This window comes from Polymorphobacter sp., from assembly GCF_051860865.1.
In the GTDB taxonomy this organism is placed as follows: Bacteria; Pseudomonadota; Alphaproteobacteria; order Sphingomonadales; family Sphingomonadaceae; genus Sandarakinorhabdus.
This window is the reverse complement of record NZ_JBIMKZ010000001.1, coordinates 51,310-98,910: the sequence shown is the minus strand read 5'-3', so window position 1 is coordinate 98,910 and position 47,601 is coordinate 51,310. Positions and strand designations below refer to the sequence as shown.

At 68.3% G+C, this 47,601-nt stretch carries 54 protein-coding genes (1 of these 54 only partly in view); 13 read left to right on the top strand and 41 right to left on the bottom strand.

The genetic code is table 11. The features are described from left to right. Positions 1–87: 87 nt before the first annotated feature. From ACTIFJ_RS00615 to petA, 4 genes are all read right to left on the bottom strand, one after another. Complete coding sequence (locus ACTIFJ_RS00615; RefSeq protein WP_439532133.1) at positions 88–621, bottom strand: adenine phosphoribosyltransferase; 534 nt, start codon at positions 619–621, stop codon at positions 88–90. Positions 622–709: 88 nt separating this feature from the next. After that, positions 710–1,552, bottom strand: a complete 843-nt coding sequence (locus ACTIFJ_RS00610; protein ID WP_439532132.1) for a cytochrome c1 — start codon at positions 1,550–1,552, stop codon at positions 710–712. Between the two features lie 11 nt (positions 1,553–1,563). Continuing rightward, positions 1,564–2,880: a cytochrome b gene (locus ACTIFJ_RS00605; protein WP_439532131.1), complete on the bottom strand. Its 1,317-nt coding sequence runs from the start codon at positions 2,878–2,880 to the stop codon at positions 1,564–1,566. Positions 2,881–2,890: 10 nt separating this feature from the next. Continuing rightward, positions 2,891–3,433: a ubiquinol-cytochrome c reductase iron-sulfur subunit gene (gene petA, locus ACTIFJ_RS00600; protein ID WP_439532130.1), complete on the bottom strand. Its 543-nt coding sequence runs from the start codon at positions 3,431–3,433 to the stop codon at positions 2,891–2,893. A 256-nt stretch (positions 3,434–3,689) separates the two neighbouring features. Between petA and hemF the strand changes: the two genes are divergently transcribed. Next, positions 3,690–4,559, top strand: a complete 870-nt coding sequence (gene hemF / locus ACTIFJ_RS00595; RefSeq protein ID WP_439532129.1) for an oxygen-dependent coproporphyrinogen oxidase — start codon at positions 3,690–3,692, stop codon at positions 4,557–4,559. A gap of 12 nt (positions 4,560–4,571) precedes the next feature. On the opposite strand, the gene ACTIFJ_RS00590 is transcribed toward hemF, so the two are convergent. From ACTIFJ_RS00590 to ACTIFJ_RS00575, 4 genes are read right to left on the bottom strand one after another with little or no spacing between them, the layout of a single operon-like run. Continuing rightward, complete coding sequence (locus tag ACTIFJ_RS00590; protein WP_439532128.1) at positions 4,572–5,276, bottom strand: hypothetical protein; 705 nt, start codon at positions 5,274–5,276, stop codon at positions 4,572–4,574. 10 nt (positions 5,277–5,286) lie between these two features. Then, a complete protein-coding gene (gene grxD / locus ACTIFJ_RS00585) occupies positions 5,287–5,622 on the bottom strand; it encodes a Grx4 family monothiol glutaredoxin (protein WP_439532127.1) in 336 nt (111 codons plus the stop codon). A gap of 10 nt (positions 5,623–5,632) precedes the next feature. After that, a complete protein-coding gene (locus ACTIFJ_RS00580; protein WP_439532126.1) occupies positions 5,633–5,863 on the bottom strand; it encodes a BolA/IbaG family iron-sulfur metabolism protein in 231 nt (76 codons plus the stop codon). Positions 5,864–5,866: 3 nt separating this feature from the next. Beyond that, the gene (locus ACTIFJ_RS00575; protein WP_439532125.1) at positions 5,867–6,181 is read right to left on the bottom strand and encodes a DUF1476 domain-containing protein; all 315 of its coding nucleotides are present in this window, start codon (positions 6,179–6,181) and stop codon (positions 5,867–5,869) included. Positions 6,182–6,388: 207 nt separating this feature from the next. On the opposite strand from ACTIFJ_RS00575, the gene purC reads away from it, so the two are divergent. Genes purC through purQ form a run of 3 tightly spaced genes read left to right on the top strand, consistent with a single transcriptional unit; the run spans position 6,389 to position 8,101 of the window. Next, complete coding sequence (gene purC, locus ACTIFJ_RS00570) at positions 6,389–7,165, top strand: phosphoribosylaminoimidazolesuccinocarboxamide synthase (protein WP_439532124.1); 777 nt, start codon at positions 6,389–6,391, stop codon at positions 7,163–7,165. 37 nt (positions 7,166–7,202) lie between these two features. Continuing rightward, positions 7,203–7,433, top strand: coding sequence for a phosphoribosylformylglycinamidine synthase subunit PurS (gene purS / locus ACTIFJ_RS00565; RefSeq protein ID WP_439532123.1), 231 nt, complete (start codon positions 7,203–7,205; stop codon positions 7,431–7,433). Further along, entirely contained in the window at positions 7,430–8,101 is a 672-nt protein-coding gene (purQ, locus tag ACTIFJ_RS00560) for a phosphoribosylformylglycinamidine synthase subunit PurQ (protein WP_439532122.1), read from the top strand. The genes purS and purQ overlap by 4 nt, the downstream gene beginning before the upstream one ends. On the opposite strand, the gene ACTIFJ_RS00555 is transcribed toward purQ, so the two are convergent. Continuing rightward, a complete protein-coding gene (locus tag ACTIFJ_RS00555; RefSeq protein WP_439532121.1) occupies positions 8,098–8,853 on the bottom strand; it encodes a queuosine precursor transporter in 756 nt (251 codons plus the stop codon). The two genes, purQ and ACTIFJ_RS00555, sit on opposite strands and share 4 nt — an antisense overlap. A gap of 75 nt (positions 8,854–8,928) precedes the next feature. Beyond that, on the bottom strand, positions 8,929–9,954 hold the full coding sequence (locus ACTIFJ_RS00550) for a DNA topoisomerase IB (protein ID WP_439532120.1): 1,026 nt from the start codon (positions 9,952–9,954) through the stop codon (positions 8,929–8,931). A 73-nt stretch (positions 9,955–10,027) separates the two neighbouring features. Here ACTIFJ_RS00550 and ACTIFJ_RS00545 point away from each other — a divergent pair, with 73 nt between their 5' ends. Then, the gene (locus ACTIFJ_RS00545) at positions 10,028–11,299 is read left to right on the top strand and encodes a Y-family DNA polymerase (protein ID WP_439532119.1); all 1,272 of its coding nucleotides are present in this window, start codon (positions 10,028–10,030) and stop codon (positions 11,297–11,299) included. Here the strand turns inward: ACTIFJ_RS00545 and ACTIFJ_RS00540 are convergent, their stop codons facing one another. Then, the gene (locus ACTIFJ_RS00540; protein ID WP_439532118.1) at positions 11,300–12,631 is read right to left on the bottom strand and encodes an NAD(P)/FAD-dependent oxidoreductase; all 1,332 of its coding nucleotides are present in this window, start codon (positions 12,629–12,631) and stop codon (positions 11,300–11,302) included. 110 nt (positions 12,632–12,741) lie between these two features. On the opposite strand from ACTIFJ_RS00540, the gene purL reads away from it, so the two are divergent. Continuing rightward, positions 12,742–14,898 carry a phosphoribosylformylglycinamidine synthase subunit PurL gene (purL, locus tag ACTIFJ_RS00535; RefSeq protein ID WP_439532117.1) on the top strand — a complete coding sequence of 719 codons (2,157 nt, stop codon included), beginning with the start codon at positions 12,742–12,744 and terminating at the stop codon, positions 14,896–14,898. 1 nt (position 14,899) lies between these two features. Here the strand turns inward: purL and arsB are convergent, their stop codons facing one another. The 5 genes from arsB to ACTIFJ_RS00510 are packed head-to-tail and all read right to left on the bottom strand — an operon-like array spanning position 14,900 to position 19,345. Next, positions 14,900–15,937: an ACR3 family arsenite efflux transporter gene (gene arsB / locus ACTIFJ_RS00530; protein WP_439532116.1), complete on the bottom strand. Its 1,038-nt coding sequence runs from the start codon at positions 15,935–15,937 to the stop codon at positions 14,900–14,902. A 39-nt stretch (positions 15,938–15,976) separates the two neighbouring features. Continuing rightward, entirely contained in the window at positions 15,977–16,819 is an 843-nt protein-coding gene (gene nadC, locus ACTIFJ_RS00525) for a carboxylating nicotinate-nucleotide diphosphorylase (protein ID WP_439532115.1), read from the bottom strand. Then, positions 16,812–17,810: a quinolinate synthase NadA gene (gene nadA / locus ACTIFJ_RS00520; protein WP_439532114.1), complete on the bottom strand. Its 999-nt coding sequence runs from the start codon at positions 17,808–17,810 to the stop codon at positions 16,812–16,814. The genes nadC and nadA overlap by 8 nt, the downstream gene beginning before the upstream one ends. A gap of 9 nt (positions 17,811–17,819) precedes the next feature. Then, the gene (locus ACTIFJ_RS00515; protein WP_439532113.1) at positions 17,820–18,476 is read right to left on the bottom strand and encodes a DUF4230 domain-containing protein; all 657 of its coding nucleotides are present in this window, start codon (positions 18,474–18,476) and stop codon (positions 17,820–17,822) included. Further along, positions 18,473–19,345: an MBL fold metallo-hydrolase gene (locus ACTIFJ_RS00510; RefSeq protein ID WP_439532112.1), complete on the bottom strand. Its 873-nt coding sequence runs from the start codon at positions 19,343–19,345 to the stop codon at positions 18,473–18,475. The genes ACTIFJ_RS00515 and ACTIFJ_RS00510 overlap by 4 nt, the downstream gene beginning before the upstream one ends. A gap of 94 nt (positions 19,346–19,439) precedes the next feature. On the opposite strand from ACTIFJ_RS00510, the gene ACTIFJ_RS00505 reads away from it, so the two are divergent. The 6 genes from ACTIFJ_RS00505 to ACTIFJ_RS00480 all read left to right on the top strand — a co-directional run bounded on the left by ACTIFJ_RS00505 (position 19,440) and on the right by ACTIFJ_RS00480 (position 24,611). Continuing rightward, positions 19,440–20,672, top strand: a complete 1,233-nt coding sequence (locus ACTIFJ_RS00505; RefSeq protein WP_439532111.1) for an NAD(P)/FAD-dependent oxidoreductase — start codon at positions 19,440–19,442, stop codon at positions 20,670–20,672. 62 nt (positions 20,673–20,734) lie between these two features. Further along, a complete protein-coding gene (locus tag ACTIFJ_RS00500; RefSeq protein WP_439532110.1) occupies positions 20,735–22,381 on the top strand; it encodes a GMC family oxidoreductase in 1,647 nt (548 codons plus the stop codon). Further along, positions 22,378–23,037, top strand: a complete 660-nt coding sequence (gene lipB / locus ACTIFJ_RS00495) for a lipoyl(octanoyl) transferase LipB (RefSeq protein WP_439532109.1) — start codon at positions 22,378–22,380, stop codon at positions 23,035–23,037. The genes ACTIFJ_RS00500 and lipB overlap by 4 nt, the downstream gene beginning before the upstream one ends. Before the next feature lie 194 nt (positions 23,038–23,231). Then, a complete protein-coding gene (locus ACTIFJ_RS00490; RefSeq protein WP_439532108.1) occupies positions 23,232–23,525 on the top strand; it encodes a hypothetical protein in 294 nt (97 codons plus the stop codon). 84 nt (positions 23,526–23,609) lie between these two features. Next, the gene (locus ACTIFJ_RS00485) at positions 23,610–23,909 is read left to right on the top strand and encodes an SCP2 sterol-binding domain-containing protein (protein ID WP_439532107.1); all 300 of its coding nucleotides are present in this window, start codon (positions 23,610–23,612) and stop codon (positions 23,907–23,909) included. A gap of 45 nt (positions 23,910–23,954) precedes the next feature. After that, on the top strand, positions 23,955–24,611 hold the full coding sequence (locus ACTIFJ_RS00480) for a hypothetical protein (RefSeq protein ID WP_439532106.1): 657 nt from the start codon (positions 23,955–23,957) through the stop codon (positions 24,609–24,611). A gap of 164 nt (positions 24,612–24,775) precedes the next feature. On the opposite strand, the gene ACTIFJ_RS00475 is transcribed toward ACTIFJ_RS00480, so the two are convergent. From ACTIFJ_RS00475 to ACTIFJ_RS00365, 23 genes are all read right to left on the bottom strand, one after another. Further along, complete coding sequence (locus tag ACTIFJ_RS00475) at positions 24,776–25,954, bottom strand: OmpA family protein (RefSeq protein WP_439532136.1); 1,179 nt, start codon at positions 25,952–25,954, stop codon at positions 24,776–24,778. Between the two features lie 150 nt (positions 25,955–26,104). After that, positions 26,105–26,590 (bottom strand): DUF2793 domain-containing protein, encoded by a 486-nt coding sequence (locus ACTIFJ_RS00470; RefSeq protein WP_439532105.1) that lies wholly within the window; start codon positions 26,588–26,590, stop codon positions 26,105–26,107. 17 nt (positions 26,591–26,607) lie between these two features. After that, a complete protein-coding gene (locus tag ACTIFJ_RS00465) occupies positions 26,608–28,836 on the bottom strand; it encodes a GTA baseplate fiber-binding domain-containing protein (protein ID WP_439532104.1) in 2,229 nt (742 codons plus the stop codon). Between the two features lie 3 nt (positions 28,837–28,839). Continuing rightward, positions 28,840–29,268: a peptidoglycan endopeptidase gene (locus ACTIFJ_RS00460; RefSeq protein ID WP_439532103.1), complete on the bottom strand. Its 429-nt coding sequence runs from the start codon at positions 29,266–29,268 to the stop codon at positions 28,840–28,842. Continuing rightward, entirely contained in the window at positions 29,265–30,092 is an 828-nt protein-coding gene (locus ACTIFJ_RS00455) for a DUF2163 domain-containing protein (RefSeq protein ID WP_439532102.1), read from the bottom strand. The genes ACTIFJ_RS00460 and ACTIFJ_RS00455 overlap by 4 nt, the downstream gene beginning before the upstream one ends. A gap of 3 nt (positions 30,093–30,095) precedes the next feature. After that, the gene (locus ACTIFJ_RS00450; RefSeq protein WP_439532135.1) at positions 30,096–32,432 is read right to left on the bottom strand and encodes a phage distal tail protein, Rcc01695 family; all 2,337 of its coding nucleotides are present in this window, start codon (positions 32,430–32,432) and stop codon (positions 30,096–30,098) included. Then, positions 32,432–33,013: a tail tape measure protein gene (locus ACTIFJ_RS00445; RefSeq protein ID WP_439532101.1), complete on the bottom strand. Its 582-nt coding sequence runs from the start codon at positions 33,011–33,013 to the stop codon at positions 32,432–32,434. Before ACTIFJ_RS00445 ends, ACTIFJ_RS00450 begins: the two co-directional genes overlap by 1 nt. Further along, positions 33,003–33,200 carry a phage tail assembly chaperone gene (locus ACTIFJ_RS00440; RefSeq protein WP_439532100.1) on the bottom strand — a complete coding sequence of 66 codons (198 nt, stop codon included), beginning with the start codon at positions 33,198–33,200 and terminating at the stop codon, positions 33,003–33,005. The genes ACTIFJ_RS00445 and ACTIFJ_RS00440 overlap by 11 nt, the downstream gene beginning before the upstream one ends. Beyond that, entirely contained in the window at positions 33,197–33,505 is a 309-nt protein-coding gene (locus ACTIFJ_RS00435) for a gene transfer agent family protein (protein WP_439532099.1), read from the bottom strand. Before ACTIFJ_RS00435 ends, ACTIFJ_RS00440 begins: the two co-directional genes overlap by 4 nt. Then, positions 33,502–33,909, bottom strand: a complete 408-nt coding sequence (locus ACTIFJ_RS00430; protein WP_439532098.1) for a phage major tail protein, TP901-1 family — start codon at positions 33,907–33,909, stop codon at positions 33,502–33,504. The genes ACTIFJ_RS00435 and ACTIFJ_RS00430 overlap by 4 nt, the downstream gene beginning before the upstream one ends. A gap of 23 nt (positions 33,910–33,932) precedes the next feature. Continuing rightward, a complete protein-coding gene (locus tag ACTIFJ_RS00425; RefSeq protein ID WP_439532097.1) occupies positions 33,933–34,334 on the bottom strand; it encodes a DUF3168 domain-containing protein in 402 nt (133 codons plus the stop codon). A 1-nt stretch (position 34,335) separates the two neighbouring features. Further along, on the bottom strand, positions 34,336–34,581 hold the full coding sequence (locus ACTIFJ_RS00420; protein WP_439532096.1) for a hypothetical protein: 246 nt from the start codon (positions 34,579–34,581) through the stop codon (positions 34,336–34,338). Then, the gene (locus tag ACTIFJ_RS00415) at positions 34,578–34,931 is read right to left on the bottom strand and encodes a phage head completion protein (RefSeq protein WP_439532095.1); all 354 of its coding nucleotides are present in this window, start codon (positions 34,929–34,931) and stop codon (positions 34,578–34,580) included. The genes ACTIFJ_RS00420 and ACTIFJ_RS00415 overlap by 4 nt, the downstream gene beginning before the upstream one ends. A gap of 11 nt (positions 34,932–34,942) precedes the next feature. Continuing rightward, the gene (locus ACTIFJ_RS00410; protein WP_439532094.1) at positions 34,943–35,458 is read right to left on the bottom strand and encodes a head-tail connector protein; all 516 of its coding nucleotides are present in this window, start codon (positions 35,456–35,458) and stop codon (positions 34,943–34,945) included. Further along, on the bottom strand, positions 35,458–35,754 hold the full coding sequence (locus ACTIFJ_RS00405; RefSeq protein ID WP_439532093.1) for a phage fiber-tail adaptor protein: 297 nt from the start codon (positions 35,752–35,754) through the stop codon (positions 35,458–35,460). Before ACTIFJ_RS00405 ends, ACTIFJ_RS00410 begins: the two co-directional genes overlap by 1 nt. 65 nt (positions 35,755–35,819) lie before the next feature. Then, entirely contained in the window at positions 35,820–36,188 is a 369-nt protein-coding gene (locus ACTIFJ_RS00400; protein ID WP_439532092.1) for a hypothetical protein, read from the bottom strand. A gap of 67 nt (positions 36,189–36,255) precedes the next feature. Beyond that, the gene (locus tag ACTIFJ_RS00395) at positions 36,256–38,970 is read right to left on the bottom strand and encodes a hypothetical protein (RefSeq protein WP_439532091.1); all 2,715 of its coding nucleotides are present in this window, start codon (positions 38,968–38,970) and stop codon (positions 36,256–36,258) included. Positions 38,971–39,053: 83 nt separating this feature from the next. Further along, complete coding sequence (locus tag ACTIFJ_RS00390) at positions 39,054–40,169, bottom strand: phage major capsid protein (RefSeq protein WP_439532090.1); 1,116 nt, start codon at positions 40,167–40,169, stop codon at positions 39,054–39,056. After that, entirely contained in the window at positions 40,169–40,588 is a 420-nt protein-coding gene (locus ACTIFJ_RS00385; RefSeq protein WP_439532089.1) for an HK97 family phage prohead protease, read from the bottom strand. The genes ACTIFJ_RS00390 and ACTIFJ_RS00385 overlap by 1 nt, the downstream gene beginning before the upstream one ends. Continuing rightward, positions 40,588–40,908 carry a DUF6127 family protein gene (locus ACTIFJ_RS00380; RefSeq protein WP_439532088.1) on the bottom strand — a complete coding sequence of 107 codons (321 nt, stop codon included), beginning with the start codon at positions 40,906–40,908 and terminating at the stop codon, positions 40,588–40,590. The genes ACTIFJ_RS00385 and ACTIFJ_RS00380 overlap by 1 nt, the downstream gene beginning before the upstream one ends. Then, positions 40,905–42,044, bottom strand: a complete 1,140-nt coding sequence (locus ACTIFJ_RS00375; RefSeq protein ID WP_439532087.1) for a phage portal protein — start codon at positions 42,042–42,044, stop codon at positions 40,905–40,907. Before ACTIFJ_RS00375 ends, ACTIFJ_RS00380 begins: the two co-directional genes overlap by 4 nt. A 391-nt stretch (positions 42,045–42,435) precedes the next feature. Continuing rightward, positions 42,436–43,746 carry a terminase large subunit domain-containing protein gene (locus ACTIFJ_RS00370; protein WP_439532086.1) on the bottom strand — a complete coding sequence of 437 codons (1,311 nt, stop codon included), beginning with the start codon at positions 43,744–43,746 and terminating at the stop codon, positions 42,436–42,438. Between the two features lie 34 nt (positions 43,747–43,780). Next, positions 43,781–44,167, bottom strand: a complete 387-nt coding sequence (locus ACTIFJ_RS00365; protein WP_439532085.1) for a hypothetical protein — start codon at positions 44,165–44,167, stop codon at positions 43,781–43,783. 218 nt (positions 44,168–44,385) lie between these two features. Between ACTIFJ_RS00365 and ACTIFJ_RS00360 the strand changes: the two genes are divergently transcribed. After that, positions 44,386–45,666 carry a DUF1214 domain-containing protein gene (locus tag ACTIFJ_RS00360; RefSeq protein ID WP_439532084.1) on the top strand — a complete coding sequence of 427 codons (1,281 nt, stop codon included), beginning with the start codon at positions 44,386–44,388 and terminating at the stop codon, positions 45,664–45,666. Here ACTIFJ_RS00360 and fghA read toward each other — a convergent pair. Both fghA and ACTIFJ_RS00350 read right to left on the bottom strand, forming a co-directional pair. Beyond that, positions 45,663–46,499, bottom strand: coding sequence for an S-formylglutathione hydrolase (gene fghA, locus ACTIFJ_RS00355; protein WP_439532083.1), 837 nt, complete (start codon positions 46,497–46,499; stop codon positions 45,663–45,665). The two genes, ACTIFJ_RS00360 and fghA, sit on opposite strands and share 4 nt — an antisense overlap. After that, positions 46,499–47,601, bottom strand: the 3' portion of a protein-coding gene (locus tag ACTIFJ_RS00350; protein ID WP_439532082.1) for an S-(hydroxymethyl)glutathione dehydrogenase/class III alcohol dehydrogenase. It continues 10 nt past the right edge of the window; only the last 1,103 of its 1,113 coding nucleotides appear in the window; its start codon lies off the right edge, out of view; the stop codon is at positions 46,499–46,501. Before ACTIFJ_RS00350 ends, fghA begins: the two co-directional genes overlap by 1 nt.

Sequence of the window (47,601 nt, the reverse complement as noted above, 5' to 3'; positions counted from 1 at the left end):
AATTATCGGGGTCTGGGGCCTGCGGCCCCAGCCGCCGGAGGCATCTTGTTCCCGCCGGAGGCCACTTCCGCTGCGTTTCGATATCAATTAATCCCCTTCGAATTCGACAAGCGTGGTGACGTCGATGCCAACGTCGCGCAGCCGTGCCGCGCCGCCGAGATCCGGCAGGTCGATGATGAAGCTGGCCGCCGTGACATCGGCGCCGATGCTGCGCAGCAGCGCGGTGGCGGCAAGTGCCGTGCCGCCGGTGGCGATCAGGTCATCGATCAGCATCACGCGCTGGCCGGGAGGGACGGCATCGACGTGCATCTCGATCCGGTCCTGCCCATATTCGAGCGCATAATCGATGCCGGTGACGGTGCCGGGCAGTTTGCGTTGCTTGCGGAGCAGGACGAGGCCGCAGCCGAGCCGGACCGCCAGCGCGGCGCCGAAGACGAAGCCGCGCGCCTCGATTGCGGCGATCGCCTGCGGCGGGGTGGCGATGCCGGCGGCCATCCGTTCGATGCTCAGCGCGAAGCCGGGGCCATCGAGCAGCAGGGTGGTGATGTCGCGGAACTGGATGCCGGGGCTGGGGAAGTCCGGAATGGTGCGGATGAGGGCGGCGAGATCGGCGTTTTTCATGGCCTGAGGCTAGGCGAGGTCAACGCCAGAAAAAAGAGGCGGCGGCATCGCTGCCACCGCCTCTCTTTCAGAAATCGCCGTTTGGCGCTCAGGCCTTGGGCTTCTTGATGTCGCGCCAGACCTTCTTGTAGCTGAGATAGCCGAGCGTGGTGAGGATCAGCAGGAAGGCGATTGCCGCGACGCCGGTCTCCTTGCGGTTCTCGAGCTTGGGCTCGGCCGTCCAGGTCAGGAAGGCGGCGACGTCGGTGGCGTAGTTCTTGACCGTGCCCGGGGTGCCATCGGCATATTCGACCTGCCCTTCGGCGGCGAGCGGCGGCGGCATGGCGATGTTGAGCGAATGGAACCACGGGTTGTAATAGAGCGTGTCCGGCTTCGTGACCTCCGCCGGCACCTCGTCGCGGTAGCCGAGCAGCAGCGAGCGCAGATAGTTGGTGCCGTCCGGGCGGGCCTTGGTGATCAGCGACAGGTCGGGCGGATAGGCACCGCCCTGGGCGGCGCGGGCAGCCGCCTCGTTCGCGTAGACCAGCGGGAACTTGTCCGCCGCCGTCGCCGGGCGGGTCGTCGGCTCGCCGCTGTCGTCGATGGCGGCGACTTCGTAGCTGGCGGCGATGGCCTTTACCTCGGCATCCGAGAAGCCCAGCGCGAGAAGATCGCGGAAGGCGACGCGGTTGATCGAGTGGCAGGCGGCACAAACTTCCCGATAGACCTGAAGGCCTCGCTGCAGCTGCGCCCGGTCGAAGGTGCCGAAGACGCCGAGGTTGCCGGGGCCATTATGGGTCCAGGCGACCTGCTCGGGGTGTTCGTGATACTTCTTGACGGGATCGAAGGGCACGTCCTCGCGCGGCTGGACGGCACCCCAGAGCACCGTGATGCAGAAGACCGCGCCGACCAGCATCGCGCCGGTCTGAACGAGGGAACCAGAACGGGGCATCGACATGTTCCTTATTCAGCCGGCTGGGCGGCAGCGCCACCGAGGGTGGTGCCCGACGACGGCGGGGTGCCGCCCTTGAACTTGTCGAGCACGGCTTCCGAGATGGAGTTGGGCAGCGGCAGCGTCTTCTCGAAGCGGCTGACCAGCGGCGTGATGATGAGGAAATGGGCGAAATAATAGGCCGTCAGCACCTGGCTGAGCCGCACCCAGGGTTCCTCCGCCGGCTTGCCGCCGGCGATGCCGAGGCCGAAGCAGACCGCCACGAACACCCAGAACAGGATGCGGTTGAGCGGCCGATACTTGTTCGAGCGCACCGGCGAGGTGTCCAGCCAAGGCAGGAAGAACAGCAGCAGGATCGACGCGAACATCGCGATCACGCCCCAGAGCTTGGCGGGGATGAACAGGAAGTCGGTCGTGAAGGCGCGCAGGATGGCGTAGAATGGCCAGAAATACCATTCGGGCACGATGTGCGCCGGCGTGCTGAGCGGGTTGGCCGGGATGTAATTGTCCGGTTCGCCGAGCGAGTTGGGCATGAAGAACACGAAGGCCGAGAAGACGATCAGGTAGACGCCGAGGCCGAAGAAGTCCTTCGAGGTGTAATAGGGGTGGAAGGGAATGGTGTCCTGCTCGCTCTTCACATCGAGCCCGGTCGGGTTGTTGGAGCCCGGGATGTGCAGCGACCAGACGTGAAGGATGATCACCCCGAAGATCACGAACGGTAGCAGGTAATGGAGCGAGAAGAAGCGGTTGAGCGTGGCGTTGTCCGGCGAGAAACCGCCGAGCAGCCAGGTCTGGATCGTCTCGCCGACCAACGGCAGCGCCGAGAACAGGCCGGTGATGACGGCCGCACCCCAGAAGCTCATCTGGCCCCAGACCAGCACATAGCCCATGAAGGCGGTGGCCATCATGAGCAGGAAGATGACCAGGCCAAGCATCCACAGCACTTCGCGCGGCGGCTTGTAAGAGCCGTAATAGAGGCCGCGGAAGATATGGACGTAGACGACGGCGAAGAAGAAGCTGGCGCCGACGGCGTGCATGTAGCGGATCATCCAGCCGCCGTTGACGTCGCGCATGATGTGCTCGACCGAATCAAAGGCGACCGTGGTGTCGGCGGCATAATGCATGCCGAGGACGACGCCGGTGATGATCTGGATGACCAGCGCGACGCCGGCGAGGACGCCGAAATTGTAGAAATAGTTCAAGTTCTTCGGCGTCGGATAACCGGCGCCGAGAGAATTGTAGACGAAGCGCGGCAGTGGCAGCCGGCTGTCCATGAACTTGCCGAACTCGGTGGTCGGTCGATACTGATTGGCCCAGGGAAAGCTCATGGGATCCTCCTTAGCCGATGGTGACCGCGGTTGCGGACTTGAAGACATAGGGCGGCACTTCGAGGTTCAGCGGCGCCGGACCCTTGCGGATGCGACCGGCCGTATCATAGTGCGAGCCGTGGCAGGGGCAGAAATAGCCGCCGTAATCGCCGCGCGATTCACCCTGACCGGCGCCCAGCGGCACGCAGCCGAGATGGGTGCAGACGCCGAGCGTGATCAGCCATTTGGCATTGTCCGGCTTGGTGCGGTCGGCCAGCGTCTGCGGATCGCGCAGGCTCGCGGCATCGACCTTGTTGGCGGCGTCGATCTCGGCAGCGGTCAGGTGGCGCGCGAAGATCGGCTTGCCGCGCCAGCTGGTCTTGACCGCCTGGCCTTCCTCGATGGCTGCCAGATCGAGATCGATCGACGCCAGGGCCAGCACATCGGCGGACGGATTCATCTGGTTGACCAGCGGCCAGACCACGGCGCCGACGCCGACGGCGGCAACGGCACTAGTGGCAATGTAGAGAAAGTCCCGACGTTTTTCACCCTGGGGTGGCAGGTGATCGTCCATGGGGAGCTGCGTTCCGCTTGCCATCAAGCCACCTCTGTTCTGCAAAACCGAATATGACGGAAATCATGAGCAGGCCCGGAGCCCACCAACCGTCTGTCCAATAGCGTTGACACAGGCGGAAAGGCAACGGGGATTTTCCGGGGCATTTTGGCGCGGTGGGCGGGGAACGGTTGCTCCCACGCGCGGGAACAGTGTCGCGCACACTGTTGCGAAAATGGGCCTTTCTTCGGGCGCATATCTGCGGCTAGAGAACGCTATGCAGACGCTCGATGATCGCCAGACCGCCGCCCAGACCTGGTTTCGGGAGATCAGGGACCGCATCTGCGCGGCGCTGGAGGCGCTCGAGGACGAGGGTGGCGGCGACGCGCCGGCTGGACGGTTTGTGCGGACGGCCTGGGACCGGGCGCCGGCGACCAACGAGGATCCCGGTGACGGCGAGGGCGGCGGCGGCGTGATGTCGGTGCTGAAGGGCCGGGTGTTCGAGAAGGCCGGCGTCAACATCTCGACCGTGCACGGCGTGTTTGCGCCGGAATTTGCCAAGCAGATCAATGGCGCGTCTGAAGACCCGCGGTTCTTTGCGACAGGCATCAGCCTGGTGCTCCACCCCTGGAACCCGCATGTGCCGGCCGTGCATCTGAACACCCGCTATTTGGTGACGTCCAAGCGCTGGTTCGGCGGCGGCACCGACCTTAACCCGGCGCTGCCCGACGACGGCCAGACCGCCGCCTTCCATGCCGCGCTGAAGACGATGTGTGACCGGCACGATGCGGGCTATTATCCGGCCTATGCGAAATGGGCGGAGGAATATTTCTGGGTGCCGCACCGCAAGGTGCATCGCGGCGTCGGCGGGATTTTTTACGATCATCTCGACAGCGGCGACTGGGACCGGGACTTTGCCTTCACCCAGGATGTCGGCAAAACCTTCGTCGACATCTATCCGGCGCTGGTGCGCGAGAAGATGCACGCGCCGTTCACCCATGAGGAGCGGCTGAAGCAGCTGCGCTACCGCGGGCTCTATGCCGAATTCAACCTGGTGCATGATCGCGGCACGGTGTTCGGACTGAAGACCGGCGGCAATATCGACGCGATCCTGATGAGCCTGCCGCCGGAAGCGCGCTGGGACTGAGCTGCCTCTGCCTCAGGCAAGACGGCTGTAGATAACGCAGGCTGCCGCGGCGGTGGCGATGGCGACGACCGTAGAGGCGAGCGCCGGCACCAGCCCGGCGGCGAACTGCGCGGCGTCGGCCAAGCCGATCAGCGTCAGCACCGAGCCGAGCGCACCGCCGACACCGCCGGCGATCAGGCCGAGCCCGAACAGGCCGACCAGACCGAGTATGAAGAAGCCGAACAGAGGCCAGGCGGCGGGGGCGGTCATCGTCCAGCTGGTGCGAATCAGGCTGAGCGGATCGGTGCGCTCACCGGCCAGCGCCAGCGGCACGATCAGGAACAGTCGGGCGGTGATGTAAAGGCCTGGGAGCAACAGCAGCAGGAAGCCGAGACCGCTAGGCAGCGCCGACAGCATCAGTGCGGCCAGATAGCTGGGCCAGACGGCAAAGGCCGCCGCCAGCGCCATGCGCGGGGTGGCGCCGGGGCGCAGGATCAGGCCGGCGATGGTCAGCTGGGCGAGGCTGCCGATGATGCCGGGCAGCACGATCAGCCAGAACAGGGTGCGCGAGGTGACGTCGGCCATGGTGGCCGGGGGCGCGGGGCCGAAAATGCGCAGCGCCATGTCGACGAGCAGGGTGAACGGGGCGGCGACCGCGAAGAACAATCCCATGCGCTCGCGCAGGAGATCGACGATGCCCTGCCAGATCTCGCCGATCCGCAGCTTCTGCTCCGACAATGTCGCCGCCTCAGGCGGCGGACGGCGCGGCGCCCGCCTTTTCGAGCAGCTCGGCGAGCTCCCCGTCCTGGAACATTTCCATCATGATGTCGGAGCCGCCGACGAACTCGCCGCCGATATAGAGCTGCGGGATGGTCGGCCATTCCGAATAGGCCTTGATGCCCTGTCGGATCTCGGGGTCGGCAAGAACATCGACGGTCTCGAAGTCGACACCCAGCCGCTCGAGGATGGCGATGGCGGTGCTGGAGAAGCCGCACTGCGGGAAGAAGGGCGTGCCCTTCATGAACAGCACGACCTTGTTCTCGCCGACGAGGCTGGCGATCCGGGCGTTCACGGGGTCAGTCATAAGGGGCTCCTCAAGCCGGAATCGTGGTGAGCTTCAGGGCGTGGAGTACACCGCCCATGCGGCCGCCCAGGGCATTATAGACAAGCTGGTGCTGCCGGACACGCGGCAGGCCGGCGAACTGCGGGGCGGTAACGCGCGCCGCATAATGATCGCCGTCCCCGGCCAGATCGGTGATCTCCACCGTGGCACCAGGCAGGGCTGCCAGAATGGCGGTCTCGATCTCGGCGGCGGGCATCGGCATGGATCAGGCCTCTTCGACCTGCTGCTGCGCCACCTTGGTGGCAGCGAGCAACTCGGCGCGGACGGCGGCCTCGTCGGTGCCGGTGGCTGCAAGATCGGCGACCAGCTTGCGGATCACATCCTCGTCCCCGGCTTCCTCAAGATCGGCGACGACGACCGAGCGGGCATAGGCGTCCGCCGCGTCGGCACCGAGGCCGAGGCGGGCCGCGGCCCATTCGCCGATCAGCCGGTTGCGGCGGGCGAGGATACGGAACTGGCGCTCGGCATCATGGGCGAAGCGGTTCTCGAAAGCGGCTTCGCGGTTCTCAAAACTGTTCATGGCCGGCGCTCCTTTTGCTGCCGACAGAGATAGGGCCGGCATTGCAGGGCTGCAAGCGCCGCGCTATGAAGAACTCACTGCCCCGGGGTGCGCCTTACTGGCCATTGCCGGGGTTTCGAGATTCTGGCCCCTTCCAATTTCGGGTTTTCGGAAAGGGTTGTTTGCCAACCAGGTCCGGCCAGCCCAGCCGGCGCAAGGAGAGCTGCCATGACCAGGCGCCGCCAGATTTACGAGGGCAAGGCGAAGATCCTCTACGAAGGGCCGGAGCCGGGCACGATCATCCAGTATTTCAAGGATGATGCCACCGCCTTCAACGCGCAGAAAAAGGGCACGATCAGCGGCAAGGGGGTGCTGAACAACCGCATTTCCGAGCATCTGTTCACCATGCTGGCGACGATCGGCATCCCCACCCATTTCATCCGACGGCTGAACATGCGCGAGCAGCTGGTGCGGCAGGTGGAGATCATCCCGATCGAGGTGGTGGTGCGCAACGTGGCGGCGGGCAGCCTGTCCAAGCGCTTCGGCGTGGAGGAAGGCTCGGTGCTGCCGCGCACGATTCTCGAATATTATTACAAGGACGATGCGCTGGGCGATCCGCTTTGCACCGAAGAGCATATCGCCGCCTTTGGCTGGGCCAGCCAGGAAGAGATGCACGACATCGCCGACATGGCGATCCGCATCAACGACTTCATGGCCGGGCTGTTTGCCGGCGTCGGCATCCGGCTGGTCGACTTCAAGCTGGAGTTCGGGCGGCTGTTCGACGGCGAATTTTCGCGGGTTATCCTGGCGGACGAGATTTCGCCCGATGGCTGCCGGCTGTGGGACATGAAATCGGGCGAGAAGCTCGACAAGGACCGGTTCCGGCGCGATCTCGGCGGCGAGGTCGAGGCCTATCAGGAAGTGGCGCGGCGGCTGGGGCTGCTGCCCGAGGACGATGCCTCGGTGCTCGATCTGGACGAGCACCGGAAATCCCGGGGCAAGTGAGCTTGCGGTCGGCGCGGACGGGGACTAAGCGGCTGGCATGAAAGCACGTGTCACCATCACCCTGAAGAACGGCGTTCTGGACCCGCAGGGCCGCGCCATCCAGTCGGCGCTCGGCGGCCTCGGGTTCGAGGGCGTCGCCGACGTCCGCGCCGGCAAGGTCATCGAGCTGGAGCTGGCCGATGGCACATCGCCCGAGACGATCGACGCGATGTGCCGCAAGCTGCTCGCCAACACGGTGATGGAGAATTACCGGGTGGAGCTGCTGTGAAGACCGCCGTCATCGTTTTTCCGGGATCCAATTGCGACCGGGACCTCGCGGTGGCGCTGGAGATGGTGACAGGCATCAAGCCGGCGATGGTCTGGCATGCCGAGACCGAACTGCCGGCGGGGATCGACCTGATCGGCGTGCCGGGCGGCTTTTCGTTCGGCGACTATCTGCGCTCGGGCGCGATGAGCGCGCGCGCGGCGATCATGCCGGCAGTGGCGGCGGCGGCCGAACAGGGCCGCGCCGTGCTCGGCATCTGCAACGGCTTCCAGATCCTGACCGAGGCCGGGCTGCTGCCGGGCGCGCTGATGCGCAATGCGGGGCTGGACTTCGTCTGCCGCGACGTGGCGCTCAACGTGGTCAACAGCCAGACGATGTTCACCAGCCTCTATGAGGCGGGCGAGCGCATCTCGATTCCGGTGGCGCATCACGACGGCAGTTATTTCGCCGATGGCGCGACGCTCGACCGGCTGGAAGACGAAGGCCGGGTGGTGTTCCGCTACGGTGAAGCCGTCAACGGCTCGGCGCGGGATATCGCCGGAATCGTCAACGCGCGCGGCAATGTGCTTGGAATGATGCCGCATCCGGAACGCGTGGTGGAACCGGCGCATGGCAGCACCGACGGCCGACGGCTGTTCGAGGGGCTGGTCGGCGCACTGGTCGGCGCCTAGATGCTCGTTTTGAACGGCGTGAAGTTGGTGTCGGTATCGTAGACATCCAGGCCTTCCTGGCGCTTGAACCAGGCGACGACCTTGTAGGTGACCGGGGTCAGCGCGGCTTCCCAGAGGACTTTCAGCGCATAATTGGTGAGGAGCACGCTGATCACAAGTGACGGCTCCCACACGCCCCAGAAGGCCAGCGGATAAAAGATCAGGCTGTCGACCCCCTGCCCCACCACGGTGCTGCCGATGGTGCGGGTCCAGAGATAGCGCCCGCCGGTCCACACCTTCATCCGCGCCATGACGAAGGCATTGGCCATCTCGCCGGCCCAGAAGGCGAGGATTGAAGCGAGGAAGATGCGCGGCACCTGACCGAAAACGGCGGCGAGCGCAGCCTGACCTTCGTAACCTTCGGCCGGCGGCAGGGTGACGATGAACCAGCTCATGCCGGCGGCGAACAGCGACGCGGCGAAGCCGACCCAGACGACGCGGCGGGCGCGGGCGAAGCCATAGACCTCGGTCAGCACGTCGCCGAGCACATAGGACAGCGGGAAGAACAGGATGCCGGCGCCGAAAGTGACGGCGCCGATCAGCGGCACCTCGACCTGTGCCGGCTTGGCAGCGCCGATCAGGTTCGAGCAGATCAGGATGACAGCGAAGGCGGCCATGGCGACATCATAATGGCGCAGTGGCCGGCCCTTCAGGGCATCGGCGTCGATCGCCGTAATGGCGGGCGTTTCGGCGGGCACGTCGACAGCGGACATGACCTCTTGTCGCGGCAGTGCGCGCCGGTTGCAAGAGGGGGTGGAAAAGGTCGCAGCCGCCGGTGCGGCCGGGCGTCAGGCCACGCTTTCGAGGAAGCGAATCAGAGCCTTTTCATCGGCTTCCAGCATGCCGCTGAACTGGCCGCCGAGGGCGCCGGCGCGCCAGCCGGGGAAGACATGGGGGTGGATATAGGCGGCGCGGCAGACGGCCGGGGTGTTGCCGAGCTGGGTGGCGGTGGTCTTGACGCAGGCAACGATGGCGCGCTTGGCTTCGGCCTCGGTCAATGGCGGATCGGCGGCGGCGAGCGTGCGGGCGGCGCCGAGCGTTGCGGCCCAGGTGCGGAAGTCCTTGGCGGTGATGTCTTCGCCAGTCAGCGTGCGCAGATAGTCGTTCACGTCGGACGAATCGATGGCATGGGCGGTGCCGTCGGCGTCTTCATATTGGAACAGGCGCTGGCCGGGGAGATCGCGCAGCTTCTTGATGACGGTCTGCGCCTTTCGGTCGGTGATGCGGGTGCGGTGGCGGACGCCGCTTTTGCCGCGGAAATCGAACAGCAGCGCCTTGCCATCGGCCTTGAGGTGGCGGGCGCGCAGCGTGGTGAGGCCGAAGCTCTTGTTGGTGCGGGCATAATCCTCGTTGCCGATGCGGATCAGCGTGGTCTCGAGCAGGCGGACGATGGTGGCGAGGACGCGCTGGCGCGAGAGGTCACGGCGGGCGAGGTCGCGGTCAACGGCGGCGCGCAGGGCCGGGAGAACCCGGCCGAAGGCGGCCATCTGGCCGAACTTGGCGCTGTCGCGATGTTCACGCCACTTGGCATGGTAGCGATATTGCTTGCGGCCGCGCGCATCGCGGCCGGTGGCCTGGACATGGCCGCGGGCGTGCGGGCAGATCCAGACCTGGGTCCAGGCCGGGGGGATGGCGAGGGCGGCGATGCGGGCGAGATCGCCTTTGTCGGTGACGCGGCGGCCCTTGGCATCGGTGTAGCGAAATTTGCCGGGGCTCCCGCTACGGCCGATGCCGGGATCGTCATCGCTGGAATAACGCAGACCGGCCTCGCGGGCGGCGCTGACGGACTCGGGATCGGGAGCAGCGCTGGCCATCGGACGCTCAACCGGGCGGCGACGGCGGAGTTCCAGCGTTCTATTTTTGTTCTATTCGTGATAGTCTTCCCAGATGGACGATTCGCGGCCTTTGCGGTGGTTGTATCTCGACCTCAACAGCTATTTCGCCAGCGTCGAGCAGCAGCTGAACCCGGCATTGCGCGGCCGGCCGGTGGTGGTGGCGCCGGTCGATACCGACAGCACGAGCGCGATCGCCGCCAGCTATGAGGCCAAGGCGTTCGGCATCCGCACCGGCACAAAGATCTGGGAGGCGAAGGCCAAGTGCCGCGACCTGGTGATCGTGCCGGGCCGGCACGAGGACTATGTGCGCTTCCACCACCAGATCATCGAGGAGGTGGGGCGGCATGTGCCAGTCTATGCGGTCTGCTCGATCGACGAGGTGGCCTGCAGGCTGCTCGACAACGAGAATGGCGAAGCGTCGGTGCGGGCGCTGGCGGCGCGGATCAAGGCCGGGATCCGGGGCAATGTTGGCGAATGCCTGACCTCGTCGATCGGCGTGGCGCCGAACCGGCTGCTGGCGAAGATGGCCGCCGACATGATGAAGCCGGACGGGCTGACCATCCTGCCGGCCGAGGCCATTGCCGGTCGGCTCCGGCAGCTGCCGCTGAGCGATATTCCCGGCGTCGGGCGGAACATGGCGGCGCGGCTGGCCGCGGCCGGGGTGGTGACGATGGACCGGCTGCTGGCGCTCGACCAGCGCGAGGCGCGGGCGGCCTGGGGCAGCGTCTGGGGCGAGCGGATGTTCTGGCTGCTGCGCGGCCATGAGTTGCCCGAGGTGGAGACGGTCAGCCGCTCGATCGGCCACAGCCATGTGCTGGGGCCGGAGAAGCGGCCGCTGCCGGCGGCACGACTGGTGACGCGGCGGCTGCTGGCCAAGGCGGCGACGCGGCTGCGGCGGGCCGGCAAGCGTTGCGGCCGGCTGGGGCTGAGCGTCAAGGCCGAGGCGGCGCGGGGCGACAAGCCGGCGAAATGGGGCGGCGAGGTGCGGGTGGCGGCGCTGATGGACACCCCTGCCCTGCTGGCGGCGCTGGAGGGGCTGTGGGCGCGGATGCTGGCGGAGTTCGGCCAGCATCGGCTGCTTCAGGTGGGGGTGACGCTGGCCGATTTTTCCGATGCCGATGCGGTGCAGGGCGGGCTGTTCGATGACGTCTGCGTGGCCGACGAGGCGCGGCGGGTGGCGCTGAGCCGGGCGATGGACAAGGTCAACGCCCGGTTCGGGCGCGATGCGGTGACGCTGGGGCATGACCGGATCGGCGCGGTCAAGTCGGCGGGGCCGCGGATCGCCTTTACCCGGATTCCCGAGCTGGCCGAATTCAGGGAGTGATCAGTGGAGCTTGAGGCGCGGGCGGACGACCTGATTGACATGGCCGATCAGCAATAGGCTCATTCCCTTCAGCCAGCCATGGATGGCGAACAGGTGCATCCGGTACAGGCTGATATAGACGAAACGGGCCAGCCGGCCCTCGATCGCCATGCGGCCGCCGACGAGATTGCCCATCAGGCTGCCGACCGTGGTGTAGCGCGCCAGGCTGACCAGCGAGCCCTTGTCCCGGTAGACGAACGGCTTGAGCTCCTTGCCGTCGATCAGCGCGCGGATGTTGCGATAAGCGGTGTCGGCCATCTGATGGGCGGCCTGGGCGCGCGGCGGAATCGGCTTGGCGCCGTCCGAAGGCACGAAATAGGCGCAGTCGCCGATGGCGAAGATGCGGTCGTCGCGGCTGGTCTGCAGCGTGTCATGGACGACCAGCGTGTTGCCGCGCGTCGTCTCCAGCCCGCCGATATGGGCGAGGAAATCGGCACCCTTGACGCCGGCGGCCCAGACCTTGAGCTCGGCCGGGATGCTCTCACCGTCGGCGGTGTCGATGCTCTCGGCGGTGGCGGCGGTGACCTTGGTATTGGTGAGGACGCGGACGCCGAGCACTTCCAACTCGGCATGGGCGGCCTGGCTGAGCTTTTCCGGCAGCGCCGGCAGGATGCGCGGGCCGGCCTCGATCAGCGTCACCTGCAGGCGCTTCTCGTCGAACACCTCGAGGCCGTAATAGCCGAGCGCGGTAGCGGCGGAGTAAAGCTCGGCAGCGAGCTCGACGCCGGTGGCGCCGCCGCCGACGATGGCAACGCGGGCAAAGGCATCAGCGTTGGGGTCGGCGGTCATCTGGCGGGAGACGCGCAGGCACTGGTTGAGCAGCTTGCGGCGGAAACGGTCGGCGTCCTTGCGGCTGTCCAGGCTCAGGCAATGCTCGCGGACGCCGGGCGTCCCGAAATCATTGGAGACCGAGCCGACCGCCAGCACCAGATAGTCATAGCGGATGCTATGGCGGCCGATGACCTCCGAGCCGTCCTCGTCGATGATCGGGGCGATGATGATCTGCTGGGCCTCACGGTCGATCGATTCGAGGGCACCGTCGAAATAGCGATAGCCCCAGCGGAAGGCGTGGCCGCGATAGCCGACCTCGTCGAGATTGGCATCGAGGCTGCCGGCGGCGACTTCGTGGAGCAGCGGCTTCCAGATATGGCTGGTGTTGCGATCGACGAGGATGAGGTCGAAATCCCGGTTGTCCAGCGCGCTGGCGAGCTTGCGAACAAGCTCCAGCCCGCCGGCGCCGCCGCCGACGATGACAATCTGGGTCTTGCGGCCGTCGGGCCTTGTGCGGGGCATGCTGTCCCTTCGGGGTCTCGTCTGGCCGTTTCCGGCTTTCCTTAACGGGCTTGCGCGACTTTCCCAAGCGGGCAGTTGGACGGGACAGCCAAAACGGCTAGAGCCGCCACATGAGCAGCCCCATCACGCCCCAGATCGTTGCCGACCATGGCTTCACCCCCGAGGAATATCAGCGCGTCCTTGCCTCGATGGGGCGCGAGCCGAACATGCTGGAGCTGGGCATCTTCTCGGTGATGTGGTCCGAGCATTGCTCGTACAAATCATCACGGATGCACCTGGCCAAGCTGCCGACCGAGGCGCCCTGGGTGATCTGCGGGCCGGGCGAGAATGCCGGCGTCATCGACATCGGCGACGGGGATGCGGCGATCTTCAAGATGGAGAGCCACAACCATCCGAGCTTCATCGAGCCCTATCAGGGCGCGGCGACCGGGGTGGGCGGCATCCTCCGCGATGTCTTCACCATGGGGGCGCGGCCGGTGGCCAACATGAACGCGCTGCGCTTCGGCGACATCGAGGCACCGCGGATGCGCCATCTGGTCAAGGGCGTGGTGGCCGGGATCGGTGGCTATGGCAATTGCGTCGGCGTGCCGACGGTGGGCGGCGAGACGATTTTCCACCCGAGTTACAATGGCAACATCATCGTCAACGCGATGACCGTGGGCGTGGCCAAGGCCGACAAGATCTTCTACTCGGCCGCCGCCGGGGTGGGCAATCCGGTGATCTACGTCGGCTCCAAGACCGGGCGCGACGGTATCCATGGCGCGACCATGGCGTCGGCCGAGTTCGACGAGAATTCGGACGAAAAGCGGCCGACCGTGCAGGTCGGCGATCCGTTCACCGAGAAGCTGCTGATCGAGGCCTGCCTCGAGCTGATGGCATCCGATGCCATTGTCGCCATCCAGGACATGGGGGCGGCGGGGCTGACGTCTTCAAGCGTCGAGATGGCGTCCAAGGGCGGGGTGGGGCTGCGGCTCGACCTCGACCGGGTGCCGTGCCGGGAAAGCCGGATGACGCCCTATGAGATGATGCTCTCGGAGAGCCAGGAGCGGATGCTGATGGTTCTGAAGCCTGGGCGCGAGGCTTTTGCCGAAGCCATCTTCCGCAAATGGGGGCTGGATTTCGCGGTGATCGGCGAAGTGGTGGCCGGCGGCAATCTGACAATGACCTTCCACGGCGAAGTGGTCGGCGAGATTCCGCTCGAGCCGCTGGCCGACAGCGCGCCGAAATATGACCGGCCCTGGGTGCCGACGCCCAAGCGCGAGGCACTGGGCGCGGTGCCGGAAAGCGTTGATGTGGGCGCGGACCTGCTCACGCTGATGGGCAGCCCCGACCTCTGCTCGCGCGCCTGGATCTGGCAGCAGTACGACCATATGGTCGGCGCCGACACCGTGCAGCGGCCGGGCGGCGATGCGGCGGTGGTGCGCGTCCATGGCACGGCCAAGGCGCTGGCGATGACCACCGATTGCACGCCGCGTTATTGTTTTGCCGACCCGGTGGAGGGCGGCAAGCAGGCGGTGGCGGAGACCTGGCGGAACCTGATCTGCGTCGGCGCGAAGCCGCTGGCGATCACCAATTGCCTGAACTTCGCCAGCCCGCAGAATCCGGTGGTGATGGGGCAGCTGGTCGGCTGCATCGAGGGGATGGCCGAGGCCTGCCGGGCGCTCGACTATCCGGTCGTGTCCGGCAACGTCAGCCTGTACAACGAGAGCCGGGCGACCGGCGGCGGTCGGGCGATCCTGCCGACGCCGGCGATCGGCGGGGTGGGGCTGCTCGCCGACTGGCAGAAGGTGATGACGCCCGGCTTCAAGGCCGAGGAGGAGACAATCTGGCTGGTCGGCGGCGACGGCGTCGATCATCTCGGCCAGTCGATCTGGCTGCGCGACATCCATGGCCGCGAGGACGGGCCGCCGCCGCCGGTCGATCTCGCGCGGGAGCGGGCAGCGGGCGACTTCGTTGCCGATCTGATTGCCACCGGCAAGGCGTCCGCCGTGCATGACGTGTCCGACGGCGGCGTGCTGGTCGCGCTGGCCGAGATGGCGCTGGCGGGCGGCCTCGGCGCCGAGACGGAGGCGATGACCGCAGCGGCGGCGTTCGGCGAAGGCCAGGGGCGCTATCTGGTGACGATGCCCGAGGACTGGACGTTCTTCGACGCGCCGGTGCCGCTGCGGAAGATCGGCCGGACCGGGGGCGATGCCGTGGCCGGAGTGCCGCTGGCGGCGCTGCGGGCCGCACACACCGGGGCGCTGCCGGCGATGCTGGAGGGATGAGTCAGGCCGGGAAGCGGCGCCGCGTCCCGTTGGCGAGGGCGACGAGAGACAGCATGACCGGGACTTCCACCAGCACGCCGACTACGGTGGCGAGCGCGGCGCCGCTGTTGAGGCCGAACAGGCCGATGGCGACGGCGACGGCCAGCTCGAAGAAGTTGGAAGTGGCGATAAGAGCGCAAGGTGCGGCGATGGGAAACGGGATCTTCCACGCCCAGGCGGCGGCATAGGCCAGCGCGAAGATACCGTAGCTTTGCAGGATGATCGGCGTGGCGATCAGCGCGATGAGGCCGGGCTGGGCAAGGATCAGCGGTCCCTGGAAGCCGAACAGCAGCACGACGGTGAGCAACAGGCCGATCACTGAAAAGGGCTTGGCTGCGGTGATGAAGCGGCTGACGGCGGCCTCGCCGCCCTGCGCGCCGAGGCGTCTGCGGGTGAGCGCGCCGGCGGCCAGCGGCACCACGACATAAAGCGCGACCGACAGCAGCAGGGTCTCCCAGGGCACGTCGATGCTGGTGACGCCGAGCAGCAGCGCGACAATGGGGGCGAAGGCGACCACCATGATCAGGTCGTTCACCGATACCTGCACCAACGTATAGGCAGGGTCCCCGCGGGTCATCTGCGACCAGACGAAGACCATGGCGGTGCATGGCGCGGCGCCGAGCAGGATGAGGCCGGCGATATATTGCTCGGCGTCATCGGGCGCGATGAGGCCGGCGAAGACATGCTCGAAGAACAGCACCGCCAGCGCGGCCATGGTGAACGGCTTGACCAGCCAGTTGACGATGACGGTAAGGATCAGTCCCTTGGGGCGTTTGCCGATCTGGCGGATGCTGGAAAAATCGACTGCCACCATCATCGGAAAGATCATCGCCCAGATGAGAAGGGCGACCGGAAAATTGACCGAGGCATATTCGAGCCCGGCAAGGCTCGTGAAGACCGGGGGAAACAACTGCCCGAGGCCGAGACCGGCGATGATGGCGAGGCCGACCCAGAGCGACAGCCAGCGCTCGAATACGCCGAGAGGAGAGCTTTGTGCCATCAGCCGGCGGCGATAGGCGCGGTTTGTGACAAGCGCGTGTCAGCCAAAATCCAGGCCGATATCGGCGGACGGCGCGCTCTGGGTGATGCGGCCGACGCTGACATAGGTGACGCCGGTTTCGGCGATGGCGCGGATGGTGTCGAGGTTGACGCCGCCCGAGGCTTCGGACGGGACCCGGCCGGCGATGAGCGCCAGCGCCTCGCGCAGCATCGGCGGCGGCATGTTGTCCAGCAGCAGCCGGTCGGCGCCGGCGGCCAGCGCGGGCGCGATCTGGTCCAGCGTGTCGACCTCGACGACGATGCCGTTCAGGCCCGCGGCCTTGGCAGCGGCGACGGCGGCATCGACCGACCCGGCGACGGCGATGTGATTGTCCTTGATCAGCACGCCGTCATCGAGGCGGAGCCGGTGGTTGGTGGCGCCGCCCTGGCGAGTGGCGTATTTTTCCAGCAGGCGGAGGCCCGGCAGCGTCTTGCGCGTGTCGAGCAGCGTCGTTCCGGTGCCCTGGATTGCGTCGACATAGCGGCGGGTCAGCGTGGCAATACCGGTCAGGTGCTGGACGGTGTTGAGAGCGCTGCGCTCGGCCGAGAGCACGGCGCGGGCATTGCCGGAGATCCGCAGCAACGGCGTGCCGGCGGCGACGCGGTCCCCGTCCTGCACCAGCGGCTCGAGCGTACAGCCGGGATCGAGCGCACGGAAGAACATTCCGGCCAGCGGCAGGCCGGCGACGGTGATGTCATCCCGGCTGGCCATCACGGCGGTAAGCCGCGCATCGGCGGGGATCGTCGCGGCGGAGGTGACGTCGCCGCCCTCGCCGAGATCCTCGGCGAGCGTCGCGGCGATGAAGGCCGGCAGGTCGAAGCCGGCAATGGCGAAATCAGTCACCGCGCACCGGCACGTCCGAGACCGCGGCCGACATTTCCAGCATCCGGTCGAGGCTGATCTTGGCGCGCAGCCGGACATCCTCGGGCACGGTGATCTCGGGTTTGAGATCGCGCAGCGCCAGATAGAGCTTCTGCAGCGTGTTCAGCGCCATATAGGGGCACATGTTGCAGCCGCAATTGCCATCCGCACCCGGCGCGCCGATGAAGGTCTTGTGCGGTGCCTTGAGCTGCATCTGGTGGATGATGTTGGGCTCCGTAGCGACGATCACCACCGGCTCGGGGCTGTTCAGCGCATAGTTGAGGATGCCGCTGGTGGCGCCGATATAATGGGCGAGATCGAGGATGGCGGCCGGGCATTCGGGATGCGCCAGCACCGGGGCAGCCGGATGCTCGGCCTTGAGCTTGAGCAGCTCGGTGACCGAGAAGCGCTCATGGACGATACAGCTGCCGTCCCACAGCAGCATGTTACGGCCGGTCTTGCGGTTGAGCCAGGCGCCGAGATGCTTGTCGGGTGCGAACAGAATCTTCTGGTCGGCCGGCAGCTGGTTGATGATCTTTTCGGCCGAGGAGGAGGTGACGATGATGTCGCTCTCGGCCTTCACCGCCGCCGAGCAGTTGATATAGGTCAGGCTCAGATGATCGGGATGGGCGCGGCGGAAGGCGGCGAAGCTCTCCGGCGGGCAGGAATCCTCGAGGCTGCACCCGGCCTTGAGATCGGGCAGCACCACGGTCTTCTGCGGCGACAGGATCTTGGCAACCTCGGCCATGAACTTGACGCCGCAAAAGGCGATGACATCGGCATCGGTGGCGGCGGCCTTGCGGCTGAGATCGAGGCTGTCGCCGACGAAATCGGCAAGATCCTGAATCTCCGGGTCCTGATAATAATGGGCGAGGATGACGGCATTCTTCTCGCGCGCCAGCCGCTTGATCTCGGCCTTGAGGTCGAGTGCGGGGCCGGCAGGCGTGCCGAGCGGATTGAGACGGGCGTCCATGGGCGCGGGCTATTCCTGAGTGGGGGAAGTTGCAGCTGATGTAGGAGCGAAGCCGGCGAATGTCACCTTCACCCGGGCATCGTCATAGCCAGCGGCGACCAGTGGCAGCAGGAACATTCGCTGCACGGCATCGCGCGCCGCCTCGTCGGCCAGCCGGGCGATCGCCGGCGCCTGGGCCTGGGCCCGCATGTCGGCGGCAACCGCCGCGCGGTTGGCGGCATCGAGCCGGGATTCGACATTGGTCAGCGCCATCAGCAGCGCGCCGTTGCTGAACTCGCGGGCGGCGGGGAGATCGACCTCGGGGCCGGCCGGCTGCGGGCGTGGCGCATGGATGGTCAGTGTGCGCGTCGGCACGTCCCAGCGCATGGTCTCGACCTTGAGCGTCGACAGGTCCAGCTCATAGCGGATGGTGCCGGGGATAATCAGCGTCTTGCTGGCCGAGACCAGCCCGCCCAGCCGCTCCGAGCGCGAGGTGATGACCGAATTGAACCGCGCCGTCAGCACGATCAGCCGCGACTGGCGCTGCACCGATTCGAGGCTGGTGGCGGCGATGCTGAGCGGCGCCTCACGGCCGCCGAGCCAGGCCGGCAGCCGGTCCGAAGCGAAATTCAGGCCAGCAATGACAAGCCCGGCGCCGATTGCCAGGCCAAGGAGAACACGAATCATGCAAGAACCCATTCGTCTGAAGCCGGCTGCACGCGGCCACGTGCCTGGAGATCAAGGAGATGCGCCAGCACCGACCGACCAGCGGCGCCGTGCAGCCGCGCATCGATGCCCGCATACATGGTGGCGACCATCGCGGGAATGCTGCGCGGGCCGCTGGCCAGCGCCTTCAGGATCTGGTTCTCGCGCTGCTTGCGATGGGTGATCAGCCCGCGCACGAAGCGCTGCGGATCGGTGACCGGCTCGCCGTGCGTTGGATGATAAATCACCTCGTCACGGTCGAGCAGCTTGCGCAGGCTGGCCATGTAATCGGCCATGTTGCCGTCCGGCGGCGCCACGACGGTGGTCGACCAGCCCATGACATGGTCGCCGGTGAACAGCGCCTTTTCCTGCGGCAGCGCGAAGCACAGGTGATTGGAGGTATGGCCGGGCGTCGCCAGTGCGGTCAGCGTCCAGCCCGGGCCCTCGACGGACTCGCCGTCCACCATCACCCGATCCGGGGCGTAGAGCGGATCGAAGCCGGCATCGGCGCGCGGCCCGTCGTCCGAGAGCACCAGCGGCGCGCAGCCGATGATCGGCGCCCCGGTGGCGGCCTGAAGCGCCGGCGCCGCCGGGCTGTGGTCCATATGGGTATGGGTGACGAGGATATGGCTGACCGTCTCGCCGGCCAGCCCCTCGATCAGCGCCTTGACATGCGGGAAGTCCGCCGGCCCCGGATCGATGACCGCGACCGTGCCGCGACCGACAACGAAGGTGCCGGTGCCGGTATAGGTGAAGGGCGACGGGTTGCGCGCCAGCAGCCGGCGAACCAGCGGGCTGCGCGCCACAAGCTGGCCATAAGCGACGGAATCGGGATGGGCGGCGGGGTCCATGCATGGGCTTTTGGCAGGCGCGGGCTTGAATGGGAAGCTTGCCGGGCGCGGCGTGGCGTCCTAGCACGCTCGCAACCGAGCGGGAGAGACGGACATGCAGCGGTTTGATGTGGTGATTGTCGGATCGGGCCATGCCGGCGCCCAGGCGGCGATCGCACTGCGCCAGCTGGGCTATGCCGGCAGCATCGCGATGGTCGGCGAGGAGCCCGAGCTGCCCTATGAGCGCCCGCCGCTCTCCAAAGACTATCTTGCCGGCGAGAAGAGCTTCGAGCGGATGTTGATCCGCCCGGCCGATTTCTGGGCGGACAAGGCCATCACCATGCTGCCGAACCGGCGGGTCGTGGCGGTGGACAGCGAGGCGCATGAGGTGCTCGATGGCGGCGGCGAGCGCATCGGCTATGGCGCGCTGATCTGGGCCGCTGGCGGCGCGGCGCGCAAGCTCGGCTGCCCGGGCGCCGATCTGGCCGGGCTGCATTCGGTGCGCACCCATGCCAATGTGCTGGCGCTGAAGGCCGAGCTGGAAAGCACGCGCCATGTGGCGATCGTCGGCGGCGGCTATATCGGTCTTGAATCGGCGGCGGTACTCGCCAAGCGCGGGCTGGCGGTGACGGTGCTGGAGGCAATGCCGCGGCTGCTGGCACGAGTCACCGGCGCGGAAATCGGCGATTTCTATGCCATGGTTCACCGAGCCGCCGGCGTCACCATCCGCACCGGCGTCAGTGTCGTCGGGCTGGAAGGGCACAATGGTCGGGTGACCCATGTGCTGCTCGAGGGCGGCGAGGCGGTGCCGGCCGAACTGGTGATCGTCGGCATCGGCATCATTCCCGATGTGGCGCCGCTGCTGGCGGCCGGCGCTGAATCGGCGGCCGGCGGCGTCCGTGTCGATGACTATTGCCGGACCGCGGTCGCGGATGTGTTCGCTATCGGCGACCTCGCCACCCATGCCAACGCCTTTGCCGACGGTGCGGTGATCCGGTTGGAATCGGTGCAGAATGCCAATGACATGGCGACGACGGTGGCCCGGGTGCTGACCGGCAATCCACAGCCCTATCGCGCCGTGCCATGGTTCTGGTCGAACCAATATGATCTGCGGCTGCAAACGGTGGGGCTGAGCATCGGCCATGATTCGACTGTGCTGCGCGGATCGCCCGACAACCGGTCGTTCAGCCTGATCTATCTGAAGCAGGGCCGGGTGGTGGCGCTGGATTGCGTCAACGCGGTCAAGGACTATGTCCAGGGCAAGGCGCTGGTCGAACGCGGGCTGGTGATCGCCCCGGAGCAACTGGCCGACGCAACAGTTCCGCTGAAATTGCTGCTGCCGGCTTGAATTGCCCGATAGGCGCGCCGCTTCTACTCGGCTAGGCTTCCCCGAAAAATGGGGATGGACCAATGGCCCATGCATCGGATGTCTGGGATTTCATCATCGTCGGCGCGGGCTCGGCGGGTTGCGTGCTGGCCAATCGGCTGACCACCGACAAGACCACGCGCGTGCTGCTGCTCGAGGCTGGCGGGCGCGACAATTCGATGATGATCGCCATGCCCGGCGGGCTGGCCCAGATACTGCCGCCGGAACGGCAGAGCGAATATGACTGGGGCTATTGGACCGTGCCGCAGACCGAAATGGGCGGCCGGGCGATGTACTGGCCGCGCGGCCGCGTCCTTGGCGGATCGTCGTCGATCAATGGGATGGTCTATATCCGCGGCCATCCCAGCGACTATGACCGCTGGGCTCAGTTGGGGCTGTCGGGCTGGGGCTGGCCGGACGTGCTGCCCTATTTCCAGCGGGCAGAAGCCAGCGACCGTGGCGCCGATGCCTGGCATGGCGGCACCGGGCCGCTGCGCACGTCAAGGACCGGGGCGCTGCCGCACCCGCTCAACAAGGCCTTTCTCGACGCCTGCGTCGAAGCCGGCCTCAAGCGCACCGATGACTTCAACGGCCAGCAGTTCGAGGGCGCCGGCCTGTATGACGCCACCATCCACAAAGGCGCGCGCTGGTCGACGGCCCGCGCCTATCTCGATGCCGATGTGCAGGCGCGCCCCAATCTGGCGATCATGACCGGGGTTCAGGTCGAGCGGGTGCTGTTCGATGGGCGGCGTGCCCGGGGCGTGAGCTTTCGTCGTGCCGGCCGCTCGGAATCGCTACGCGCGCGCCAGGTCATCCTCTGCGGTGGCACCGTCAACTCGCCCCAGTTGCTGATGTTGTCGGGCATCGGCCCCGCCGCCCATTTGCGCGCCATGGGCATACCGGTCATCCATGACAGCCCGGACGTGGGCGGCAACCTCCAGGATCATCTCGACGTTACCGTCCAGTGGCGCTGCCGCGAGCCAATCACCCTCAATGCCAACGCCAGGCTGGGCAACAAGCTGAAGATGCTTGGCGCCTGGATGCTGGCGCGGCGCGGCAACGCCGCCCATATGCCGACACCGGCCGGTGCTTTCCTCTGCAGCCGGGAAGGACTTGCCGCCCCCGACATTCAGATGCATTTCATGCCGATGATCTGCAATCCGCACGGCCGCGGATCACTGGGCACCGACCATGGCTATCAGATGCATGTCTGCCTGCTGCGACCCCAGAGCCGCGGCGCTGTCCGCCTCGCCGCCCCTGACCCGCTGGTCCTGCCAGCCATCGATCCACGCTATCTTACCGCGCCCCAGGATATCGAGAGCTTGCGGCGAGGCATCGAGATTGCACGCCAGATCGGGCGCCAGCATGCGTTCGATCGTTATCGTGATAGCGAGATATGGCCCGGCCCGACTGTCGATGATCCGGAAGCTCTGGTCTCAGCGATCAGGGCATGGGGGGAGACCATCTACCATCCGGTCGGCACCTGCCGGATGGGCATCGATTCCCAAGCGGTCGTCGACGCCGAGCTGCGCGTCAACGGCGTCGAAGGCCTACGCGTCATCGACGCCTCGATCATGCCCCATATCGTTTCCGGCAACACCAATGCGCCAACGATCATGATTGCCGAAAAGGCCAGCGACCTGCTGATGCAGCAGCGCAAGCTGGCGCGCAAATTGGGTCTCGCCGCATGACCGCGGTCAGCGAGATGACGCTCGAGTTGCCGCAATGGCGGATATCCCCGGGGCTGGCTGACTATGCTGAGACGCTGGCCGCGATGGAGGCGCATGTCCGGGCGATGCAGGCCGGCACCGCCGACGAACTGGTCTGGCTCGTCGAACACCCCCCGCTCTACACGGCGGGCACCAGCGCGCGTATCGAGGAGCTGCTCGATCCCCAGCGCTTTCCGGTCTTCAACACAGGCCGCGGCGGCCGCTACACCTATCACGGGCCGGGGCAACGCGTCGCCTATGTGATGCTGGACCTCAGCAGGCGCGGGCGGGACTTGCGGTGCTTTGTCGCTGCGCTCGAGGCCTGGGTGATCGCGGTCCTTGCAGACGTCGGCGTCGAAGGCTTCCTCGTTCCCGAAAAGGTGGGCGTCTGGGTGGACACCCCCGCCGGCGCGGCCAAGATCGCCGCGCTTGGTGTCCGGGTCAGCCGCTGGATCAGCTATCACGGGATCGCTCTGAACATCGATCCGGATCTCGAAAATTATTCGGGAATTCAACCCTGTGGACTGGCCGAACCGGTCACCAGCCTGCGCGCGCTGGGCGCCCCGGCAGCCATGGCAGCCGTCGATCGCGCCCTGGCGACACGTCTGCCGGCGATGCTCGCACAGCTCGGCCATTGACCGGCCATTCGGCCGGCCGCAACAAAGCGTCCACTGGGCGTTCGGCTGAATAATTATTCATCGAGCCGCTTGAGACCGGCGCCGAATCTGCTAATACCCCAGTCAGGTTGGGGGATTAGGGCGAACCGATCCAACGCCTCCTGCGACCGGCGTGAGGTCACGCTGGCACGGGAATAGTCTCAAGGAGCTATATGATGGCTGATATCGTCTCGAAGCTGAAGACCGCCGCTCTCGTTGCCGGCGCTGCACTGATCGTTGTTGCCTGCGGCGAAAAGCCTGCCGACACCACCGTCGAAGTCACCACCGACGCCGTTCCGGCCGAAGAAGCCGCTCCGGCTGCTGACGCCGCCGCCATGGAAGCCGCTCCGGCTGCTGACGCCGCCGCCGCCTCGGCTGACGCCGCTGCTGCCTCGGCTGACGCCGCTGCCACTTCGGCTGATGCCGCTGCTGCTCCGGCCGCTCCGGTTGAAGCTGCTCCGGCCAACTAATCTCGACAGCGTCTTCATGACGTGTAGAAAGGGCTGCCGAAAGGCAGCCCTTTTTTGTTGTCTCAATCGTTGGAGTAGGCGGACATGAGTCTGGAATCGATCACCGAAGAGATGAAAAGCCGGATTGGCACAGGCGGAAGCATCAAGAAGTCGGTGAAATTCGATTTCGGCGACGATGGCATCGTCCGGATCGATGACACGGTGTCTCCGGCTGTGGTTGACAATGCCAACGCGCCGACGGATTGCACCGTGCGTGTTTCGATCTCCGATTTCGTCGACATTGCCCAAGGCAAGCAGAATCCGCAGATGGCCTTCATGATGGGGAAGCTGAAGGTCGAAGGGGACATGTCAGTTGCCCTGCAATTGGGCAGCATCCTGGGTTAGTCAGACGCTATGCATGCCCTGGCTCGGTTGTTTGGCGCGGACGCAATGTCCGCCAGAAAGTTTCTCTTGCGTACTCATAACCTTTATCGGTCCGGCCTTGTTCTTCAGGCCGTGGTGATCGCACCGCTTCTGCTCCATGCGTCAGCTTACGCTCAGGCTCCTGCACCCAGCCCTCCACCCAAGCCGTCCGGCTTCATGGTCCCCAAAGTTACAGCATTGCGCGCGACGACCGCTGCCGAGGCCGAAGCCAATGCGATCTGGAACCTGAGGGCCGCGCTCAACGTCGCAGCCCTGCAGTGCCAGTTTTCACCCTATTTGATGACGGTGCGAAACTACAACGAAACGCTCCGGCATCATGCCGCCGAACTCAGCCGCGCCCAAAAAGTACTGCAAGGCCATTTCCGCCGTCATGATGGCGCCCGCGGCGCCAACAGCTTCGATCAATATACAACGCGGACCTACAACAGCTATTCGACACTTGATGCCCAATATAGCTTCTGCGGCGCAGCGGGCGAAGCGGGCCGCCAGGTGCTCACCATCAAGCGCGGCCAACTCGGCAAGGAAGCCCCGAAGCTGAACATCGGCCTGCGCGCATCGCTGTCGGAGCAACCCAAATTGACGCTCTACGAGATCCGACCTCTGGCCCCGCTGATATTGGCGCAGATAGAGCCACCGGTCGAAGAGCGCCGACGCCGGCGATAGGCGATTCTCATGATCTAGCGTGAAGGCGCCGCCGGCCCAAAACCGGCGGCACATTTTTTGCCGGTCGCCTGGTCAGTCCCAGCAGCATTTCCGATGCCCGGCACCAGCAATAAAAAGGGCCGCCTCTTGCGAGACGGCCCATCTTTAGTTCGCTTGCGCGAAGATCACATCGGGCGGCAGGGGCCCGTATCAGCCGGCACCGGAGCGCCGCTGAAGGTGATTTCCACACGACGGTTCTGCGGTTCGCGCACACCATCAGCGGTTTCGACCAGCGGCCGGCTCTCACCAAAGGCCTCGGTTGCGATGACCGATTCCGGCACACCCTTGCCGACCATGTACGCCTTGACGGCGTCAGCACGGCGCTGCGACAGGCGAACGTTATAGTCGTCGGCACCCGACTTGTCGGCGTGACCGGCAAGCGCGATGCTGGTCTGGCCAGTCGCGGCATACTGTTCCGCAGCGCGGTCCAGGATGGCAGCGGCTTCAGCCGTCACGAGCGACTTGTCCCAATCGAAGAACACCAGGAACGGTCCAGGCGTCACAGCGGCCGGCGGGCACGGCGGCAGCGGAGCCGGCGGCGGAGCCGGGGGAGCCGGCGGCGGCGGCGGCGGCGGCGGCGCTTCCGCGGTGAAGAAGTTGTAGGCCAGCGTCACCATCAGACTGTGGCTACGATACTTGCTTTCGGTCTCCAGACCATTTGTCGTGAAGGTCTTCACGTCGGGGACGTTGAAGAAGCGATACTTCAGACCGAGGTCGACATGGTCGCTGATCGGCTTGTAGACGCCAGCAAGCACCTGCCAGGCGAACCCGGTGTCGGTGTCGTTGATGAACGCCTGACCGAACTTGGCGGTCTGCAGATCGGAGAGCTGGACGCGGGCGACACCGGCACCACCACCGACATAGGCGCCGAGGTTACGCTCCTGGCCACCGAAATCGAGCAGGCCGTTGGCCATGAACGACAGGACGCGGGCATTGCCGTCGGCACCCGGATAGGCACCCACGCCGGGAACGCGGGGAGAACCGTTGAACATGCGGATGGCCGGGATCACCTTGTCGATGTTCACGACATCGAGGTTGTTGTCCTTGTAGGCCACTTCGAATTCGGCACGGAACGGACCGAAATCATAGCCGATGTTCCCACCGGCATCGAAGCCGATCTCGTACTTGTTACGGATGGCATCGGTCGTCGTGACGGTGCCGGCCGCGTTGCGGATGTCAAAAACCTGATTCTGCATCAGGTTGGCACCGGCGCCGACGCCGACATACCAGGACTTGTCACGGGCCTGGGCGCCACTGGCAAGCATCGTCGTCGCGAGTGCTGCCCCAATCAAAAGTTTACGCATATAGTTCCCCTTATACAGCAGGTGTGCCGCTTTGAACTGACGTGTCATCTAGCCCACGCCTCATCGCCTAAGCAAGCCCTGAATGCAGTCTATTGTTGTATAATGGCAACACCCCCACATCGATCTGAACAGACGCGTCAAGCCCATCCTCTAATCGATAACCCCTTGGCTACGCAGCGCCGAAAGCAACGCCCCAAGGCATGCGCGCGCCTCCACGTCGACGATCGACCCGCCAACAGGCTCGGCAATCTCGGCCGTTGCCACACCGAATAACAGGCGCTCTCCGACCATCAGCGCGGACACCGGCCAGCCCGACGACCAGCCCCCGTTCCAGACAATGCTGCCCTGCTCGTCCGCCACCCAGACCGCCGTGCCGGTCACCGGGTCGGAGAACACCCAGCCCACGCCATCGAACAGGGCGATCCGTCCCTCCTCACCGGCCCAGGCCCCGCTCGCCCCCGCCGGCACAAGATACGAATCACCCGCCACCGCCGCCGGCGGCGCCGTCACCGAACGAGACACCACGGCCAGCTGCAACGCCCGGTCAATGGCGGCCAGCGCCTCATTGTGCGTCACTTCCTTTTGTGCCTGCCCAGCAACCAGCAACGGCAGCTTGTGACGGATGCTCAAGCTCATGCTTCTCTCCTCAATGGCTAGCTGATTGGCAGGCTGGCAACGGCCGGCCGGCCCGGCCCCACCGCAGCGCTCAACTGCGAAATCTCGACCCCCACGACCGCGCCATCCCCATCGGCAACCCGATCGGCCGCCGCATAACGAACGCCCGGCGCCACCACCTCGCGCTCGCGCACCACCACGCCGTCGAGGCTGATCCGCACCCGATAGGCTTCGACCGCCTCGGCCAGCGGCGCATCGACGAAGTCCAGCCAGGCAAAACCACCCCGACTGCGCCGCACCCAGCGCGCCACCACATCGTCGCCCACGCGCGCCATTCGCAAATGCGCGGGCGCCAGCGGCAGCAGTGCCGTCCCGCGTACCACCAGCGCCTCGGCGCCGGCGCCGACATCGAAGGCCCCCGTCGGCCGCGCCAGCACCGTCTGGCCCAGCATCTCCAACCCCAGCTCAAGGCCGACCGGCGCCGGACTGTCGAGCAGCACGAATCGCTCCCCCGTGCCATGCCCGGCCACCGCTGCCTCCGTCCCCCGTCGCCCGCGCAGCAGCCGGCTCAGCCTAAACCGCCCCGGCCCGGTCGCTTCGGCCCGTCCGAACTGGATCAGCTCATCGCCTAGCAGCGCCAAATTCGCCCCTTGCAGCACCGCCACATCGCTCTTGCCCTCCAGCCACATATGCACGCCGAGCAGCTCGACCTCGACGCTGTTGTGTACGTCCCACACCGCCGTCGCCCCGGCCGCCAGCACACTGGACGCCACCCCCATCGCCGTCGGCACCGAAACCAGCCCACCCCCGGCATAGCTCGCGCCCCCGTCCCGGCTGATCTCGAATCCCGCCCGCCGCCACGCCGCCGAGGCCCCTGCCGCCGCCACCTGGAGCACCGGCACGGTCGGGGTTCCGGCGCCCAGCCCGGGCAGTTCCATCAGCTGCAACTGCGTCGGCCCCGCCGCGCCATCACCCGGGTCGGGAACCCGCCCGCCATCGCCGCGCAGCGCCACACCGGCGCCCGCCGCCACCCGCTCGAGCGACAGCCCCATCACGAACTGTTCGAAGCGCAGCTCGCGCACCCGCCAGACATCGACCGCCCCGCCCAGCCGCACCAGCATTCCGGGCGCCAGCCCCAGTTCGCGCCAAGGCAGGCTGATCGTCCGCTTCAGCCTTGATGCCTGGCGCCGGGACAAGGTCCGCGCCGCCAGCGTCTTGGCCGCGTCCGGGGACATCGCCGCCGGCAGCACCCCCTGCCCCAGCCGGCTGCCACTGCCCCGCCGCACCCGCTGCAACCCCGATTGATAGTCGCGGCCGACATCATAAAAGCCGATCTGGAACACGTCCGGCCCCGAATCGCCGCCATAGCTCTGCCGGTCTCGCGTCCGCGCCAGGCTGTCGGCCCGCGCCTGCTCGCTGCCCCCGGCAATATCGATCACCGGCAGCGCCGCGCCATCGCCGATATCGCGCAAAACCAGCCCGTCCCCGCTCGCCACCACAGCGGCATCGACCATCTCGACCAGCGGCGCCAATGCCTCGGACAGGCTGCCCGGCCGCCCGAAGAAGAAACCGGACACCGGCGAGAACACGCCCTCGACCGCAAACGCCAGCCGCCCGCCATCACCGTCGACACCTTGCACCAGCGCCTGCGCCACCCCGCCCAGATCGAGCGTCCCCTCGCGCTCATCGGCAATGATCTCGAAGGTCAGGTTGGGAATCCGGTTGCCAAACTCCCCCAGCGCCAGATCCTCGAACACGGCATAGGCCAGCCCCCTGTAAGCGGGCGTCTCGCCCCCCTCGGCCGCCGCGATCAGCGGATCAACGGGCTGGTCCTCATCGCCCGGATGCAGCCGCATCACCATCGGCAGCAGGAACGTCCCTTCCGCATCGCGCACCAGCCGCCCATCGGCCCAGATCCGCCCCACGCCCGCGATCCGCCGCGCCGCGAGGCCCACCGCGAACGACGCCGAATAGCTGTACTGGTTGGCCGCCGCCCCGCCCTTGCCGCCGCCGCCGCGCGCCACCTGTTCGGCGATGCCGCTGCTCCAGATCAGATTGCCCGCCGCCCGCATCCGGCCAACAATCACCGGGATCGCTTCGCCATAGGCCGCGCTCTGCACCACCGGATTGTCGATCCGGCCGATGTCGCGCACCCCACCGGGGCTGAACAACGCCCGGTCGACGAAGCCGCCGGCCACAGAGCCCAGCAACCCACCGATCGGTCCGCCGAACGCCCGGCCCACCGCCCCCAGAACAATTGTCGCCATGGTTCAATGCGCTCCCAGAAATCGCCAGGCGCCCACCCAGGCCCAGGCCGGATCGAGCGGCCCCTCGACCACCCGCCCCAGGCCGGCATGGGCATGCACGATCCCGCACGGCGTCAGCACGCCGAGGTGCAGCCGCCCGGCCGCCGGTGCGATCACCGCCATGTCCCCCGACACCGCCCGCTCGCGCGACACCGCCATGCAGCCGCTGTCGCGCAGCACCCGCTCCAGCAACGCCAGATTGTCGGCCGACTGGTCATAGGCCGGCAACGGCCCGACCCGCAGACCCGCTGCCCGCGCCGCAATCGCCACCACCCCCACGCAATCGAGCCCCAGCCCGACGACACGCCCCTGCCTCCTGAACCGCGTCCCCAAACAGCCCCGCGCCGCCGAAACGATTGCCGCCAGCCGCACGTCGTTCCCGGCACCACTCACAGCCCGGCGATCCGCATCAGCAGGTCGCCACCCGGCACATGCGGCTCGCCCCTGAAGTTAGCGCCATTGCTGAAGCGGGAGACGCAGGTCGAAAACCGCTTGTCGCAGCCCTCGAGCAGTTCCAGCCGCGTACCGTGCTCGAGTGCGATCGGCAGGTCGAGCACCAGCACCTCGTCATCGGCCGCGATCACCCGCCGCTCGATCCCGGCCAACGCCCCATCGAGCACCCGCACCCGCCCCTCGACCAGGTCAGCGGTCACCACGCCGCCGGCTATCACCGACAGCCGGTCGCCATCGCTCGCCCCCACCGCAGCCCGATGCACCCGGCCACGCAGCGGCACCCGGCAGCGCCGGTCGCCCAGCGCCGCCCGGCATTCGGGCGAATAGCTCTCCACGGCGGTCGCCTGCAGCGCCGCTGTCGGCCCCAGCAAGGTCGCCACAAAGCCGGCATCTGGCCCGTCGCCGGCCTCCACCGCCCCCAGCCTCCCCCGGGCCAGTGCATGCCGCCCGGCGTCCGGCGCCCGCCAGTCGACCAGGAACAGCTCGACCGCCGCCCCGTCATACCGCCCGGCCAGCAAATCGGTCGCCGTGATTGCCGAGGCCGACAGCGCCCCCGCGACCTCCATCGTGTCGATCTCGAGCCCGTCGCTCGACACCACGGCGGACGGCGAGATCCCCGGCGCATGTTCATAGCGCATCCCGCCGACGGTCAACGGCCGGTCATGGCTCGTGAAGCCCAACGCCACACCGTCCCCCCGCACGATCCGCCAGCACAGCACCAGCATTGTCAGCGGCGCCGTCAGCCGCTCGGCCAAGGCTGCCATCGCCTAGCCCTCGCGCACTTCGACGAGCGGCACCGAGGGCAATTCCCCCGCCCGCCAGCCAGCAATCGACACATCGATCCGGTCGACCGCAAACCGCACCGGCACATCGAACCGATAGCCGGCGGTTACCAGCGCCCCGGCCGCTGGCGGCTCGTCGAAGTCGACAAAGCCGCCCTCGCCCACCGTCCAGCCGCCGGCCATGGTGGCACCGTCCACGGCCACCACCACCGTCTCGGCCAGCGGCCGGCTGATCCGCCGCAACTGCGCATCCTCGTCCTCGCCGTAGCGTTTGGTCAGCGCAAAGCGTGTCCGCCCGCCATCGCCGGCGCCCAGCGGCTGGTCGGTCGGCGACACCGGCTGGCCCGGCAGCCCCGAACTGTTGTCGAGCGGATCGTTGAAGCGAAAGCCATAAGCCTGCCCCCGCCGCGCCCGGAAAAAGGCGATCAGCAACGACAGATCGGCCTCGGACCGCACCCCAAGCCCGGCATCATAATATTGCCGCGCATCGCTCCACTGGCTGTTGCGCTGCTCATGGCCGGAGGCAGTCACTACCACCTGCGTCGAAAACTCCGGCCCGCCCGCCGCGCCGAAGCCCAGCTGCAGCGGAAACAGCACATCATGAAAAGCCACCGGCGCCTCCTCCCCGTCCTCACCCACCGCAAACACCGTGAACCCGGCGCGCGCCACCTGTGGCCAGGCCCAGATGAAGGTCTCGGCGACCCCGCGCCCACGCGCCGCCTCGGCGGCCCCGGCGATCGCCGCCCAGTCGCCGTCGGCCAGCGCAAAGCCGGAAAAATAATGCTGCGCCGCCAAAGGATAGCCGAGCCGTGCCGCCACCACGTCGCGCGCCCGCCGCTGCCCGCCAAAGTCATTGCCGGTGACGAATTCATAATCCTCGAGCTGCAGCACCTCAAACGCCGGCGCCGCCCAGGCCAGGGGCAGGTTCGCCCGGATCAGCTCGGGCGCCGCGCTGTCGAGCACCTGCGGCGCATAGAACAGCAGCAGGCTCTCGCACTCCGCCGCCGCTGTCCGTGCCGCATCGCGCAGCGCCAGCGTCGCCCGCCCCAATAGCCCCCCGCACCAGTCGAGAAAATCGCGCTGCGCCGCCGTCGTCACCGCCCGCACATCGCCGATCGCCGGCGCCACCAGCCCGGTCTCGGCCAAATACAGCGCCACCGTCGCCGGATCATAGAGACACGGCTTGCCGTCCGGCCCCACCCACCACCAGGGCTCGCCGATCTGGAAGCGCGGCGCCGCCCCGGCCGTCACCGCCAGCCCCATGAACACCGCCGCCACCGCCTGCAGCCAGGCCATCGCCGCCGGCGCGGCCGGAGACAGCAACGCCGACGGCGGCACATAGCCCGTCAGCCCGCGCGCCCCGTCGCCATTGCGCTGCGCCCAAGCGTCCGGACAATGCTGGTCGAGCAGCTCGAACGACAGCGACAGGATCGGCGAAAACCCCAGCGCCACCGCTCGCGCCACAAAATCCGCATGCCAGGCGAGCGCCGGCCCACACACCGGCGCCTCCGCCACCGGCAGATAGGCCCCTGCCCCCGCGTCCCAGCCCAGCGCCGGAAAATGGCTCATCCCGACATAGTGAACCAGCGACCCCCGATAGCCGAGCGCCAGCATCGCCTCGACCAGCCGCTCCGGTGTCTGGTTATAACTGTCGTCATAGCCGGACGCGATGTGCAGCCCATGCGGCGGCACGAACGCATCGCCCGCCGCGATCACCGACCCTGGCCCCTCGCAGACGATCTCGCCCAGCAGCATCCGCCCCGCCGCCACCGCCGGCAACGGCGCATCGCTGCCGTCATAGCCGGTCGCCACCAGCGAAATGAACATCCGGTCGATGTCGCCCGCCCACACCCGGTCCGCCTCGCCCGGCAACACAAAGCCGCCGTCGAGCGCATCGAAATCGAGCACCACCCGCGCATCCGCCGGCGTGCCGCTGGCATAGTTCCACAGCCGCACATACCAGGCACGTCCCACCCCGGCCGCGTCGCGTCCCTCGATCGTCAGCACCGGGCCGTTGACGGCATCGAGCAGCACCACATCACCCGAAAGCTGCACCCGGAAGGACAGCCGCACCCCGCGGTAATCCCGCGCCGTCTCCAGCGCCAGCAGCGGATGGCTCCACCGGTCCTCGGATTCCCAGATCAGCCCCGCCAAATCGCCACGCCGCAGGAACTCGGCATCGACCGCCAGCCCGTCCGCGCCGACGCTGGTGACCGCCGCCATCATCGGCCGCGGAAAATCCACGGTCCAGAAGCGCGGGTCGAACCGCTTCACCCAGCGCCGCCGCTGCCCGTCGCCCGCCTTTGCCAGCCAGTGCCGCATCATCCGTCCGCCCGCATCAGCGCCCGGCGCACCGCGCGCGCCACCTGCGTCCCGGTCTGGGTCATCATCGCCGCGCTCGCCTCGCGCGGCGCCGCCACATTCACCGTCACATTCACCGCCCCGCGCCCGGATCCCGCCGCCTCGACCCGCCCGGCCGCCGTCGGCACGAACAGCTCCGGCCCGCGCTCCCCGACCCGATAGGCCCGCCCGGCACTCACCGGCCCGCCGGTCGCCCGCCCCGGCGCCCCGCCGACCAGCCCCGAGATCGCGCCCCCCAGCGCCCCCAGCACGCCGCCCCCGCCCCCACCGCCAAACAGCGCCGACAGATCGTTCCGCACCGCCCCGGCGGCAATATCGGCCAGCGTCCGCAGCGCCACCCGCCGCAGATCCTCGAACCCCAGCCGCCCGCTCACCGCCGCGCGGGACAAGGCCCGCTCGATCCCACCACCGGCCCGCTCGGCCCCCTGCGTCAGCGGCCCCTCCAGCTCGCGCCGCACATCGGCCAGCCCGGACATGAACCCGGACGTATCGGCCCGCACCTGCAGCACCAGCGTGTCCAGCGCACCCGTCTCAACATCCATCGGGAAATGCCTCCATCAATCGCGCCAGCCACACGGAATCGACCGCGCCCGCCGCATCATCCTCAAGGTCCAGCCCCAGCGCCGTCCGCAGCTCCGCCGGCGTCGCCGCCCAGAAGTCATCCGGCCGCCAACCCAGCTCGGCCGCCGCCACCCGCGCCGCCCGCCGCGCAGCCGCAGCGAAATTCATCGCCCACCCAGAATCTGCCCCAGCAGCACCCGCAGCGCCGGCGTCGCCGAAGACAGCCCGCCCGCCACCAGCGCCTCGCCAAAGCCCTCGCGGTCCATCGCCCCCGGTGCCACCAGACAGTGCCACATCAGCCCCGCCATCTCGGCCAGCGTCAGCCCGCCCCCGGCCGCCCGCTCCACCAGCTGGAACAGCGGGCCCAGTTCGGCCTCGGCCGCCAGCAGCGCCTGGAAGCTCGGCCGCAGCACCAGCGTCTCGCCGCCCAGCACCAGCACCGCCTCGCCGCGCTCCGCGTTGGCCGGCCTCACGCCGTCACCACCGGCCCGGAGCTTTCCAGCGCCATCGTGTAGGTCCGCTCGCCGTTGAAATCCCCGGCATAGTCCAGCCGCGTGATCAGGAACTTGCCGGTCACCGTCTCGCCGCTCTCGAACGCCACCCGATAGTCGTCGATGACCCCGGACAACGCATTGCCCTTCACCCGCGCCTCGGCCGCCGATCCGGTGAACACCCCCGAGCCGCTCAACGACACCGAGCGCACCCCGGCCCCGGACAGCAGCTCCCGCCACCCGCCCGAGCCCTGATTGGTCACCACCACGGTCTCGGTGTTCACCGTCATCTGCGTCGTCCGCAGCCCGGCCACCGTGGTGAACACCGGCGGCACCGCGCCATTGCCCACCTTCAGCAAAAAGGCACTGCCCTTTTCCATCGCCATGTCCCGTCCCTTCCCGATAAAGTTCAGCCCGCCATCGCCCGGCTCCGCAGCCGGAATTCCACCAGCCCCTCGCTCCAGCCCTCGCTGTCCCGCGTCACCAGCGCCCGCACCAGCCGGCTGGACACCAGCCGGTGCCCTTCCGCCTCGCCTGCCATCCCGGCCAGCGCCGCCTCCACCGCCGCCATCAATGGCTTCAGCCGCGCCGTCCCCGGTGCCGGGCCGTCCCGCTCATCCCACACCCGCACCTGCACCCGGTGCTCATGCCCGGTCTCGGTCTTGGTGCTCCAGTCGGTGACCAGGTCCGGCCCGATCGTCAGATAGGGCGCCACCGCCCCGGCCGGCGGCCCGTCATACACGCCGCTCACCCCCGGCACGCCGGCCAGCGCCGCCATCATCAACCGCTGCATCGCCAGGCTCGCGCTCATCTCAATTTCCTCCCGCCGACAGCCACGCCGCCAGCATCGCCAGCCGCGGGTCCGGCCCCCGCCCGCGCCGCCCGCGCGCCCGCACCGCCAGCCCCGGCGCCCGCAACACCAGCCGCCCCTCGTCCCGCTCGACCGCCACATCCGGAAATTCGGCCGCCACCGCCGCCTCCAGCCCGGTCAGCCGCCGCGTCACTGCCGCCTCTGCCCGCCTCTTCGCCCAGCCGGCCGCTTCCTCCAGCGCCATCACCCCGCGCTCCGGCAGCGCAGCACCAGCGTCTCGCCGCGCAGCGGATCACGCTCCACCGCCAGCACCGTCAGCCGCTCGCCGCGCCACCACAGCCGCGAGGTCAGCCCCACCGCAAAGCCCCCGGCCCCCGGCGCCCGCAGCGTCACCCGCAGCCGCGCCGCCGGCCGCAGCGCCTCGCCGCCGGGCCGCGCATCGGCCGCCGTCAGCCGCTCGGCCTCCACCGCCGCCGGTGCCGTCGCCCGCACCGCCCAGTGCCCGGCATCGAGACCCGCCGCGTCGCGCGCCTCCACCCATTCCTCGATTGTCACCCGCTCGCGCAGCCGGCCCGCCAGTTCGCGCCCATCCGTCATCGGCCTGCTCCTCACCCCAACCGCATCCGCCGCCACGGCCGCCACATCGCCGCCACGGCGGCCGGCGGCGGTCCGGCGTCGGCGGCGTCACGGTGGCTGAACAGATGCACGACCAGCCGCACCATCCCCTGCCGCAGCGGCTCGGGAATATCGTTCCAGTCGGCCGCCATCCCGGCCCGGTAGCGCACCACCGGCGCCGCCAGCCCAGAGCCATTCAGCCTAACCCAGCCCTGCCCGCACGCCTCGATGTCGACCTCGAACGCCGTCGCCACCAGCGCCACGCCGCCATCGCTCACCCCCAGCACCGCCGTCACCGGCAGCACCGCCAGCCGCTGCCAGCCGGCACCCACCACCAGCCGCTGCTCGGTCTCGCGGACCAGCAGCCACTGGCCGATGAACGCCTCGCACAGACCGGTCGCCGTCCGGATCAACCCGGCCAGCACGGCATCCTCATCGTCGCGCTCCAGCCGCAGATAGGCCTTGCACTCCGCCAGGCTGATCGCCAGCCCGCCCTGGTCGACCGCCATCACCGATCCTCCACCCGCACCACCAGGGTGCGCTCGTCATGGCTGCCATCGGAGAAGGTCACCGCATTGGTCACCCGGTAGACACAGCCGGCCCGGCCGCCGCTGAGCGTCACCAGCGCACGGCCGCCGTCGATCCGGCCCCCATCCGCCACCAACTCGCCGGCCCCTATCTCGCCCGGCCCCCCGGGGGTTACCGACCAGCGCGATTCCGTCAGGCCCTGGTTGCCCAGATAGCCCGCCGCCCAGTCGATCGCATAGTCGAGCGACGCGCCGGGATCCTTCACGAATATGCTCACCAGATCCTCCCTCCTGCCGCCGGCAGCAGCCAGCACCGTCCGTCCGCCCCTGTCGGAACAGGGGGTCAGACCGGATCGCCGATCTCGACATCCCAGCTGGCGATGTTGACGGTGCCGCCGCTCGGCAGCAGCTGCGACGGGCAGGTGGTCACATAGAGCAGCCGTCCGGCGACGCCGTCGAGCAGCGCGACATGGTCGGCGGTGCCGGCGGCCAGCACCGGCAGCCCCAGCTTGGCCGCCACCACGATCTTGCGGCCCGAGACCGTGCCATCGCCGATGGCGAAGTCGCCCGGCACCAGCGCCGCCTCGGCCAGCGCGCCGCTGTTCGCCGCCGCATAGCTCGCCGGCTGGCCGGCCAGCGCCACCAGCCGGTTGGCCTGACGCACCACCTCGAGGCTGCCGTCCAGCACGAAATCACTCGCAAATTTCGCCATCGTCATTCTCCCATCAGACAAAGATCAACCGTTTCAGCCCGTCACCCCAGATCGCCACCCCGACCCCTCACCCCAGCCGCGCAAAGCCCGTCCGCAGCTCCGGTCCCACCGCCAGCCGCCGCGCCCCCACGCCCGCCACTGGCAGGCTGAGCAGCGCCGTCGCCGTCCCCATCGCATGCGTCGCCTGCCCCGGCACCAGCACCGCCCCGCCCGGCTCCAGCGTTGGAGAGCGGGTCAGCAGCAGATGCGCCGCCGGCGCCGGCGCCACGCCGACGCTCAGCAGCAGCGCCGTCGTCGAGGTCCGGCTGGCATGCGATCCCTCGGCCGGCGCCAGCAGCGTCAGCGCCGCCACCGCCGGCGACCGCACCAGATGGCCATGGCGGGCATCGGCCGGCACCAGTCCCGCCGCCGTCGAAAGCCCCGGCGCTGTCGAGGCCAGACCATGGCGGCCCGGCGCCGGCTCAAGCCCAAGCCCCATGCCGGCGGCCTCGAAGGCCCCGGCCGGCGAGCCCACGGCCCGCACATTGCCATTGAGGTCGCGGTCGGTGTTGCTACCCGCCATCCGCCCGAGCAGCGGCGATCCTGCCGACGGGCGATAGTCACCGCCGCCATTGTTGCTCCCGAACACCGAACGGTCGTCGACCACCCCTGGTGCCGTCGCCACCGTCGTCTGGACCGATCGCAGCCCGCGGAACCAGTAGCGAAACGCCCCGATGTCGCTGGCCGCCCGGCCACCGTCCCAATTGCCCTCGTGCATCACGCCCATGTAAGCCGACCAGCCGCCGGTCAGCCACGGCCGGTAGCCGCCGAAGCCATTGCCCGCGCAGGCGCCGTCGAGAAAATTGTCATGCTTGGTGGCGTTGCGGTCATAGGCATTGTTGGCTTGGCGGTTGCAGATCAGATCGCCATTCTGGCTGCTGTCACAGGCGCCGGGGTCATTGTACCAGGCATTGACCCGCTCGCCGAAGAAACTGTTGTTTTCGATGATGTTGTAATGGGCCGACGTCACCCCGCCCTCGCCGACCGCGAAGAACGGCTGCGTCCCCGTCGGGGCCTGCATCTCGAAGACGTTGCCCAGGATGACATTGCGCCGGTACGAAGGCCAGATCGTCCCGGCCAGCGCCGCCGACGGGAAGGACAGCTGGATCGCCCGCGTCCGCACCCCGCGCAGGTCGTTGTAGGCAAAAAACACATCCTCGCGCCCGCCGAGGTCGGAGGTCACCGGCAGATGCCCGATCGCGCTCTGGTTGGACACGGTATCGTCTTCAAGCCCGATGAACCGACTGGTCAAAATCGCGAAGCCGCGCGCCAGCCGGCTGAATTCACAGTTGCGGATCAACCCCATCCGCAGCTGGGACGTGTCCATGCCGATCCCGGCCCGCCACCAGCGGCTGTTGACCACCGAAAACGCCTGCGTCCCCGCCGTATGCCCGGTGTTGGTCAGGCTGCTCGTCGAGGTCTCGAACCCGGCCTTGCCGCGCACCGTGCAATTGTCGATCCAGCCGAACACGGCGCTGGTCTGCAGTGTCGCCTGGCCGATCTCGATCGTCAGGTCCTTCCAGGACGCGCGCGATGCCCGCGTCGTCGGCGCGCTCGTGCCACTGCGCAGGATGCAATTGGCGCGCGGATCTGAATCGTCGGGGTCGCCCTGGATGATCAGCGGAATCTCGCCAGTATTCTGCCCGGATGTCACCGTCGCCGTGCCATAGACCGACACGCCGGGCGCCAACACGATCCGCGCCCCGTCGCAGGAGCGGGAGAAGCTCGAGCCGCCATTGGCCGCCGGCAACGTCCGGTTCTGCAGGTACAGCGCCTGCATCGCCGTCGTCACATTGGCGGGCCGGCTCGCCGGGCTGACCGCCTTGGCCCCGGCCAATGACGTCGCCACCATCGCCGCACTGGCCAATGTCGTGCCATTGGCCGCGTCGACATAGACCCACTGGCTGCTGTAGCGATCCCCGGCCGGGTCATGGCCCACCACCAGCGGCGTCTCCGCCCCGCTGCCCCGCCCAACGATCCGCAGGTCGGTCATCGACCGCGTCCCCGCCGGATCGGTCGACCGCATCGCCCCCAGCCAGGGATAGACCTCCGCATCGCAGCGCAGCAGCCCGGCGGTCAGCGCCGTTGCCGTCGCCGGGTCGATGTCGACATGGTAGCAGCGCAGCGCATCGCCATAGCTGGTTTCGGTGCCCAGCGCCGTCGTCCAGGCGGTCTTCATCCCCACCCCGTCGGTCGCCGTGAACTTCACCCCCGCCACCGGCTGGAAACCGTTCGGATGATGCGAGGCAACAATCAGCGACAGGCGAAAGCTGCCCGTCGCCACCCGGAACTGGAGCTCCGCCCAGCGGAAGATCGGCACCGGTGCCGCCAGCGTCGATCCATTCGTCACCGCAATCCCGGTCGCCGCCCCCTCGCCGCTCCGCCACCCGGCCCGCACGTCGAGCGTCACCCCGGTGTCGGTCGCATAGACATGATTGGCCAGCGCCAGCCGCACCCGCCGCTGCCCGCCACCGAGGTCGGTCTCGTCGATCACCGGCGTGTTCGGGCTGGCCGGGTTGACCGGCAGCCGCAGCGCCGTCGTCGCCGGAATCGCCCGCGCCATCGATCCCGGCACCGCCACCCCGCCGGCCTGCACGAAGCCGGCATGGGCGCTGCGCACCACCACCGCTGGCGTCGCCGCATCCGGGTCGAGCGCATAGTCCGAGAACCCGCCCGCCCCGCCGCTCACCACCAGCTGCAGCACCCAGCCATTGCTCTCCACCGCTGCCGATATGATCGCCATGCGCCCCTCTTCAAAAAAATGGTCCCGCCGCAACCGCGACGGGACCAATCATCATCACCCCGCCGCCCCCGGCAGGGTCAGGCTCAGACGCTGAACTTCATCAGCTTGATCGCCCGGCTGTCGACCACGGCGCCGCCCACCCGGCGCGTCGCATAGAAGTGGACGAAAGGCTTGTGGGTGTAGGGATCGCGCAGCACCACGGTCTCGCGGCGCTGGGCGATCAGATAGCCGGCCCGGAAGTTGCCAAAGGCGATCGACAGGCTGTCCGCCGCCACATCGGGCATCGCATCGGCCTCGACCACCGGATAGCCGAGCAAGGTCGCCGGCTGCTCGGCACTCAAAGACGGCTGCCAGATGAACGCCCCGCTGGTGTCCTTCATCTTCCGAATGCGCGCCAGCGTTGCGGCGTTCATCACCCAGCGGGCCCCCTGGCGATAGGGCGCCGCCAGCGCCTGCACCAGGTCGATCAGCCGGTCCTGCGGATTGGACGCCGCAAAACCCCCGGCCGCGCCCGAGGTCACGAACTGCAGCGTGCCAAAGGCCCGCACCGCATCGGCGGTGGCGGCATTGGGCGCCGTCAGGAACCCGGCCGGCTTGTTGACCCCGTCGCCCGAAACAAAGGCCACCCCCTCGGCCCGGGCAAACTCGCGCCCGATCTCCTCGCCCAGCCAGGTCTCGACATCGAACATCGCGTCGTCGAGCATCGCCTGGCTGGCCGCCGGATTGGCATAGAGCTCGCCCATCGGCGGGGCGATCTCGGCAAAGTCCGGCGTCTCCGTCTCCGGCCGCGCCGCCGTCTCGCTGACCCAGCCCGACACCACGCCGGTCGTGGTGATCAGCTTGCGGTAATTGGCCGAGCCGACATCCACCACCTGGGCAATGGCGCGGATCGGGGAGGCCCCGGCCAGCACCCGGTCGATCACCGCATCGATCTCGCGCGGCACCGCCAGCCCGCCCTTGGCCGGCGTCCCTACCGACGCAGCCTTCACCTCGGTCAGCGGCTCGCCGCCCTTCCGCAGCCAGTCGCCATCACCGGCAGACTTGGCGCCCGCCAGCGCCGGCCGCTCCACGGCCCGCCCCGACACCGCCCCCGCCAGCCGGCTCACCTCGGCCCGCAGCGCCGACACCTCGTCGCCGCCGGCCGGCACCGCATCATCGAACACCGCCTCGAGCGGCGCCGCCTTGGTCTCATACTCCATCAGTTCGTCTCCTCTGCCACCATCGAAAGCCCCAGAACCCGAGCCAGTGGCTGCATCGGGAAGGTCACCAAAGACACTTCAATGAGTTCCAGCCGCTCGAGCGCCCGCACCCCGCGCACCCGGTCCCGCCGCGCCGCCTTCACCCGGTACCCAAATGACAGCCCGTCGATCGCGCCGGCCTGCAGCAGCCGCGCCACCTGCTCGCCCCGCCCGCTGGCCACCACCCGCGCCACCACGCGCAGCCCCCGCGCATCCTCGGTCGCGCTCTCCACGAACCCCACAGGTTCGCGCACATCATGCTGCCACAGCAGCGGCAACCGCCCTTCCTGCCCCTCGAAGGCACCGGGCAACACCACATCGCCCCCCGCATCGGCCACGCCGAACACGCTGGCATAGCCCGCCAGCCGCAGATCCTGCATCAACCTCTCCCCCGCTCGATCAGCCCCAGCTTGAACGCCAAGCCCAGCAACAGCAGCGCCGCCAGCATCCGCACCACCCAGGTCACCGCCGCATTGACCGCGGACTTCTTGGCATCGCGCCACCCCTGGATCAGCTGCCGCAGCTGCACGATGTCGGACCCCGCCGTCGCATCACGCAGCCCCACCATCTCCAGCGCCCGGCACGCCCCCAGCTCGCTGGCCTCCTCCACCAGCGCCCGCAGCGTCACCCGCGTCGCCCCCTCGGCCTCGGCCTGCGCCACCAGCCCCTCCAGCATCGCGCTACCCCGGCCGATAGTCATCGCCCCGCCTCCAGCCCGAGCAGCGCTCGCTTTTCCGCGTCGGTCAAAAACCCCGCCCCGGACACCTGCGCCCACAGCCGCTCCCGGTCCGCGGACAGTGCCGGCACCGCGTCCAGGTCCACCCGCACCTCCAGCCCCGGCCACCAGTGCCGCAGATGCGCCGAAAGCGCCTGCAATATCCGCCCGGTCAGCGGCAGCAGCGTCAGCCGCCACAGCGCCACATTGGCCTCCTTGTAATTGGAATAGGTCGCGTCCCCCGCCAACCCGAGCAGCAGCGGCGGCACCCCGAACGCCAGCGCAATCTCCCGCGCCGCCGCATCCTTGAGCCTCGCAAAGTCCATCTCCGCCGGCGTCAGGCTCATCGCCTGCCAGCTCAGCCCGCCCTCCAGCAGCATCGGCCGCCCGGCATTCCCCGTGCCCGAAAATCCCGCCTCCATCTCGCCCTTCAGCCGCTCATATTGCTCGGCCGACAGCGTCGATCCATCACCAGGCTGGTACACCACCGCCCCGGATGGCCGCGCCGCATTGTCCAGCAACGCCCGGTTCCATGCCGATGCCGCATTGTGCATCGCCACCGCGCCCTCGGCCGCCCCCAGGCACCCCAGCCCATAATGATCGTCGAGCGGATGAAAGCCTCGGATATGCAGCAGCCCGGCCGCCTCGCCCCGGTTCTCCGGCGCATAGCGCGTCACCGCCTCCCCGGCCCGGTACAGATAGGCCTCCGGCCAGCCCTGCGCATCGAGCGCCACGCTCACCCGCTCCGGCCGCAGCGCATACAGCGCCGCCGGCAACCCATCGGCCCCGCACGCCACCTCGACATAGGCATTGCCATGCAGCAGCAGTTGCGCCGCCAGCGTCTCCATCAGTCCCGGCCCCGAAGCCCCGCACCCGCAGCTCGCCAGCAACGCCAGCACCGGATGCCCGGCCGGACTGGACACCAAAGGCGCCCCCCCGGCCCCCTCGCTCACCAGCCGCACCGCCCGCGCCGCCACCGGATTCTGCAAGTAAGACGCCCGCACCTGCGCCTCATAGCTGCGCGGCACCCCCTCACCCCGAACCGACCAGGGCTGCGCCCAGGCCGGCACCCGCGCCGGCCCCGACCCACGCCCCTTCGTCCGCCAGAAAGCCAAGCCCATCCCGCGTCTCCCTAGAATATGTTTGAAAACAAAAGCCTCCGGCGGCCGGGGCCACAGGCCCCGAACCCCGAAATTGACGCTATCCGGTCAAAACCGCCGCTCCCGCAGCCCCACCCCGCACCCATCACCCCGGGCTAGACCCTCACCCGTCGCCCCGGGCTCGACCCGGGGCCCAAGCACCGGCCACCCAGCCGCTCCCCCCGCCCTATCCCGAGCCAACCCCACAAGCCCACCCCCGCAACCGTCGCCCCCGGGCCGCCCCCGGGGCGAAACACCCGCCCCCCCCCCCCCCCCCCCCCCCCCCCCCCCCCCCCCCACCCCCCCCCCCCCCCCCCCCCCGGGGGTCCCCCCCCCCCCCCCCCCCCCGCCGGAGGCCCCAACCCCCAGCCCCCTATAACCCCCGCACCCCGGGCCGCGCCCGCGTCCGCCCGAGCAGCAGCGATGACAGCGCCCACACCAGCGCATCGGCCCGGTCCGGAGACCGCCCCGGCCCGGCGAACACCCCGTTCGACATCAGCCCGCACATCTGCGCCTCCAGCGCCGCAAAATGCCCGGCATGGAACACCCGGCCCTCGCCGTAGAGGCTGGCGACCGGCTCGGCGCGCGCAACCTTGCCCCGCGCCGCGCGCACCGGCAGCACCGGCAACGCGGAATCCACCGCTTTCAGCACCGCGATCACCATGTCGCCGCCATTGTTGATCTCGGCCACCACCCGGTCGGCGTCCCAGCGGTCGGCGGCAGCAACCACGGCCCGCGCCCAGGCCTCGGGCCGCCCGCCGGTCACCGAGGCATCCTCGACGATCCACCCGGCGCCGGCCGCATCCAGCCCGGCAACCACAATCCCGCACACCCCGTCGCTGGCCCCGGCCGGCGGATCGACGCCGATCACCACCCGCACCAGGTCCGGCGCCGCGCCGCGCCGCTGCCCCTCGATCAGCCCGGGCGTCCACAGCGCCCCCTCGATCTCCTCGATCAGCTCGCCGTCCAGTTCCTGCCGCCCGACCATCGTCCCGCCGAAGCGCGCCTCGAGCGCGCCGAGAAAGCCCTCGGGCAGATTGGCCCGGTTGTCGCGCATCCGCCCCCGCGTCACCACCACGCCCGGTTCGCTCAGCAGCCGCTTCAGCCAGTCGAGCGGCAGCGGCGTCGTCGTCAGCAGCAGCTGCGGCTTCACCCCCAGCCGCGTCGACAGCCGCAAATTGGTCAGCGCCGCCTCGGCGCGCGGCCAGTGCACGAATTCGTCCCCCCAGCCATAATCGAACTGCCCGCCGCGCAGCCCGTCCGGGTCGCCGCCCGAATAGAGCCGCGCCGTCGATCCATTGGCCCAGGTCAGCAGGTGCAAGCTGGACAGATAGCGCAGGCCCGCCTCCGGCGGCGCCAGCGCCAGCAGGCCCGACTCCCCCTCTACCATCACCGATCTGGCACTTTCAAGGCTTGCGCCCACAATTGCGAACCGCCGCGGTTCATCGGCCGCCAGTCCCAGCACCCATTCCGCCCCCGCCCGGGTCTTGCCGAACCCTCGCCCGGCCAGAATTGTCCAGATCGACCAGTCGCCCTCGGGCGGCAATTGCGATCGTCGCAGCTTGCCGGCCCCGGTCAGCGCCTTGATCACCACCTCCGTGCCAAAACGGTTCAGCAGGTCGAGCCGCTCCTCGCCCGGCAGCGCCGCCCACAGCTCCGCCACCGACGCCTCTTGCACCGCCATCCATACCTCCGCCCAAGCCGTTTCGGTCTCGCTCTCAGTCGGGCTGCTCGCCGGCCATCAACCGGATCTCCTCGCGCAGCTGCGCCACCCCCGCCGCACTGGCAGCGGACTTGGTCACCGGCCCCATGCCGCGCCGCTGCAGGATCGCCAGTGCCAGCTTGCTGTCGACAATCCGCGCCGCGGCCGGCAAATTCTCCTCGGAGGCCAGCAGCCGCGCCATCACCCGCGCATCGACCAGCTCCCAGGCAATATCGAGAGCCCGCGCCCAGCCGGCGCCGAAGTCGGCATCGTCCTCGCGCAGCCGATAGGCCTCGTCGAGCGGCCGCGACACCGCTTCTGCCGCTGCCGCCGGATCACCCCCCTCGGCCAGCCGCGCCAGGAACCGGCGGCGTTCGGCCAGCCGCCATCGCCTCTTGCTCATGATGCAAAGCCCTCCCGATAAGCGTGAGCATCGCCCGCCGCCTCTGGTCCAACCCTTCCGGGCATAATTCTGTAGCGTGCCCTCTCTCTATCAGACAGCGCGCCGCTTGTCAACATAAATCACCCATTTGGTGAAATTAGCCGGCCCTCTTTACGTCAGCGGCGGAACAGGCCACTAGCCGGTCACTATGGCCGCTCGGCCCGTCGGAGTACCCACCCATGTTCAGACAAGCTGCCGGCGTCGCCGCCCTGCTCCTTTTAGCAACGCCGCTCGCGGCTCAGACCGTTCCCGCGCCCACCGCAGCCGAAGACGATTCAGTTCAGGCCCTGCGCAGCGCCTATGCGGTCGCGCTGCCGCTGCACATCATGGCCCGCGCCCGCAACGCCGCGCCCGCCATCAACGCGCTGGCCTATCAGCAGGCCGCCGATGATCCCCGCCCGCTCGGCCTGCCGCTGCAGAATGCCGACCTGCTGCACGCTGTCGCCTGGCTCGATCTCGGGGCCGGCCCCGTCGTGCTCACCCTGCCGGCGCTCGCCGGGCGCTATCATTCGGTCGCCATCTCCACCATGGCCACCGACCTGCTGACCCTGCTCGGCACCCGCTCCGGCAGCCAGGGCGGCCGCTTTGCCCTCGTGCCGCAGGGCTATGACGGCGCGCTGCCGGACGGTGCCACACCCATCCGCCTCGCCTGCCGCGATTGCCGGCTGATCGCCCGCGTCCTCGTCAAGGGCCCCGAGGATCTGGAGGAGGCCCGGGCCGCCCTCGCCGGCATCACGCTGGAGGCCGAGTCCCAGCCGACGACCGCCATTGGCGACACCCCGGTCACACCGACCGCCACCAGCCTGATCGCCACCGCCGCCGCCCTCGCCGAGCGCAACGGCGGCACCCTGGCCCAGAAAGCAGCGCCGCTGGCCACGCTCGATCCCGCTGCCCTGCAAAAGGCCCTGCCCGCCCTGCGCGAAGAAATCGCCGCCAGCCTGCCTGCCTCTGCCGATACCGTGAATGGCTGGCGTTACCCGCGCTTCCCGATCACCGATGCCGCCGCCGACGATGGCTATCGCGCCCAGGTCGCCCTCAGCCAGCCCGATGCCCTGCCCCGCGTCGAGGCGATGCAGATGGAAGCGCGCACCGATGCCACCGGCGCCGCGCTGACCGGCAGCAAGGCCTATCGCCTCGTGCTGCCTTACAAGATGCCGATCGGCGGCTTCTGGTCGGTCTCGATGTACCAGCTGGACAAGGCCGGCGTCGCCCGCTTCGTCAGCAACCCGTTGAACCGCTTCGCTGTCGGCGACCGCTCGGACCATCTGCGCGCCGAGCGCAACGGCAGCACCGAGATCTTCATCCAGGCCCGGCAGCCGGAGGGCGAGCGCGTCGTCAACTGGCTCCCCGCCCCCGCCGGCCCCTTTACCCTGGTCTTCCGGGCGTATCTGCCCCAATCGGAGATGCTGGACGGCAGCTTCCGCCTCCCCGCCCCCATCGCCGACGAACCGATCCCCTAACCAAGCCGATCGGCATGCCAGCGCAGATGGTCTTCCATGAACGTCTGGATGAACCAATAGCCATGGTCATAGCCGGCATGGCGGCGCAGCAGCAGGTCGATCCCGGCCGCATCACAGACCTGCTCCAGCCGCTCCGGCCGTAGCTGGCTCTCGAGGAACTGGTCGGCCAGCCCCTGGTCGACCAGCAGGTCGCGCATATGCGCGCCGCCTTCGATCAGCGCGCAGGTGTCGTGCTGCGCCCAGGCACGCTCGTCTGCCCCCAGATAGGCCGGCAGCGCCTTGTGCCCCCAGGGCACCTCGCGCGGCGCGCAGATCGGCGCAAAGGCCGACACGCTGCGGAACCGCCCCGGATTCTTCAGCGCCAGCGTCATCGCCCCATGCCCGCCCATGGAATGCCCCATGATCGACTGGCGGGACAGGTCCGGCTGCGCCACCTCGTGGAGCACTTCGGGCAACTCGTTGAGAAGCCAGCTTGCCATCCGGTAATGCGGCGCCCAGGGTGCCTCGGTGGCATCGAGCCAGAAGCCGGCCCCCTGCCCCAGATCATAGGCCGGATCGTCGGCCACGCCCTCGCCGCGCGGCGAGGTGTCCGGCATCACCAGGATCAGCCCGAGGTCGGCAGCATGGCGCTGGGCGCCGGCCTTGATCGCGAAGGTCTCCTCGCTACAGGTCAATCCAGCCAGGCACCAGAGCACCGGGCGCGGGCCGGGGTGCGGCGGCACGAACACGCCGAAGCGCATCGGCGTGCCGGTGACGCGGGACTGGTGGACATGGAACGACTGGCGCCCGCCGTGGCAGGAAGAAGAGGCAAGCGTTTCAAGACCTTCCGCCATCAGAAGACCACCACGGAGCGAATGCTCTCGCCCGAATGCATCAGGTCGAACGCCTTGTTGATGTCCTCCAGCGGCATCACATGGGTGATCAGCGGATCGATCTCGATCTTGCCGTTCATGTACCAGTCGACCAGCTTGGGCACATCGGTGCGCCCCCGGGCACCGCCGAAAGCCGAGCCTTTCCAGACCCTTCCGGTAACCAGCTGAAACGGCCGCGTGGCGATTTCCTTGCCCGATTCCGCCACGCCGATGACGATGCTCTCTCCCCAGCCACGGTGGCAGCATTCGAGCGCCTGGCGCATGACGTCGGTGTTTCCCGTGCAGTCGAAGCTGTAATCGGCGCCGCCATCGGTCGCCTCGATCACTGCGGCCACCACTTTTTCCCGCCCGATTTCAATGGGATTGATGAAATGCGTCATGCCGAAGCGGGTCGCCATTTCCTGCTTGGCCGCGTTGATGTCGATGCCGATGATCTTGTCCGCCCCGGCCATCCGGGCGCCCTGGATGACGTTCAGGCCGATTCCGCCCAGGCCGAAAACCGCGACGTTGGCGCCGGGTTCGATTCCCGCTGTCCATATCGCCGCGCCGACGCCGGTGGTGACGCCGCAGCCGATGTAGCAGATCTTCTCGAACGGCGCGTCGGCGCGCACCTTGGCCAACGCGATTTCCGGTAACACCGTGAAATTGCTGAAGGTCGAGCAGCCCATATAGTGGTAGAGGGTCTGGCCCTTGTAGGAGAAACGGCTGGTCCCGTCCGGCATCAGCCCCTGCCCCTGGGTACCGCGAATGGCGGTGCAGAGGTTGGTTTTCTGGCTGAGGCAGCTTTTGCACTGGCGGCATTCCGGGGTGTAGAGCGGAATGACATGGTCGCCGGGCTTGAGCGTCGTCACGCCGGGGCCGACTTCGCGAACGATTCCAGCGCCTTCGTGGCCGAGGATGGAGGGGAACAGCCCTTCCGAATCCTTGCCTTCCAGCGTATAGGCGTCGGTGTGGCAGATGCCGGTGGCGATGATCTCGACGAGCACCTCGCCGGCCTTCGGGCCTTCCAGATCGACTTCAACGATTTCAAGCGGTTGATTGGCAGCAAAGGCCACGGCAGCGC

What these genes read in the sequence shown, in the direction of transcription:
- ACTIFJ_RS00425 (WP_439532097.1), bottom strand. Translation starts at nt 34,334, where the DNA reads ATGAGCGCGAGCCTGGCGATGCAGCGGTTGATGATGGCGGCGCTGGCC.
- ACTIFJ_RS00400 (WP_439532092.1), bottom strand. Translation starts at nt 36,188, where the DNA reads ATGGCGAAATTTGCGAGTGATTTCGTGCTGGACGGCAGCCTCGAGGTG.
- hemF (WP_439532129.1), top strand. Translation starts at nt 3,690, where the DNA reads ATGCAGACGCTCGATGATCGCCAGACCGCCGCCCAGACCTGGTTTCGG.
- ACTIFJ_RS00475 (WP_439532136.1), bottom strand. Translation starts at nt 25,954, where the DNA reads ATGCGTAAACTTTTGATTGGGGCAGCACTCGCGACGACGATGCTTGCC.
- ACTIFJ_RS00500 (WP_439532110.1), top strand. Translation starts at nt 20,735, where the DNA reads ATGGCCCATGCATCGGATGTCTGGGATTTCATCATCGTCGGCGCGGGC.
- ACTIFJ_RS00555 (WP_439532121.1), bottom strand. Translation starts at nt 8,853, where the DNA reads ATGTCCGCTGTCGACGTGCCCGCCGAAACGCCCGCCATTACGGCGATC.
- ACTIFJ_RS00390 (WP_439532090.1), bottom strand. Translation starts at nt 40,169, where the DNA reads ATGGAGTATGAGACCAAGGCGGCGCCGCTCGAGGCGGTGTTCGATGAT.
- ACTIFJ_RS00510 (WP_439532112.1), bottom strand. Translation starts at nt 19,345, where the DNA reads ATGGACCCCGCCGCCCATCCCGATTCCGTCGCTTATGGCCAGCTTGTG.
- arsB (WP_439532116.1), bottom strand. Translation starts at nt 15,937, where the DNA reads ATGGCACAAAGCTCTCCTCTCGGCGTATTCGAGCGCTGGCTGTCGCTC.
- ACTIFJ_RS00490 (WP_439532108.1), top strand. Translation starts at nt 23,232, where the DNA reads ATGGCTGATATCGTCTCGAAGCTGAAGACCGCCGCTCTCGTTGCCGGC.
- ACTIFJ_RS00605 (WP_439532131.1), bottom strand. Translation starts at nt 2,880, where the DNA reads ATGAGCTTTCCCTGGGCCAATCAGTATCGACCGACCACCGAGTTCGGC.
- petA (WP_439532130.1), bottom strand. Translation starts at nt 3,433, where the DNA reads ATGGACGATCACCTGCCACCCCAGGGTGAAAAACGTCGGGACTTTCTC.
- ACTIFJ_RS00615 (WP_439532133.1), bottom strand. Translation starts at nt 621, where the DNA reads ATGAAAAACGCCGATCTCGCCGCCCTCATCCGCACCATTCCGGACTTC.
- ACTIFJ_RS00575 (WP_439532125.1), bottom strand. Translation starts at nt 6,181, where the DNA reads ATGAACAGTTTTGAGAACCGCGAAGCCGCTTTCGAGAACCGCTTCGCC.
- ACTIFJ_RS00610 (WP_439532132.1), bottom strand. Translation starts at nt 1,552, where the DNA reads ATGCCCCGTTCTGGTTCCCTCGTTCAGACCGGCGCGATGCTGGTCGGC.
- ACTIFJ_RS00385 (WP_439532089.1), bottom strand. Translation starts at nt 40,588, where the DNA reads ATGCAGGATCTGCGGCTGGCGGGCTATGCCAGCGTGTTCGGCGTGGCC.
- ACTIFJ_RS00505 (WP_439532111.1), top strand. Translation starts at nt 19,440, where the DNA reads ATGCAGCGGTTTGATGTGGTGATTGTCGGATCGGGCCATGCCGGCGCC.
- ACTIFJ_RS00445 (WP_439532101.1), bottom strand. Translation starts at nt 33,013, where the DNA reads ATGGATGTTGAGACGGGTGCGCTGGACACGCTGGTGCTGCAGGTGCGG.
- ACTIFJ_RS00395 (WP_439532091.1), bottom strand. Translation starts at nt 38,970, where the DNA reads ATGGCGATCATATCGGCAGCGGTGGAGAGCAATGGCTGGGTGCTGCAG.
- ACTIFJ_RS00470 (WP_439532105.1), bottom strand. Translation starts at nt 26,590, where the DNA reads ATGAGCTTGAGCATCCGTCACAAGCTGCCGTTGCTGGTTGCTGGGCAG.
- ACTIFJ_RS00465 (WP_439532104.1), bottom strand. Translation starts at nt 28,836, where the DNA reads ATGGCGACAATTGTTCTGGGGGCGGTGGGCCGGGCGTTCGGCGGACCG.
- ACTIFJ_RS00380 (WP_439532088.1), bottom strand. Translation starts at nt 40,908, where the DNA reads ATGACTATCGGCCGGGGTAGCGCGATGCTGGAGGGGCTGGTGGCGCAG.
- purL (WP_439532117.1), top strand. Translation starts at nt 12,742, where the DNA reads ATGAGCAGCCCCATCACGCCCCAGATCGTTGCCGACCATGGCTTCACC.
- ACTIFJ_RS00370 (WP_439532086.1), bottom strand. Translation starts at nt 43,746, where the DNA reads ATGGCGGTGCAAGAGGCGTCGGTGGCGGAGCTGTGGGCGGCGCTGCCG.
- ACTIFJ_RS00365 (WP_439532085.1), bottom strand. Translation starts at nt 44,167, where the DNA reads ATGAGCAAGAGGCGATGGCGGCTGGCCGAACGCCGCCGGTTCCTGGCG.
- ACTIFJ_RS00480 (WP_439532106.1), top strand. Translation starts at nt 23,955, where the DNA reads ATGTCCGCCAGAAAGTTTCTCTTGCGTACTCATAACCTTTATCGGTCC.
- ACTIFJ_RS00430 (WP_439532098.1), bottom strand. Translation starts at nt 33,909, where the DNA reads ATGGCGATGGAAAAGGGCAGTGCCTTTTTGCTGAAGGTGGGCAATGGC.
- ACTIFJ_RS00375 (WP_439532087.1), bottom strand. Translation starts at nt 42,044, where the DNA reads ATGGGCTTGGCTTTCTGGCGGACGAAGGGGCGTGGGTCGGGGCCGGCG.
- ACTIFJ_RS00440 (WP_439532100.1), bottom strand. Translation starts at nt 33,200, where the DNA reads ATGAATTTCGCTGCGGCTGCGCGGCGGGCGGCGCGGGTGGCGGCGGCC.
- purC (WP_439532124.1), top strand. Translation starts at nt 6,389, where the DNA reads ATGACCAGGCGCCGCCAGATTTACGAGGGCAAGGCGAAGATCCTCTAC.
- grxD (WP_439532127.1), bottom strand. Translation starts at nt 5,622, where the DNA reads ATGACTGACCCCGTGAACGCCCGGATCGCCAGCCTCGTCGGCGAGAAC.
- ACTIFJ_RS00360 (WP_439532084.1), top strand. Translation starts at nt 44,386, where the DNA reads ATGTTCAGACAAGCTGCCGGCGTCGCCGCCCTGCTCCTTTTAGCAACG.
- nadA (WP_439532114.1), bottom strand. Translation starts at nt 17,810, where the DNA reads ATGGACGCCCGTCTCAATCCGCTCGGCACGCCTGCCGGCCCCGCACTC.
- ACTIFJ_RS00455 (WP_439532102.1), bottom strand. Translation starts at nt 30,092, where the DNA reads ATGGCAGCCTTGGCCGAGCGGCTGACGGCGCCGCTGACAATGCTGGTG.
- ACTIFJ_RS00485 (WP_439532107.1), top strand. Translation starts at nt 23,610, where the DNA reads ATGAGTCTGGAATCGATCACCGAAGAGATGAAAAGCCGGATTGGCACA.
- ACTIFJ_RS00580 (WP_439532126.1), bottom strand. Translation starts at nt 5,863, where the DNA reads ATGCCGATGCCCGCCGCCGAGATCGAGACCGCCATTCTGGCAGCCCTG.
- ACTIFJ_RS00550 (WP_439532120.1), bottom strand. Translation starts at nt 9,954, where the DNA reads ATGGCCAGCGCTGCTCCCGATCCCGAGTCCGTCAGCGCCGCCCGCGAG.
- ACTIFJ_RS00515 (WP_439532113.1), bottom strand. Translation starts at nt 18,476, where the DNA reads ATGATTCGTGTTCTCCTTGGCCTGGCAATCGGCGCCGGGCTTGTCATT.
- fghA (WP_439532083.1), bottom strand. Translation starts at nt 46,499, where the DNA reads ATGGCGGAAGGTCTTGAAACGCTTGCCTCTTCTTCCTGCCACGGCGGG.
- ACTIFJ_RS00545 (WP_439532119.1), top strand. Translation starts at nt 10,028, where the DNA reads ATGGACGATTCGCGGCCTTTGCGGTGGTTGTATCTCGACCTCAACAGC.
- ACTIFJ_RS00540 (WP_439532118.1), bottom strand. Translation starts at nt 12,631, where the DNA reads ATGCCCCGCACAAGGCCCGACGGCCGCAAGACCCAGATTGTCATCGTC.
- ACTIFJ_RS00410 (WP_439532094.1), bottom strand. Translation starts at nt 35,458, where the DNA reads ATGGCGGTCGACCAGGGCGGGCTGGCGATCAGCCTGGCGGAGTGCAAG.
- ACTIFJ_RS00450 (WP_439532135.1), bottom strand. Translation starts at nt 32,432, where the DNA reads ATGCGGCACTGGCTGGCAAAGGCGGGCGACGGGCAGCGGCGGCGCTGG.
- lipB (WP_439532109.1), top strand. Translation starts at nt 22,378, where the DNA reads ATGACCGCGGTCAGCGAGATGACGCTCGAGTTGCCGCAATGGCGGATA.
- ACTIFJ_RS00415 (WP_439532095.1), bottom strand. Translation starts at nt 34,931, where the DNA reads ATGACGGATGGGCGCGAACTGGCGGGCCGGCTGCGCGAGCGGGTGACA.
- purS (WP_439532123.1), top strand. Translation starts at nt 7,203, where the DNA reads ATGAAAGCACGTGTCACCATCACCCTGAAGAACGGCGTTCTGGACCCG.